Here is a 55,498-nt window from a genome sequence, read left to right as displayed (position 1 = left end):
GCGGCCGGGGCCGGTGCCAACCGCTGGGTGGTCCTGGTCGTCCTCTGCGTCAGCCTGCTGCTCGTCGCCGTGGACGCGACCGTGCTGCACGTGGCGGTCCCCGCCGTCACCGAGGACCTCCGGCCCGGCGCGATCGAGCTGCTCTGGATCGTCGACGTCTACCCGCTCGTCTGCGCCTCGCTGCTGATCCTCTTCGGCACGCTGGGCGACCGGGTGGGCCGCAGACGGGTCCTGCTGCTCGGCTACGCCCTCTTCGGCGTCGCCTCCGCGCTCGCGGCCCTCGCCGACACCGCCCAGGTGCTGATCGCGGCCCGCGCGCTGCTCGGCGTCGGCGGCGCCATGATCATGCCGGCGACGCTGTCGATCCTGCGGCAGGTCTTCCCCGACCGGCGGGAGCGGGCGCTGGCCATCGGCATCTGGAGCGCCGTGGCCGCGGTCGGCGCGGCGGTCGGTCCGCTGCTCGGCGGCTTCCTCCTCGAACACTTCTGGTGGGGCTCGGTCTTCCTCGTCAACATCCCGCTGATGCTGGTCAGCCTGCCGGTGGGGCGGCTGCTGCTGCCCGAGTCGAAGGGCGACGGCCGCGGGCCCTGGGACGTGGTCGGCGCGCTGATGGCGGCGGGCGGCCTGTTCGGGGTCGTCCTGGGCGTGAAGCGGCTGGGCGGCGGGGAGCCGGTGGCGAGCCTGCTCACCGTGCTGCCGCTGGTGCTGGGCGCGGCGCTGCTGGCGGGCTTCGTGCGGCGGCAGCGGCGGCGTGCGTATCCGCTGGTCGATCTCGCGATGTTCCGGCGGCCGGCGTTCAGTACGTCGGTGGGGTGCATCGTGCTGGCCATGCTGGCGCTGGTGGGGCTCGAGCTGATCGCCGCGCAGTACCTGCAGCTGGTGCTCGGGCTGTCCCCGCTGGAGACCGGGCTGCGGCTGCTGCCGCTGACCTTCGCGGCGATGGCGGCGGGGCTCGCGGGTGCGCGGCTGCTGCGGCGTTTCGGGCCGCGGCGGATGGTGTGCGCGGGGTTCTGCCTGACGGCCTTCGCGGTGGTGCTGCTGACGGCGATGGGCCGGGCCGACAACTGCGCGCTGCTGCTGACCGGGTTCGTGCTGCTCGGCTTCGGTCTGGAGACGACGCTGTTCGGGGCGTACGAGTCGATGCTGAGCGAGGCGCCGCAGGAGCAGTCGGGGGGCGCGGCGGCGATCGGGGAGACCTCTTACCAACTGGGCGCCGGGATCGGCATCGCCCTGCTGGGCAGTGTGATGAACGCGGCGTACGCGCCCGGGCTGACGGGGGGTGTCCCGGGGGTGCCGGCGCCGGCGTCGGTGGCGGCTGGGCATTCGCTGGGGGAGGCGTACGAGGTTGCTGCGCAGCTCGGGGGGCCTGCGGGGGGTGCGTTGCGGCGGGCGGCGGGGGATGCGTTCGTGCACGGGCTGCATGTGACGTTGGTGGTGAGTGCGGGGTTGTTGTTGCTGGGGGCGGTGATGGCGTTGCGGTTGCCGCGGGTGATGCAGTGCGAGGAGGTCTCGGTGCCGGCGCCTCGGGGGGCCGTGGAGTCCCAGTCCCGCGTCTCGGTGTGACCCCACGGTCTCCCACCCACGCACCACCCGTTCACCGCCGGGAGCGGGGTGGACGTCTCCCGTGGGTGGCCAAGGAGCGCCGGCGGCCGCCGGCCGTCGTGGGTTCGGTCTCAGCGCTGGGGTATCGCTGGTCGGGGAGCGTCGGCGGGCCGTCGGCCGTCGTGGGTTTGGTCTCAGGGCTGGGGCATCGCTGGTCGGGGAGTGTTGGTGGCTGCTGGTTGTCGTGGGTTTGGTCTCAGTGTTTGGGGTATTGCTGGGCGGGGAGCGTTGGTCGTCGTGGGTGGGCTCGGTTTCAGGGCTGCGGCGTCGCGGGGTCGCGCGTAGGGCGTCGAGAACTGCCGGAACGCCTGCCTCGAGTTGGGTCCCCGCCACGACGGGCCGGCGCCGCTCTTCTCATCGTGGGTCGCCACCCGCCCCGCCCCCACCGCAAGCCGCCGACGGCGGGGCACCCCCGCGGGCGACGTTCGCCTTGTTCCCGGCGGTGAACGGGTGGTGCGTGGGTGGGAGACGGGCATGGTGGACGTGCGGAGCGCCGCATCGTAACGTCGGCAGCGACAGCCGTGACTAGCGGCGCTAGTTTTAAGAGTCCCGGAGGGTGTCCCCATGGCCGCGTCCCCGAAGTTGCCCGCGTTCGACCCCGCCGACCCCCTCGGCATCGACGACCTGCTCGAGCCGGAGGACCTCGCCGTCCGGGACACCGTGCGGAGCTGGGCCGCGGACCGCGTGCTGCCGTACGTCGCGGACTGGTACGAGAGCGGCGAGCTGCCCGGCATCCGGGAGCTCGCGCGAGAGCTCGGCTCCATCGGCGCGCTCGGGATGTCCCTGGAGGGGTACGGCTGCGCCGGTGCGTCTGCCGTCCAGTACGGGCTCGCCTGTCTGGAGCTGGAGGCGGCCGACTCCGGCATCCGCTCCCTGGTCTCCGTGCAGGGCTCCCTCGCCATGTACGCCATCCACCGCTTCGGGAGTGAGGAGCAGAAGCGGGAGTGGCTGCCGCGCATGGCCGCCGGTGAGGTCATCGGGTGCTTCGGGCTGACCGAGCCCGACCACGGGTCCGACCCGGCGAACATGCGCACCCACGCCAAGCGCGACGCCGGCGGGGACTGGGTGCTCAACGGGCGCAAGATGTGGATCACCAACGGCTCGGTGGCCGGTGTCGCCGTGGTCTGGGCGCAGACCGAGGAGGGTGTGCGCGGGTTCGCCGTGCCGACCGACAGCCCCGGGTTCTCCGCGCCCGAGATCAAGCACAAGTGGTCCCTGCGGGCCAGCGTCACCAGCGAGCTGGTGCTCGACGACGTACGGCTGCCCGCCGACGCCGTACTGCCGGAGGCGACCGGGCTGCGCGGCCCGCTCAGCTGTCTCTCGCACGCCCGTTACGGCATCGTCTGGGGCTCGATGGGCGCGGCCCGCAGCTCCTTCGAGACGGCCGTGGAGTACGCGAAGTCGCGGGAGCAGTTCGGGCGGGCCATCGGAGGCTTCCAGCTGACCCAGGCCAAGCTCGCCGACATGGCGGTCGAACTGCACAAGGGGATCCTGCTCGCCCACCACCTCGGGCGGCGCATGGACGCCGGCCGCCTGCGTCCCGAGCAGGTCAGCTTCGGCAAGCTCAACAACGTACGCGAGGCCATCGACATCTGCCGTACGGCCCGTACGATCCTCGGCGCCAACGGGATCTCCCTCGAATACCCCGTGATGCGGCACGCGACGAACCTGGAATCGGTGCTCACCTACGAGGGCACCGTCGAGATGCACCAGTTGGTGCTGGGCAAGGCGCTCACCGGACTCGACGCCTTCCGGTAGGCGGCCGGGGGTGGGGCGGGGCCGTGGTCCGCGGCCCCGCCTCAGCTCTGGTTGAAGAAACCGTCGGACCGGTGCGCGCCGGACTCGCCGCTGATGACCTGGGTGTCGGCCGGGCTCAGCAGGAACACCCGGGTGGACACCCGCTCGATCGAACCGCGCAGGCCGAAGATGAGCCCGGCCGCGAAGTCGACCACGCGCTTGGCGTCGGTGCCCTCCATGGCCGTCAGGTTCACGATGACCGGGACCCCGTCCCGGAACAGCTCACCGATGGCCCGTGCGTCCCGGAAGCTGTCCGGGGTGACCGTCGCGATGCGGCGGCCCTTCTCCTCGGCCACGTCCGAGGCCACCTTGACCCGCGGGTCCGTGACCCAGGCGTCCCCGGGCTCGGTGCCCTCGGAGTAGTCGTCGTCGTAGTAACGCTCGTCATCGTTGTTGTCGTCGACGAGGCCGAGCCACGCACTCGCCTTGCGTACCGATCCCATGGACGCCTCCTCTCACAGCTGTCTTTCGTGCTTCCGCATCCCTATGGTCATCCATGATGCGGACGTCGCGCCAAGTGGATAGACGCCGCGCGGGGGGTTTGTGACGGTACTGGTGCACAGCGGATACGTCGAGAGTCCTTGTGTCCCAAGGGTCGTTTCCCAAACGGCTGCTGACTGTGAGTGAAATATGATTCTTCGCGGCACACGGGTGAGGACGGGTGCGTACGGGTGATGGCGGCGGTCGGTACGATGCCGCAGCTCAGCGTCGTACCAACCACGGGGGAGCGTCGTGTTCGGAATCGTCAGGCCGTGCAGGCACCGGCTCGGAGAGAGCCTCACGAGCCAGTGGATGGCTCATTTGTGCGGGTTGTGCCTCGCGCTGCGCAAGGACCACGGACAGTTCGCGCGGATCGTGACGAACTATGACGGGCTGCTCATATCGGTTTTGACGGAGGCTCAGGCCGAGCGCGGCGGTGCGGGCGCCGGGCGGCGCACCGCAGGGCCCTGCCCGCTGCGCGGGATGCGCACCGCCTCCGTCGCGCACGGCGAGGGGGCCCGGCTCGCGGCGGCCGTCTCCCTGGTGCTGGCCTCGGCCAAGGTGCGCGACCACGTCGCCGACCGGGACGGCCTGCTGGCCCGCCGTCCGGTGGCGCTCGCCGCCCGCCGGATCGCCACCGGCTGGGACGCGGCCGGGGCGCGCGGCGGCAGCGCCGTCGGCTTCGACACCGCCGTACTGGTCGACGCCGTGGACCGGCAGGGCGGCATCGAGGCGCTCGCGGGGCCCGGCACGCCCCTGCTCACCGTCACCGAGCCGACCGAGACCGCGACCGCCGCCGCCTTCGCGCACACCGCGCACCTCGCCGGACGGCCGCACAACGCCGTGCCGCTCGCCGAGGCCGGGCGGCTCTTCGGCCGGCTCGCCCACCTCCTGGACGCCGTGGAGGACCGGGAGGCCGACGCCGCGTCCGGCGCCTGGAACCCGCTCACCGCCACCGGGACGCCGCTCACCGAGGCCCGGCGGCTCGCCGACGACGCCGTGCACGGGGTGCGGCTGGCCCTGCGGGAGGCCGAGTTCACCGACCGGCGGCTGGTGCACCGGCTGCTCGCGCACGAGCTGGGCAGTTCCGTGGACCGCGCGTTCGGCACCGTCTCGTGCGCCCACGGCAGCCATCCGTACGCCCCTCCCGGCGCGCCGGGCACCCCGGGTGCTCCCGGCGGCCCCGGCGGGCCGACGCCCCCGGAGCCGCCGCGCCGCGACCGGCGCGGGCTGCTCGCCGGCTGTGCCGTGTGGCTCGGGCTGGCCTGCACGTGCCAGATGTGCTGCGGCACCTTCAACGACCCCTGGAGCGGGCAGCGCAGGGAAGGGCTCTGCTCCCAGTGCGACTGCGGCAACTGCTGCGACTGCTGCGACTGCTGCAGCAACTGCTGCGGCGACGACGGGTGCGCCTGCGGCTGCGACGGGTGCGACTGCGGTTGCAGCTGCTGAGGCACCGTCAGCCCGTCAGCCCGTCAGCCCGTCAGCCCGTCAGTCCCTCAGTCCCTCAGTCCGTCAGCTCCGGCGGTGAGATCTCGGACTCCGCTATCGCCGACTCGGTCGTGCCCCACTTCTTCAGGATGCGGGCGTACGTCCCGTCGGTGATCAGCCCGTTCACCGCGGCCCGGAGGGCGGGCGCCAGGCCGGAGCCCTTCTTGAGCGCGAAGCCGACGTCCAGGCGGTGGAACTCGTTGAGGAACTTCAGGCCCTGCTGGTGGGCGACGGCGTAGCGCAGGCCGTTGACGGTCGACATCACGACATCGCTGCGCCCCTGCTGGAGCGAGGACCACAACGCGCCGGGCTCGCTGTACGTCTGCACCGTGTACGTCTTGTCGCCCGCGTCCGCGCACAGGTGCCGGCTCTCCTCCAGCGTCGCCTCGAAGGTGGTGCCCGCGCCGGTCGCCACCTTCCGCCCGCACAGCTGCCTCAGGTCGGTGACCTCGGACAACTCGCTGTCCTCGCGGGCGGCGAAGCCCTGGCCGTCGTTGATGTACGTGACGAAGTCGATGGTCCCGCGCCGTTCCTCGGTCACCCCGAAGTTCGCGGCGCCGATGTCGTACTTGCCGCTGTCCAGGGCCGGCAGGATCGCCTCGAAGGAGGCCTGCTCGGTGGTGAGGCCGATGTCGAGCGCCTGGGCGACCGCGTGCGCGAAGTCGACGTCCTGGCCGGTCAGCGTCTTGCCGTCGGACAGGTAGGTGGTGCCCGGCGGCAGCAGCCGCACCGCGTCCGCGTTCCGCCGGACCCCGGAGACGACGTCCGTGGTGGGGACCGCGTCGGAGCCGGCCGCCGCGCCCGCGACGTCCGCGGCGGGATCACCGGAGCCGCACGCCGTGAGCAGCAGGGCGGCCGAGGTGATCAGGGCGAAAGGGAGGAAGAGTCGTTTCCGGGCACGCGTGGGCGTACGCATCGTCAGTGGTCTCCTGAGAGCGAAGGCATGGGGCGGCGCGAGGGGAGGGGTGTGCGTGCGCGTGTGAAGGCGGGTCGACGGCAGGTCGAACCAGGGAGGGCCCCGACGGGATCAGCTGATCAGGGCAGGCAGGGGGGTCGGCTCAACAGGAACAGGACCACACTCGACCGAAGTCGATGTGGGAGCGCGTGACCAGCCACTGCTGTGGATGCATGGGCCAAGTGGAACAGGCATCCGCTTCCGCGTCAACGAACCGAGACGTGCGGCTCACAGTGTGGACAGCCTTGACAGTGGACGGAAACAGCCCCGTACTCTCGGCGGACGGCCGTGCTGAGGGGCTCGACCGTGTGAAGGCACCACCCACCGTGTCCGACTGACTCGATGTCACGGAGCCTTCGCATGTCCTCCGACACCCTCGCCAAGTCCGCCGCCCCACCGGACACCCCGGACGGGACGGACCTCCCGCGGATCGTCCCGCAACGCCACCCCGGCCAGTGGACGGCCGCCGCGATCGTCCTCGTCCTCCTCGCTCTCGCCGTCAACTCCGTGCTGCGCAACGACGCGTTCCAGTGGGACGTCGTCGCGGACCGGTTCACCTCCGACGCCGTCCTGCGCGGCCTGTGGCTCACCCTCTGGCTCACCGCCGTCGTCATGGTCCTCGGCTTCGCGCTGGGCACCCTGCTCGCCGCGTTCCGGCTCTCCGCCAACCCCGTCCTGCGCGCCGTGAGCCGGGGCTACGTGTGGCTCTTCCGGTCGATACCGATCCTGGTGCAGCTGTTGCTGTGGTTCAACATCGGCGCCCTGTACCCCCAGGTCCTCGGCGTGAAGACGGTCGACCTGCTCGGCCCGGTCACCGTGGCGATCATCGGCCTGACGCTCCACGAGGCCGCGTACGCCGCCGAGGTGGTGCGCGGCGGCATCCTCTCCGTGGACCGCGGCCAGGTCGAGGCCGCGCAGGCGCTCGGCCTGAGCCGGGCGCGGCGGTGGCGGCGGATCGTCCTGCCGCAGGCCATGCGCTCCATCGTGCCACCGGCCGGGAACATGCTGATCGGCACCCTCAAGGGCACCTCCATCGTCAGCGTCATCGCCGTACAGGACCTGCTCTACTCGGTGCAGCTCGTCTACCACCGCACCTACCAGGTCATCCCGCTGCTGATGGTGGCCACCGTCTGGTACACCGTCGTCACCTCGCTGCTCGGCATCGGCCAGTACTACGTCGAGAAGCACTACGCCCGCGGCACGGAGCGCTCCCGATGACCCGCCCCGCGCCGGGCCCCCGCGCCTCGCTGGTCGTGGTCGGCGCCGGACCGCGCGGCACCGGACTGCTGGAGCGCATCGCCGCCAACGCACCCGGGCTGTACGACGGCCGCGGCCTCGACATCCACCTCGTGGACCCGCACCCGCCGGGCGCCGGACGCGTCTGGCGCACCCGGCAGTCGCCGCTGCTGTGGATGAACTCGCACGCCCAGGACGTCACCATGTTCACCGACGACACGGTCGAGATGGCCGGTCCCGTGCGGCCGGGGCCGACCCTGCACGAATGGGCGGCCCTCAACGGCCGCACCTTCGCCGACCGGCGGACCCAGGGCACGTATCTGCGCTGGGTGTACCGGCGCGCCGTGGCGGGGCTGCCCCCGGACACCGTCGTGCACCACCACGCGCGCCGCGCCGTACGGGTGGAGGGTGCGCGCGAGGAACGCCAGCGGGTGTGGCTGGAGGGCCGCGGCACCCCGCTCTCCGCCGACCTGGTCGTCCTCACCCTCGGCCACCTCGACGCCGACCCCGACCGTGAGCAGCGGGAGCTGTCGGCGTACGCCCGTGCGCACGGCCTGGTCCACCTCCCGCCGGACTTCACCGCCGACAGCGACCTGTCCGTGCTGCGCCCCGGCGAGCCGGTCCTCGTGCGCGGACTCGGGCTGGCCTTCGTGGACCTGATGGTGCTGCTCACCGAGGGCAGGGGCGGACGGTACGACGGGGACACCTACCTGCCCTCCGGACGCGAACCGGTGCTGTACGCCGGCTCGCGGCGCGGGGTGCCGTACCACGCGAAGATCGGCTACGACTGGACCGGGGACCGGCCGCCGCTGCCGAGGTTCTTCGGGCCCGCCGAGACCGAGGCGCTGCTCGCCCGGCCGGACGGCTTCGACTTCCGGCGCGACGTGTGGCCGCTGGTCGAGAAGGAACTGGGCTTCGCCCACTACCACCGCCTCTTCACGGCCCATCCGGAACGGGTGCGCACCGACCGGGCCGGCTTCGAGACGCGGTACGCCGCCGCCGGCCGGGACGAGCGGGCGGCCCTCGTCGCCGCCGCGGTGCCCGACCCCGCCGACCGGCTCGACCTCGCCGCCCTCGACCGCCCCCTGCACGCCGTGCGATACGGCTCGGACGCGGAGCTCCAGGCGGGGCTGCGCCAGTACGTCGAGGCCGACCTGCGCCGCCGGCACGACCCGGCGCACAGCCCGGACCTCGCGGTCTTCCTCGCCCTGCTCTCCGTGTACGGACAGCTCGTCCGGCTCGGCGACGTCGGCGGCCGGTGGCACGGCTTCTTCAGCCTCCTCGCCTCGGGTCCGCCCGGGCCGCGGCTGCGGCAACTGCTCGCCCTGTCCCGGGCCGGCGTCGTCCGCTTCCTGGGCGCCGGGACGACGGTCACCGTCCAGGACGGAGTGTTCCGGGCGACGAGCGCCACCGTGCCGGGCGCCGCCGTCGAAGCCCGGGCGCTGGTCGAGGCGCGGCTGCCGCACCCCACCGTCGAACGCGCCCGCGATCCGCTGCTGCGGGCGCTGTACGCCGACGGCGCCGGTGCGACCCCGGACGGACTGCTGACCGTGGACCGCACCGACGGACGCGTGCTGGACCGGGACGGGCGACCGCATCCCCGCCGGTTCGCGCTCGGCCCGCACACCGACGCGCGCGGCTCGGGCGCGTTCACCCGGCCCCGCACCGGCGGCGTGGCCTTCCGGCAGAACGATGCCACCGCGCGGGCCGTACTGACCTTCCTGCGGACGCCCGAGGGCCCCGCGGCACCGCACCGTCCCCTGATCGAGGAGTCCGCGCGATGAGTATCACCGGTGACCCGGACGTCATGGTCGACATCAGATCCGTGCACAAGAGCTTCGGCCCGCTTCAGGTGCTCAGGGGCATCGACCTCACCGTGCGCACCGGCGAGGTGACCGTGGTCCTCGGCCCCTCCGGCTCCGGCAAGTCGACGCTGCTGCGCACCGTCAACCACCTGGAGAAGGTGGACCGGGGCGTGATCAGCGTGGACGGCGACCTCATCGGCTACCGGCGAAGCGGCGACCGGCTGCGCGAGCTGCCCGAGCGCGAGGTCCTGAGACAGCGCACGCGGATCGGTTTCGTCTTCCAGAACTTCCACCTCTTCCCGCACCTGACCGTGCTGGAGAACATCACCGAGGCCCCGGTCTCCGCGCTGAAACGCCCGCGCCACGAGGCCGTCGAGGCGGCCCGGCGGCTCCTGGAGCGGGTGGGGCTCGCGGACAGGGCCGAGGCCTTCCCGCGGCAGCTCTCCGGCGGACAGCAGCAGCGAGTGGCCATCGCGCGGGCGCTCGCCCTGGAGCCGAGGCTGCTCCTGTTCGACGAGCCGACGTCCGCACTCGACCCCGAACTGGTCGGCGAGGTGCTCGACGTCATCAAGGGCCTGGCCCGCCAGGGCACCACCATGATCGTCGTCACCCACGAGATCGGCTTCGCCCGCGAGGCCGCCGACACGGTGGTCTTCATGGACGACGGACGCATCGTCGAACAGGGCCCGCCCGGCGACGTACTGGACCGCCCGCGGCACGAGCGCACGCGGGCCTTCCTCTCCAAGGTCCTGTGACGACAGGGCTGTCGGCACGGACAGAAAGGGATGACCCCGCATGACCTCCTCCCACGGCAGGCGGCGGCTGCACCTGGCCACCGCACTGGACCGGCGGTCGGTGCACGACGCCGACGCGTACGTGTCGGCCGCCCGGCTCGCCGAACGCGGTGCGCTCGACTTCGTGACCCTGGACGACGGCCTCGCCCGCCCCGGTCCCGACGCGCTCGCCGTCCTGTCCCGGCTGGCGCCCGCCACGCGGCGTGTCGGCCTGGTCCCCACCGTCACCACCACCCACACCGAGCCCTTCCACGTCCAGGCGGCCGTGGCGACCCTGGACTGGGTCAGCCGCGGCCGGGCCGGCTGGCGGATCGAGGTGTCCACCACCGAGGGCGAGGCCCGCCTCTTCGGCCGCCGCCACGCCGCCTCCGCCGACGCGCTCTGGCAGGAGGCCGGCGAGGTCGCCGACGTGGCGGCGCGGCTGTGGGACAGCTGGGAGGACGACGCCGAGATCCGGGACGCGGCCACCGGCCGCTTCGTCGACCGGGACAAGCTCCACCACGTCGACTTCACCGGCTCAGCCTTCTCCGTCAAGGGCCCCTCGATCGTGCCGCGACCCCCGCAGGGGCACCCCGTGCGCGTGGTCGACGCCACCGACCGGGCCGCACGGGCGGTCGCCGCCCGGTACGCCGACGTGGCCCTCGTGCGCACCGCGCTCCCCGCCCGGGCCGCCGCCGCGCGGGCCGAACTGCGGGCACTTGCCGAGGCGCACGGCCGCGACCCGGACGAGCTGCGGGTCCTCGCCGCCCTGGACGTCGACCTCGGCGACGGCGAGTACGCGGCCGAACCGGGGCACGGCGGCGGCGGCCCCCGCGCCACGCCGCACGGCCCGCTATATCGCGGCGGCCCCGTCGACCTGGCCGAACTGATCGTCTCCTGGCACCGGGACGGCACCGTCGACGCCTTCCACCTCACCCCCGTCGAGCCGCGCCGGGACCTGGAACGCCTCGTCAACGGCACGGTGTCCCTGCTCCAGCACCGGGGCCTGTTCCGCACCTTCTACCCGGGCAGCACGCTCCGGGACCACCTGGGCCTGACCCGGCCCGCCAACCAGTACACCGTCGCGCAGGGAGCGTCATGACCGGACCGAAACCGAGGCAGCCGGCACCGAGGCAGCCGGCACCGAGGCAGCCGAAGCCGATGCACCTCGCCGCGCACTTCCCGGGGGTCAACAACACCACCGTCTGGGCCGATCCGCGCTCGGGCTCGCAGATCGACTTCGCCTCCTTCGAACACCTCGCCCGCACCGCCGAACGCGGCCTGTTCGACTTCTTCTTCCTCGCCGAGGGACTGCGGCTGCGCGAGCACAAGGGCCGCATCCACGACCTGGACGTGGTCGGCCGCCCCGAGTCCCTGACCGTGCTGAACGCGCTCGCCGCCGTCACCGGCCGCCTCGGCCTCGCCGCCACGGTCAACGCCACCTTCAACGAGCCCTACGAACTCGCCCGCCGGCTCGCCACCCTGGACCACCTCAGCGGCGGCCGGGCGGCCTGGAACGTGGTGACCTCCTCCGACGCCTTCACCGGCGAGAACTTCCGGCGCGGCGGCTACCTGGACCGGGCCGAGCGGTACACCCGCGCCGCCGAGTTCGTGGCCACGGCACGGGAGCTGTGGGACTCCTGGGCCCCGGACGGCACCCCCGCCCCTTCGCCCACCACGGGCGGCACTTCGACATCGCGGGCGAGTTCACCCTGCCCCGCTCCCCGCAGGGGCACCCGGTGGTGATCCAGGCGGGCGACTCCGACGAGGGCCGGGAGTTCGCCGCCTCGTCGGCGGACGTGATCTTCACCCGGCACGGCACCCTGGACGCGGGCCGTGCCTTCTACGCCGACGTCAAACGCCGCCTGGCGAGGTACGGCCGCAGCCCCGGCGACCTCAAGATCATGCCCGGCGTCACCGTCGTCCTCGGGGACACCGCCGCCGAGGCGCGGGAGCGGGCCGAGGAGATCCGGTGGCGGCAGGTCTCCCCGCAGACGGCGCTGCTCACGCTGGAGCAGATCTGGGGCGTCGACCTGTCCGCGTACGACCCCGACGGGCCGCTGCCCGACGTCGACCCGGTGGCCGACCCGCGGCTCAGCCAGGGGCGGACCCGGCAGGGCGACAGCGTCGCGACCGCCGAGAAGTGGCGGGCGCTGGCGCAGGAGCGGGGACTGTCCATCCGGCAGACCGTGATCGAGGCGGGCGCCCGGCAGTCCTTCGTCGGCACGCCCGGGCAGGTCGCCGCCGAACTGACCGAGTTCGTGGGGCGGGACGCCGCCGACGGCTTCATCCTCGTACCGCATCTGACCCCGGGCGGGCTGGACGAGTTCGTGGACCGGGTGGTCCCGTTGCTGCAGGAGCGCGGCGCGTTCCGTACCGCGTACGAGGGCGCCACCCTGCGTTCCCACCTCGGTCTGTCCGACCCGGTGTGGAAGGCTTGAGCCATGACGAAGGGCTCACCAGGCGACACACCGGACAAGGCATCCGACCGCGCACCCGGCGACGCGCCCGACGCGTCCGACGCCTCCGACGCGCCCGACGCCTCCGACGCGTGGAAGCGGTGGCACGAGCAGCGCGTCAGCACGGTCTCGGCGCCCTACGGGCCGCTCGCGCTGACCGGCACGCACTGGCTGGAGGATCATCCGGACGGGCAACTTCCGGACATCCCCGGCCGGTGGACGACGGACGGCGACGCGGTGCTGCTGACGGCCGGCCGCGCGGACGGGCTCACCGTGGACGGGCGGCTCCTGGACGGCGAGGCACGGCTCACGGCCGACCGGGGACCGGTGGAGGCCGCCCGGGTGGCCCGCGGCGAGCGGCGGCTGGTCGTGCTGGTCCGCGAGGGGCTGTGGGGCGTCCGTGACTTCGACCCGGCCGCCCCCGCACGGCGGGCGTTCCGCGGCATCGCGGCCACGCCGTACGACCCGCGCTGGTCGGTCCCGGGCCGTTTCACCCCGTACGGCACGGGGCGGCGCAGCGTGCGGGTGCCGAACGCGGACGGCCGGGAGCGCGGGCTGGCGCTCGGCGGGGAGCTGGCCTTCGAGCTGGACGGACGGGGGCACACCCTCCAGGTGGGCGTCGAGGACGACGGCTCCCTGTGGGCCGTCTTCGCCGACGCCACCAGCGGGAGCACCAGTTACCGCTTCCGGTTCCTGCGCCCGGCCGCACCGGACGCCGAGGGGCGTACGACGGTCGACCTCAACCGTGCGCTGCTGCCGCCGTGCGCGTTCGCCGACCACTTCGTCTGTCCCTTCCCGCCGCCGGGGAACACCCTGGGGGCCCGCGTCGAGGCGGGGGAGCGCGAACTGCGCTGAGGCCTACAGGGGTTGGTAAAGGTCGTTCAAAGCTTGACGGCCGAAAGGCGCTCTTGCGCCGACCGGACGTTCGGCCGAATACTCCACCTCAGCGCTTGTCAGGGGCACGACGTATTCGGAACCCGGAGGTCTGTCCCCTGGCTGCGCCTCACGGGCCCCCACCCCCACGAGCGGGGCCCCCGACTTCCCCTGTGGAGGAACGAAAAGTGAGGATCAAGCGCACCACCCCCCGCAGCGGCATCACGAGACGGACTCGGCTGATCGCCGTGTCCACCGGCCTCGTGGCCGCGGCCGCCGTCGCGATCCCCAGCGCGAACGCGGCACCCACCCCGGCCACCTTCAGCGCCGCCGAGCTGAGCAGCGCCGGCAGCGCGGTACTCCAGGCCGACGTCCCGGGCACCGCCTGGGCCGTCGACAGCAAGTCCGGCCGGGTGCTGCTCACCGTCGACAGCACCGTCTCCCAGGCCGAGATAGCGAAGATCAAGGAGCAGGCCGGCGACAAGGCCGGCGCGCTCACGATCAAGCGCACCCCCGGCACGTTCAGCAAGCTCATCCAGGGCGGCGACGCCATCTACGCGAGCAGCTGGCGCTGCTCCCTCGGCTTCAACGTCCGCACCAGCAGCGGCGCCGAGTACTTCCTGACCGCCGGTCACTGCACCGACGGCGCCGGCGCCTGGCGGGCCAGCTCCGGAGGCACCGTCATCGGACAGACGGCGGGCTCCAGCTTCCCGGGCAACGACTACGGCATCGTGCGGTACACCGGGTCCGTCTCCCGGCCCGGCACCGCCAACGGCGTGGACATCACCCGCGCCGCCACCCCGAGCGTGGGTACCACCGTCATCCGCGACGGTTCCACCACCGGCACCCACAGCGGTCGGGTCACCGCCCTGAACGCCACCGTCAACTACGGCGGCGGCGACGTCGTCGGCGGGCTGATCCAGACCACGGTCTGCGCCGAGCCCGGCGACTCCGGCGGCTCGCTCTACGGCAGCAACGGCACCGCGTACGGTCTGACCTCCGGCGGCAGCGGCAACTGCTCCTCCGGCGGTACGACGTTCTTCCAGCCGGTGACGGAGGCCCTGAGCGCCTACGGCGTCAGCGTCTACTAGTCGGCCATCGAGCGCGGCCGGCAGCGCGACGAGCGAGCCCCCGCACACCGCGGCGACGGTGTGCGGGGGCTCAGCCCGTGCCGCCGGGGAGGACGATCGCGTTCTCGTAGGCGAACACCACGGCCTGGGCGCGGTCCCGCAGCTGGAGCTTGGCGAACATGCTGCCGACGTGGCTCTTCACCGTCGCCTCGGTCACGACCAGGCGCGCGGCGATCTCCGGGTTCGACAGGCCCCTGGCCACCAGGAGGAGGATCTCCCGTTCCCTCGGGGTCAGACCGGCCAGCACCGCCTCCCGCGGCCGGACCGGTGCGGCGCGGGTGGCGTAGTCCTCGATCAGCCTGCGGGTGATCGACGGCGACAGCAGGGCCTCACCGGCGTGGACGACGCGGATCGCCTCCAGCAGACGGGCGCGCGAGGCGTCCTTCAGCAGGAAAGCCGACGCGCCCGCCCGCAGTGCGCCGAAGACGTACTCGTCCAGGTCGTAGGTGGTGAGGATCAGCACCCGGGGCGGGTCGTCGGAGGCGGTCAGCCGGGAGGTGGCCTCGACACCGTCCATGCGGGGCATGCGGATGTCCATCAGGACCACGTCGGGACGCAGCGCGGCGGCCCGGTCGAGCGCCTCGTCGCCGTCGGCGGCCTCGCCGACGACCTCCAGGTCGTTCTGGGTCTGCAGGAACAGCCGGAAGCCGGTACGGATCAGCTCCTGGTCGTCGACGATCAGCAGACGGATGGTCATGCCGCACCCCCGGCGTCGCCGACCGGCAGCCGGGCGGTCACCACGAAACCGCCGGCGGTGCGGCGGGCGTCCAGGCTGCCGCCCGTCACCGCCGCGCGTTCCCGCATCCCGCGGATGCCGTGCCCGGCGCCCGACGGGGCCGGACCGCCTCCGCCTCCGCCTCCGTCTTTGTCTTCGCCCCCACCGCCGGCTCCGCCGCCGTCGTCCTCGACCGTGACGTCCAACCGCGTCCGGCCGTAGTGGAGCGTCACCGTGACCCGGGTGGGGTCGGTGTGTTTGAGCACGTTGGTCAGTGCCTCCTCGACGATTCGGTAGGCCGACAGTTCGAGGCCGCCGGCCAGCGGCCGGGCCTCGCCGGTGGACTCCAGCCGTACGGGCATCCCGGCGGTCCGGTATCCGGAAACCAGCTCGGGGAGCTGGCCGAGCGAGGGCTGCGGCCGCCACTGCGCGTCGTTGTCCGGCGTGCGCAGCAGGCCGAGGATCCGGCGGAGTTCGGCCAGGCTCTGCTCCGCGTTGACCTCGACCCGTTCCAGGGTCTCGGCCGCGACCCCGGGATCGGTCGGCAGGACGTCCCGGGCGCCGCGCACACCGATCAGCATGACGGTGACCGAGTGGGCGACGATGTCGTGCAGTTCGCGGGCGATGGAGGTGCGTTCCCGCTGCGCCGCGATCTGGTCGAGCTGCTCGCGCTCGCGTTCCAGGGTAGCCGCGCGGTCCTCCAGCGCCCGGGTGTAGCGCCGCCGGGTCTGGAGGTACGAGCCGAGCGCCCAGGCGCCGATCGGGACGGGCAGCGAGGTGATGCTCGCCAGCAGCAGGAACAGCGCCGTCGGCACGAGCGCCGCCACCGACACCCTCCGGTCCCGCAGGTCGGCGAGCGAGGCGAGGGCGACCACGACGGGCGCCCCGCCCGGCGAGTAGCCCAGCCATGCGAGCACCGCGGCGCCCGCACAGGCCGCGACGAGCACGGTCAGGGGGGCGCGCCGGCGGAGGAGCAGAGCGGAGCCGGTCAGCACCGTCACCACGACCGGGATCACGCCGACCGGGATCGCGTCGGCCGGGATCACGACGACCGGGGTACCGCCGTCGAAGAGCTGCCCGATCTCCACTCCGGTCGTGATCACCGCCAGCACGAGGTCGAACAGCGCCGAGCGGCGCGCGACCAGCAGGTCGTACGCCGCCCGGGCCCGCCGGAAGAGCACGTTCACGCCAGATCGCGCCGTCGCTCGACGAGGACCGCGACCAGCGTGACCGCGGCCGTCCAGGCGGCCAGTACCCATCCGGCCGAGACCACCGACAGCGTCGTGTGGTGCGTCATCCGGCTCAGGATCCCGGCCGCGCCGAACGGCGTGAGGTTGACGCCCGCTTCCCAGACGCCGGACAGCAGCGGGACCACGGCGAAGTTCACCACCAGCAGGACGACCACTCCCAGGACCGGGCTGCGGATCAGGGCGCCGAGGGCGGCACCCAGGATCGTGGACAGGACGAACGCCACCAGGTTGCCCGCCACGACGGCACCGACGTCTCCCGGGGTGAGATCGGGACCCGGCTGGTCACTCAGCAGCGGCAGCGCGAGCCCGACCGACACCGTGGTCGTCAGCGCGCCGAGCAGGAGCCCGGTCAGCGCGTAAGCGGCAATTCTCGCCGACAGCACGGCCCCGCGGCCACGGCGGCCCACCAGTGCCGCCGGCGCGGCCGTCCGGTGCCGGTACTCACCGGCCGCGCCGACCAGCCCCCAGAGCAGGAGCAGGACCGGCATCGCCGACAGGGCCTCCTCCTTCTCGGGCACCTCGTCCAGCGTGCCCGACCACGCCGCGACCACAAGGGCGTTGAGAGCGGCGAACGCGGCCGCGCCCACCGCGAAGCCCAGGACGGTCCGGGTGGTCACGGTCTTGATCAGTTCGCCGCGCAGCAGATGACTCACCGGTCCGCCCCTCCCGTGAGGCCGAAGAACGCGTCCTCCAGCGACGCGGTCCGCTCGGTGATCTCCTCCAGCAGGACACCGTCGCGGTGGGCCAGCCGCGCCACCTCCGCGACGTCGAGCCCCTCGACCAGCAGCCCGCCTCCGTCGTCGGCCTTCGTGCGGCCCCCGGCCGCGGTCACCAGCTCCGACAGGCGCTCGGCCTCGGCGGTGCGCACCGCGACCACGCTTTCCCCGGACCGTTCGAGGTCCCGGATCGCGCCTTCGTGGACCAGCCGTCCCCGGTTGATCACGACCACGTCGTCGACGGTCTGGGCCGCCTCGCCCAGCATGTGGCTGGACAGCAGGACCGTGCCCCCCTTCGCGGCCCGCTCCCGCAACAGCGTGCGCAACCAGCGGATGCCCTGCGGGTCCAGGCCGTTCACCGGCTCGTCCAGCACCAGGATCTCCGGATCGCCCAGGAGCGCCGCGGCGAGCCCGAGCCGCTGCCGCATGCCCATCGAGTACTTCCCGACCCGGCCCCGGGCCGCCTCCGCCAGGCCGACGAGTTCCAGCACCTCACCGACCCGGCGGCGGGGCAGTCCGGCCAGTGCGGCCAGCGAGCGCAGGTGCGCCCCGCCGGTGCGGCCGGGATGGGCCCCGCAGGGCTCGATGTGCACGCCGAGCAGCCGGGCGTCGGGCCTGAGGGCGGCGACCGGCGTGCCCCGTACGAACGCCCGGCCCGCCGTCGGCCGCGCCAGTCCGACGACCGCTTTGAGGGCGGTGGTCTTCCCCGCCCCGTTCGGGCCGAAGAACCCCGTCACCCTCCCGGTTCCGACTGTGAACGACAGGTCGTCGACCGCCGTCCTGCGGCCGTAACGCTTGGTCAGCCCCTCGACCCTGATGGCCGCCGGGTCCCCGGCGCCTCGTGAAGAAGTCATGCCCGAAAGCCTCCGGCGTGCCGATCTCCCCGTCTTCCACCCAGGGTCGAAACCCGGACTCCCACCAGAGGGGGAGACCGCTGCCGCCTCCTGCGCGCTCGCGAGAAAGAGGTGAAGGCCGTGTGACCACGCTGGAGTTGTCGTGCGCACGTCCTGGAGTCGACCTTGTGTGCGGCCTGTGGAATCGGAAGAGTTAACGCTCGTCAACCAGCCTTCCGGTCCGCGAGGTCCCCACAACCTCCGGGCCGACCCCCCACAGGAGGACGTGAGTTGAAGCACCGACGCATACCCAGGCGGCGGGTCGCCGTGGTAGGTGCGGGAATCACCGCACTGGTCGCGGCCGGAGTCACCTTCCAGACTGCGAACGCCAGCGAGGCCCCCGAGACCGCCGCGCCCCAGACCCTGTCGGTCACGGCGGCCGGAAAGCTCGCCTCGACGCTGCTCGGCGACCTCGGCGCCGACGCGGCGGGCACGTACTACGACGCGCAGGCCAAGAGCCTCGTCGTCAACGTGCTCGACCAGAGCGCCGCGCAGACCGTGGAGGAGGCCGGCGCCAAGGCCAGAGTCGTCGAGAACTCGCTCGCCGACCTGAAGAGCGCGCGCACCGCCCTCACGAAGGACGCGACGATCCCGGGCACGTCCTGGGCGACCGACCCGACCACCAACAAGGTCGTCGTCACCGCCGACCGCACGGTCTCCGGGGCCGAACTGGCCAAGCTGACCAAGGTGGTCGACGGACTGGGCGCCAAGGCCGAGCTCAAGCGGACCAAGGGCGAGTACAAGCCCTTCGTCGCGGGCGGCGACGCCATCACCGGAGGCGGCGGGCGCTGCTCGCTCGGCTTCAACGTGACCAAGGGCGGCGAGCCGTACTTCATCACCGCCGGCCACTGCACCGAGTCCATCTCGACCTGGTCGGACTCCTCCGGGAACGTCATCGGCGAGAACGAGGCGTCCAGCTTCCCGGACAACGACTACGGCCTGGTCAAGTACACCGCCGAGGTGGACCACCCGAGCGAGGTGAACCTCTACGACGGCTCCTCGCAGGCCATCTCGGGCGCCGCAGACGCCACCGTCGGCATGCAGGTGACCCGCAGCGGTTCCACCACCCAGGTGCACGACGGGACGGTGACCGGCCTGGACGCCACCGTGAACTACGGCAACGGCGACATCGTCAACGGCCTGATCCAGACCGACGTCTGCGCCGAGCCCGGCGACAGCGGCGGCTCGCTCTTCTCGGGCGACCAGGCCGTCGGCCTCACCTCCGGCGGCAGCGGCGACTGCACCTCGGGCGGCGAGACCTTCTTCCAGCCGGTGACGGAGGCCCTGTCGGCCACCGGTACGCAGATCGGCTGAGCCGCCGATCGGCCGAGCAGTACTCGCACACCTGTGAAGTCCCGTCCCGCGCGCGAGGGGCGGGACTTCCGGGTGCCCGGCCGGGGCTCCCGCGCGCGGACGACGGTCAGGCGGCCGGTGCCGCGGGCAGGTCCGTCTGCGGCCGCCCCCGGCGCGGCAGCACGGCCGCCAGCATCGTGATCACCGTCCCCGCCACCGCCCACGCCCACAGCACCAGCAGGGAGGCGGTCACGTCGTTCCCCTTGAAGTAGGCGATCGAGCGGGCCGCCCAGGTGCCCGCGCCCGGTGGCAGCGTCGGGCCGATTGCCTTCCAGAACGGCGGGAGCAGCGGCAGCGGGAAGGCGCCGCCCGCGCTCGGGTTGCCCGCGATCACCACCAGCAGGATCGCGAGGCCGATGCCGACGATCCCGAAGACGCCCTGGAGGGCCAGTGTGGCGGCGCCCACCGCGAAGGTGATCAGCGCGCCGAGCCCCCACAGGTCCAGCACGCCGCCGGGCAGCGCGCCCAGGATCGGCCCGATGATCACCGCGCCGCCGAGCCCGCCGACGATCGCGACCAGGGCCATCACGATGAGCCGGATCGCCGCCCGGCGCGGGTTGGCCGGCCGGGCGCCGGTGCTGATCGCCAGGATCGAGGCGCACAGGTAGCCGCCGACGCACCAGCCCACGACCAGGTAGAAGGACGACAGCCCGTTGAAGTCGTGGCGCGAGGCCGGGGCCACGTCGACGGTCCGCACCGTGCGCTCCTGGGCCTGCTCCACCTTGCCGACGACGCGCTCCAGGGTGGTGGCGAGAGCGGTGCCGCCGCCGGAGGCGACCAGCAGGGTGTCCTGTCTGCCGTCGGGGTCCAGGACCAGGGCGCCGTCGATCTCCCGGTTCATGATCTGCCGCCGGGCGGCCGCCTCGTCGGCCACCGTGCGCGGGTCCAGCGGGGAGCCGGGCAGTCCTTCCAGCCGGTCCACCGTCTGCCCGGCGGCCGCCCCGGGTGCGGCCACCCCGAAGGGCACGTCCTTGGGCCGCGGGTCGTGCAGCGCCCCCACGTAGGAGGCGATGAACAGCAGCTGGAGCGCGATCACGCCGAGCACGAGCAGGGTGGCCCGCGGGGTGACGGCGTCCTTCACCTCACCGAGGAAGGAGCCGCTTCGCGTGCCGGGGCCCGGTGTGTGTGACATGTCCCCACAGTCCGGGTCGGGGAGCGTTTGCGCAGGTGGGACGGGGCCAAATGGATGTCGCACACACATTCGACGATGGGGGTATGGTGGGTGGGGTAGCTGGGAACAGACGTTCGATAATGGCGTCGGGCCTGCATGGGCATGCGTCGGTTCATGAGTCGGGAGGTGCGTGATGCCGGGTTTCACGCATCTGCACACCGTCTCCGGGTTCTCCGCCCGCTACGGCGCCTCCCACCCGGAGCGGCTGGCCGAGCGCGCCTTCGAGCGGGGCATGGACGCCCTCGCCCTCACCGACCGCGACACCCTCGCGGGGACGGTCCGCTTCGCCAAGGCCTGCGCGAAGGCGGGCGTCCGCCCCCTGTTCGGCGCGGAGCTGGCCCTCGCCGCCCCCGAGCCCGAAGCCGGCCGCACGGACACCTCGGTACGCCGGGACCGCCGCCGCGTTCCCGTGCGCGGCGGCGCCTTCGTCGACGAGTCGGCCCCCCGGGCGACCTTCCTCGCCCGGGACGGCGCCCGCGGCTGGGCCGACCTGTGCCGCCTGGTCTCCGCCGCCCACACGGCCGAGGGCACCCCGCTGCTGTCCTGGCCCGACAACCACGCCGACGGCCTGACCGTCCTGCTCGGCCCCGGCTCCGACGTCGGCCGCGCCCTCGCCGCCGGGCGTCCCGACCGCGCCGCGCGGCTCCTCGCCCCCTGGCGGGAGGTCTACGGCGACGCCCTGCGCCTGGAGGCCGTCTGGCACGGCCGCGAGGGCACCGGACCCGGCTCCCTGCGGCTGGCCGCCCGCACCGTCGGCTTCGCCGCCGAACAGGGGGTGCGGCCGGTGCTCTCCAACGCCGTCCGCTACGCCGACCCCGGCCAGGGCCGGGTCGCCGACGTCCTGGACGCCGCCCGCCGCCTCGTCCCGATCGACGCCACCAAGGAACTGGACTCCGGCGAGGCCTGGCTCAAGGACGCCGGTGCCATGCGGCACGCCGCCGAGCGGATCGTCGAGTCCGCGGGTTTCCGCCGCGACACCGCCCACCGCCTGCTGGAGCAGACGCAGGCCACGGCCGCCGAGTGCCTGGTCGACCCCGAGGACGACCTCGGCATGGGCGCCGTCCACTTCCCCGAACCGCACCTCGTCGGCGCCGGGCGCCGCACCGCCCAGCGGGCGCTCGCCTCCCGGGCGGCGGCGGGCATGGTGCGGCGCGGCTACGACCGGCGCCCAGGCCGCCGCGAGTACTGGGAGCGGATGCACCACGAGCTGGACATCATCGCCCACCACGGCTTCGCCTCGTACTTTCTCACCGTCGCCCAGGTCGTGGACGACGTACGGCACATGGGCATCCGGGTCGCCGCGCGCGGCTCCGGCGCGGGCTCGCTCGTCAACCACCTGCTGGGCATCGCCCACGCCGACCCGGTCGAACACGGGCTGCTGATGGAGCGGTTCCTGTCCAAGGAGCGGGTGGTGCTGCCCGACATCGACATCGACGTGGAGTCCGCGCGCCGCCTGGAGGTCTACCGCGCGATCATCGGCCGGTTCGGCACCGAGCGGGTCGCCACCGTCGCCATGCCGGAGACGTACCGGGTGCGCCACGCCATCCGCGACGTGGGCGCCGCGCTGTCCATGGACCCGGCCGAGATCGACCGCGTGGCCAAGTCCTTCCCGCACATCCGCGCCCGCGATGCCCGCGCGGCGCTGGCGGAACTGCCCGAACTCAAGGAACTGGCGGGGGAGTCCCGGCGGGACGGAGGAGGGCGGTACGGCAGGCTCTGGGAGCTGGTCGAGGGCCTCGACGCCCTCCCGCGCGGCGTCGCCATGCACCCCTGCGGCGTCCTGCTGTCCGACGCCTCCCTGCTCTCCCGTACGCCGGTCATGCCGACCAGCGGTGAAGGCTTCCCGATGGCGCAGTTCGACAAGGACGACGTGGAGGACCTCGGGCTGCTCAAGCTGGACGTGCTCGGGGTGCGGATGCAGTCGGCGATGGCGCACGCGGTCGCCGAGGTGAAGCGGGCCACCGGCACCGAGGTCGACCTGGACGCCGTACCCGAGGGCGACCCGGCGACGTACCGGATGATCCGGTCCGCCGAGACGCTGGGCTGCTTCCAGATCGAGTCACCCGGCCAGCGGGACCTGGTGGGGCGGCTCCAGCCGGCCACCTTCCACGACCTCGTGGTCGACATCTCGCTCTTCCGGCCGGGACCGGTCGCCGCCGACATGGTGCGGCCGTTCATCGAGGCCCGGCACGGCCGGGCGCCGGTGCGCCACCCGCACGAGGACCTGGCGGAGCCGCTGGCGGGGACGTACGGGGTCGTCGTCTTCCACGAGCAGATCATCGACATCGTCGCCATCATGACCGGCTGCGGACGCGGCGAGGCGGACCGGGTGCGCCGCGGCCTCTCCGACCCGGAGTCGCAGGGGCGGATCAAGGTGTGGTTCGCCCAGCACGCGGCGGCGAACGGATACGACGCGGAAACGATTCAGCGCACCTGGGAGATCGTCGAGGCCTTCGGCAGCTACGGCTTCTGCAAGGCGCACGCCGTCGCCTTCGCGGTGCCGACGTACCAGTCGGCGTGGCTGAAGGCCCATCACCCGACCGCCTTCTACGCGGGCCTGCTCACCCACGACCCCGGCATGTACCCCAAGCGGCTGCTGCTGGCGGACGCGCGGCGGCGCGGGGTGCCGATCCTGCCGTTGGACGTGAACGAGTCGGGGGTCGCACACAGGATCGAACTGGTGTCTGAATCACAGAAGTCGCGGAGGTCACGGAAGCCCGCCACGTGGGGACTCCGGCTCGCCCTCTCGGACGTGCACGGCATCAGCGAGGCCGAGGCGGAGCGGATCGCCGCGGGGCAGCCCTACGCCTCCCTGCTCGACTTCTGGGAACGGGCCCGCCCCAGCAGGCCGCTGGCCGGACGGCTCGCCCAGGTCGGCGCGCTGGACGCGTTCGGGGCCAACCGCCGGGACCTGCAACTGCACCTGACCGAACTGCACCGCGGCGCCCGGGGCGGACGCGGCGACCAGCTCCCCCTGGCCGGCGGCCGCGAGACCGCCTCCGCCGGGCTGCCCGACCTCACCTCGGCGGAGCGGCTCAGCGCCGAACTCGGCGTGCTGTCCATGGACGCCTCGCGCAACCTGATGGACGACCACCGCACCTTCCTGCGCGAGCTGGGCGTGGTGTCGGCCAAGCGGCTGCGCGAGGCCCGGCACGGGGAGACGGTGCTGGTCGCGGGCGCCAAGGCGGCCACCCAGACCCCGCCGGTCCGCTCCGGCCGCCGGGTCATCTTCTCCACCCTGGACGACGGCTCGGGACTGGTCGACCTCGCCTTCTTCGACGACTCGCACGACGCCTGCGCGCACACCGTCTTCCACTCCTGGCTGCTGCTGGTGCGCGGGGTGGTGCAGCGGCGCGGCCCGCGCAGCCTCAGCGTGGTCGGCTCCGCCGCCTGGAACCTCGCCGACCTGCTGGAGGTGCGCCGGCAGGAGGGCCTGGAGGGCGTTGCCGCCCGGCTGGCCGACGCCCCCGGCGCCGGTCCCGAGGCCGCCGACGCCGACGCCGACGCCGACGCCGACGCCGACGGCGACGGAAACGGCGGGGGGCAGCGGAAGATCCGCATGTCCACGGGGTACGAGATGCATCCCTGGGCCGATCTGCGCCCCGCGGGCGAAGGGCCCGCGGTCGGAAGGAAGTTGTGGCACCAGAGTCCGGGGAGTGCGGGATGACGATCCTCTGCGTACGTTTCCAGCTGCCGCCGACGCGCGAGGCGGCCCTGCCCGAACTGCTCGGGCTCCTCGAGGAGTTCACGCCGGTCGTCGAGGCGCTGCCACCCGACGGCGCGCTGGCCGACCTGCGCGGCGCCGAACGGTACTTCGGGCGCGACGCCGTGGCACTGGCCTCGGTGATCCGGGTCCGCGCCCTCGCGCTGCACGGCGTGGACTGCGTGATCGGCGCCGGACCCGGTCCGATGCTGGCCCGCATGGCCCTGCGCGACGCCCGGCCGGGACTGACCCGCGCGGTGCCCGGCGGCGAGGAGCGCGCGTTCCTCGACGGCAGGCCCGTCGCCGCGCTGCCCGGCGTCGGCACCGCGACCGCCCGCACCCTGTGCGAGTACGGCCTCGACACCCTCGGCCGGGTCGCCGCCGCGCCGCTGTCCACCCTCCAGCGCCTGGTCGGCGCGAGGACCGGCCGCGAGCTGCACGAGAAGGCCCAGGGCGTCGACCGCGGCCGGGTCGTCCCCAACGGCGTCTCCCGGTCCCTGGCCGCCGACCGCCCCTTCGACCGCGACGAACTCGACCCCGACCGCCACCGCCGCGCCCTGCTCTCGTCCGCCGGGGAACTGGGCGCCCGGCTGCGCGCCGTGGACAAGGTCTGCCGCACCCTCACCCTGACCGTCCGCTACGCCGACCGGTCGGCCACCGTCCGCAGCCGCACCCTGAAGGAGCCGACCGCGCACTCGGCGGCCCTGACCCGGACCGCCTACGAGATGTACGAGGCGCTCGGCCTCCAGCGCGCCCGGGTCCGTTCGGTCGCCCTGCGCGCGGAGAGCCTCACGTCCGCCGAACACGCCTCCCACCAGCTCACCTTCGACCCCGTGGACGAGAAGGTCCGCCGGATCGAGGAGGTCGCGGACCGCGCGCGGGCGAAGTTCGGGCCGAGGGCGGTGATGCCGGGGTCGCTGGCGGCGTGAGGCCCCCGCGGGTCAGTTGGCCCACGGGGGAGTGATGCGGGTGCCGTCGGCCAGCTCCGCCGTCAGGCCCACGGAGGTGGTGACCCAGGAGGTCGCGGTCCGGTCGGTGGGGTTCTCGACGGCGAGGGTCGCCCCGGAGCCGATGATCACGGTGTCGCCCGCGGTGACGCGCTCGGTGCGGCCGTCGAGGGTGATCAGCAGCTCGCCGGTGAGCAGGTGGAAGACCTCCTCCCGGTCGACGGTGTGCGCGGGCGCCTTCGTCCCCGCCGGGATCTCGCCCCGCCAGGCGCACAGCTCCTTGCTGCCGGCGCGGGGACTGACGTACGAGACGAAGCGGGCGCCGTGGATCTCGTGGGTGACGCCTTCGGACGAGCGGACGACGGGCATGGCTGTCTCCTCACCTATGGTCAAGCGGCTTGACTAACTTCCGCGGTCTATGGTCAAGCTGCTTGACCAAATCGTCAAGGGTGTTTCAATGCCCCCGTGCAGAACTCCGACGCCATGGCCCTGACCGCCGCGCTGCTCGCCGCGGCCGGCGGACTCACGCAGCGCATCCACGAGGGTGTCGTCGCCCGCGGCTTCGAGGGCATGCGGCCCGCGCACGGTTTCGCCTTCGCCCGGCTCGCTCCCGACGGTGCGACGGTCACCGACCTCGCCGTGCACCTCGGGACGACCAAGCAGGCCGCGAGCCAGCTCGTCGACGAGCTGGTCCGCAAGGGGTACGTCGAGCGCCGGCCGCATCCCGCCGACGCGCGCGCCCGGCTGATCGTGCTGACCGACGCGGGGTGGGCCTGCACGCGGGCCGCGGAGGAGGCGGCGGCCGAGGTCGTGGGCGCCTGGGCCGACGTGCTCGGCGAGGACGGAGCGCGTGCGCTGGCCGACGGTCTGCTGCGGGTGGCGCCGAGCGGGCCGGTCCGGCCCGTCTGGTGACGCCGGTTAGCGCTGGAAGTTTTTACTGACGCGTAACTTCACACTTGCACTACTCGCCCGTAACTTGACGAGTGAACAGCATCCCGTGATCCGGATCACAGGGGCATCCCTGCCGTCGCAACTCCCCAGATCCGCAAGGAGATCACCCGATGCTGCCCTGGAGCCGAGTGCTCAGACCCCTGGCCGCGCTGCTGCTGGCCGCCGCCGTCGCCCTGGTCCCAGCCGTCACCGCCACCGCCGCCCCCACCGCGGACACCCGCCCCAGCTCCGGCTGGAACGACTACACCTGCAAGCCCTCCGCCGCCCACCCCCGCCCCGTCGTCCTGGTCCACGGCACCTTCGGGAACTCCGTCGACAACTGGCTCGGCCTCGCGCCCTACCTGAAGAACCGCGGCTACTGCGTCTTCTCCCTCGACTACGGCCAACTGCCCGGCGTCCCGCTCTTCAACGGACTCGGCCCGGTCGAGAAGTCGGCCGAGCAACTGGCCGCCCACGTCGACAAGGTGCTCGCCGCGACCGGCGCCGCCGAGACCGACCTCGTCGGCCACTCGCAGGGCGGCATGATGCCCCGCTACTACCTCAAGTTCCTCGGCGGAGCCGCCGAGGTGAACGCCCTGGTCGGCATAGCGCCCAGCAACCACGGCACCACGCTGTCCGGCCTCACCCGCCTGCTGCCGTACTTCCCCGGCGTCGAGGACCTGCTCAACGAGCACACCCCCGCCCTCGCCGACCAGGTCGTCGGCTCCGACGTCCTCACCAAGCTCAACGCGGGCGGCGACACCGTGCCCGGCGTGCGCTACACCGTCCTCGCCACGAAGTACGACGAGGTGGTCACGCCGTACCGCAGCCAGTTCCTCGACGGCCCCGGCGTGCGCAACGTCCTGCTGCAGGACCTGTGCCCGTTCGACCTCTCCGAGCACCTGGCGATCGGACTGTTCGACCGGATCGCCTTCCACGAGGTGACCAACGCCCTGGACCCGGCGCACGCCACGCCCACCACCTGCGCCTCGGTCTTCGGCTGACGGGCGCTGCCCCGCGCCCCGGCGCACGTCACGCGGGGCCCGCCCGGCCTGAGCCGCCGGACGGGCCCCGCGTTTCCCGTGCCCCCGTGGTTCCCCCGTGGTTCCCCCGGGATCCGGGTCAGTGGCCGTGCCGGCCACCGGTCGTCGCGCGCCGCCGGACCGACGCGAACAGGACGGCCGCGCCGAGGGCCAGGGCCGCGGCGCCGCCGACGGCGATGTAGGGCGTGGTGCTGTCCCCGCCGGTCTCGGCGAGGTTCTCCGTACCCCCGCCGGCGGCCTTGACCTGGTTGGGCTCGGCGGCGGTACCGGGCGCTTGCTCCGGGGCGGCGGCCGGGTCCGTCGGGTCCGTGGTGGTCGCCGCGTCCTGGTCGCCGTGACCGTGGTGCTCGATCGTCGACTTCTCCGCCGCGGCCGCGAGCTGCTCCTCGGAGGGCGCGGAGGCCTCCGGGGCCGGGGCGGCGCCCGCCTCCGCGTCGCCGGACGCGGTGTCGTCGCCGGTGGCCGCACCGCTGCCGCTGCTGCCGCCGCCGTCGCCGCCGAAGGTGACGTCCGAGCAGGAGTAGAACGCCTCCGGGCTGTCCGAGCGCTGCCACACCGCGTACAGCAGGTGCTTGCCGGACCGCTCCGGCAGCGTGCCGGAGAAGGTGTAGAAGCCGCCCGAGGCGACCGGGTCGGTGGAGGTCGCCACCGGCGCGGACAGGTCCAGGTCGCCCCAGCCCAGCGGCTTGGCCGGGTCGTAGCCCGGCTTGGTGATGTACACCTTGAAAGTGCCCTTGTGCGGGGCCGTCACGCGGTACTTGAAGGTGTACGAGCCGCTGCTCACGCCGGTCGCGGGCCAGTCGGCGCGGGCCAGGTCCAGACCCTTGAACGCCGGGTCGTTGGCGCTGCACAGCTTGCCGTCCGGGATCAGCTCCTGGTGCTTGCCGGCGGCGTTGCCGATGCGGATGCCGTTCCAGTCGTAGAGCGCCTGTGTGCCGCCCGCGGCGACCGCCGCCCTGCACGCGGCCGACTTCGGGTTCTCGGGCCCCTCGGCGTGGCACTGCGACACCCGGCTGACCGGGTCGCCCATCGAACCGTGCGCCGAGGCGGGGGCGGCGGCCAACGTGGTCAGGGCGAGCGGGGCGAGACCGGCGACGGCGACGGCTGCGGCCCTGCGGGACGCGGACGATGCGGGCATGGGGAACTCCTCGAAACGGTCACTGGGGATGCGGCGACGCGGGCCGGAACCCGTGGGGCCGATCAGCAAGCTAGCCCCGAGAAACCGCGAAATCGCCTGCTGGAGGCGGGCGACGGAGATCCTTATGGTCGCGTTAAGGGAGTGCTCAGGCTGGGCTGAGGTAGCTACCGTTCGCGGCATGGAACGAGCACGGATCCGGCCCGTGACCGCCGCGGACGTGGCGGCCGCAGGCGGCTGCTGCTCTGAGGCGTCTCATGCCCGGACCCGCCGGTCAGCTCTCCGGCCACCAGGTGCGCGCGATGTCCTTGCGGACCTCCGGGCGCCCCGAGGTCCGCTCGTCGATCTCCTCGCGGACTCGGCGGGCGTCGGTCTTCTTCAGGGGCTTCTGCACGGTCAGACGGCGCATGGCTGCCTCCTTACGGATCCACCGGGTTCCGCGTTCTCACGGAGGTAGACCCTTTCCCCGAGACTCACTCATCGATGCACAACTGTCAGTGGCGGTTGTCACGTTCCCGTGCGCCGGCCCCGTTGTCAGTGGCGGGTGTCACCCTGGGCGCATGAGTGGGAACAGTGACGAAGCGACCGCACCGGGTGCCGACTGGGACGCGCTGGCCGCCTCCTTCGACGACGAGCCGGACCACGGCCTGCGGGACGCGGAGGTGCGCCGGGCCTGGGCGGCCAGGCTGGCCTCCTGGCTGCCGGTGCTCCCCGGCGACGTGCTCGACCTGGGCTGCGGCACCGGCAGCCTCTCGCTCCTCGCGGCCGAGCAGGGCCACCGGGTCACCGGCGTCGACCTCTCCCCGGCCATGGTGGAGCTGGCCAGGACCAAGCTCGCCGGCCGTGACGCGGTGTTCCTCACCGGTGACGCCGCGGCACCGCCCGTGGGGGAGCAGCGCTTCGACGCCGTGCTGGTCCGGCACGTCCTGTGGACGCTGCCCGACCCCGGCCGGGCGCTGCGGCACTGGCGGCGGCTGCTGCGCCCCGGAGGGCGGCTGGTCCTGGTCGAGGGCGTGTGGGGGAGCGTCTCCCCGGTCGGCATACCGGCCGACCGGGTCACCGCCCTGCTCGGCCCGCTCGCCGGGCAGGGCCGGGTGGAGCGGCTGTCGGACGACCCGTCGCTGTGGGGCAGGGAGGTGGCGGACGAGCGGTACGCGGTGGTGGTGACGTACGGGTGAGCCGCGCGGCGGGCTACTCCAGCAGGCCGGTGAAGCCGTCCCCGCGGGCCAGCCGCTCCAGTTCCTCCAGCGCGGCCACCGCGGCGGCAGCGGCCCCCGGGTCCCGGTCCGCCAGCCCGCTCTCGGCGAACTCGTCCTCGTCCAGGCGCCGTACGTCCGTGCCGTCGGCGGAGCGCCACAGGTCCAGGTCGAGGTCCTCGACGACCAGTTCCGTGCCGGTGAGGACGGCGGGGCGGGCGATGTCGCAGTACCAGCCCTTCAGCACACCGGCCGCGGTCCGGACCTCCTTCACCGAGTACCACCGGTCGCGCCAGTAGTACTCGGTGAAGACGTCCCCGGCCTCGAAGCGCACGAAGCCGAAGTCGCGTACGCCGTCCCCGGCCCAGGGGGCACGCACGGCGAGGCGGGTGCCGTCGTCGTGCAGCAGCGCGGCGGCGTACCGGATCTTGGTACGGCCCGCCTTGACCAGGATCACGTCCACCTCGATGGGCGGTTCAGCCGAGTTCACGGACATGGCGCACCTCCGTCGCGCAGATCTCGTACCCGAGCCACTTGTTGATGGCGAGCATCGGGCCGTTGTCGGTGTCGTTGCCGGTGAGCGCCTCCGTGTATCCGGCGGCGCGGGCCCGGTGCAGGGAGTCGGTCTTGGCGAGCTTGGCCAGGCCCCGGCCGCGCCGCGCGCGCACCGTGCCGGTCATCGCGGTCGCGTACCGGGTGCCGTCGGTGTAGGCGACGCTGAACGCGGCCGGGCGGCCGTCGACGGCCACGACCGTGGTCAGTTCGCGGTCCAGCAGCGGGTGCCGCCAGGTCTCCGCGAGCCAGGCCTCGTAGTCCGTGAACTCGACGCCGACGTCGCTCGGTTCGTCCGCGACCGTCTCCGCGTCCAGTTCGAACACGGGCCGGGGGTCGTCCGCGTAGTCGGCGGCCGTGCGCAGCTCGACACCCGGGGGAGCGGACCCCAGGGGCGGGAGCGCGGCGTTCGCCAGGTCCAGCCGGAGGAAGTGCGAGGCGCGCCGCCGTCCGTAGCCGTGCCGCTCGGCGAAGGCCAGGTGGGCGGGGCCGTCCAGCACCCAGGAGTACAGCTTCGTCGCTCCCTCGCCGGCCAGGTACTCCTCGGCCGTACGCACCAGCAGGCCACCGGCCCCGCGCCGGAACCGCTCGGGATGGACGTAGACGTTCAGGTAGCCCTGACCGGGCTCCGGGCTGTCGTGCACCAGCCCGAGCTGGGCGGTGCCGATCACCTCCCCGTCCTCCTCCGCGACCAGGGACCGGCTCCGGGCGTCCGGGTGGGTGTGGACGAGCCGGTGCACGACCGCCTCGGGCGTCCACAGCATGAACGGCACGGCGAGATGGCGGACCTGGGCGAAGGCCGCGACATCGGCCGGGTCGTCGGAACGCAGGTCGCGTACAAGAACGGTCATGAGGGCGCACGCTACGGCGGCCGGGCGGTCGGGTGCCTCTCATTTTCGCGGGGATACGGGACAATCGCCGGGTGACCCTGAAGATCCATGTCGACGACGGTGCGCCGCCCTACGAGCAGGTGCGCGCGCAGATCTCCGAACAGGCGCGCTCGGGAGCGCTGCCGGTCGGGTACCGGCTGCCCACCGTGCGCGGACTGGCCGAATCCCTCGGGCTCGCCGCGAACACGGTCGCCAAGGCGTACCGGGCGCTGGAGGCGGACGGGGTGATCGAGACGCGGGGGCGCAACGGAACGTTCGTCGCTGCCGCGGGCTCTGCGGCTCAGCGGGAGGTGGCCGTCGCGGCCCAGGGGTATGCCGAGCGGGCTCGGCGGCTGGGGGTGTCGGAGGGGGAGGCGCTTGCTGCAGTGCGGGATGCCCTGCGGGCGGCTTATGGGTGAGCGCCGTTGGGGTTCGGGCCGCCGCCCGGCTGCGGGTTCGCTGTGGCTTGTCGCGCAGTTCCCCGCGCCCCTTCAGGGCGCGTTCTGGTGACCGTCAGGTTTGAGGCGCGGGACAGTTTGGCCAACAACGCCGCGTCCGTCACTGCTGCCCCCTTCGGGTCGTTGTTGAAGTAGGTGTAGACGTCGCTCGTGTTCGGCCAGGTCGTCGTGATGCGGTCGATCCACGTGGCCAGGGAGCGGCGGCCGTAGTGGGGCCAGGCCGTGGCCCGGCCCTCGTGGAAGCGGACGTAGCCCCAGTCGGTGGTGCGCCACAGCGGGGTGACCGGGCGGGCGCGGACGTCCGCCCAGCACAGGGCCGCGCGCCGGGAGACCAGGACCTCGCGGACCTCGGGCGTCCACCAGGACTCGTGCCGGGGTTCCACCGCGACCCGGGTGGCCGGCGGGAAGCAGGCCAGGCAGGTGTCCAGGAGGTCCGGGTCGGCGCGCAGGGTCGGGGGCAGTTGCAGCAGGACCGGGCCGAGGCGGTCGCCCAGACCGGCCGCGTGGGTCATCAGGCGGTCGACCGGTTCGGCCGGGTCGCGCAGGCGTTTGATGTGCGTCAGGTAGCGGCTGGCCTTGACCGCGACCGTGAAGTCCGGTGGGACGCGGTCCCGCCAGGCGGCGAAGGTCTCCCGGGCGGGCAGGCGGTAGAAGGCGTTGTTGATCTCGACCGTCGCGAAGGCGGCCGCGTAGTGCTCCAGCCAGAGCCGGACCGGCAGACCGGGCGGGTAGAAGCTCTCCCGCCAGTCCCGGTACTGCCAGCCCGACGTGCCGACGAACAGGGTCATACCCCCATCAAAGCACCGCCCTGGGACGGCCGGGCTACAGGTACAGCCCGGCCTCCGTGCCCGCCCGCGGCTCCGGCAGCGCGGTCGGTGAGGTGCCCCGGCGCAGCGCGTACAGCTCCGCCAGGGTGGCGCCCTCGCGGCCGACCCCTTCTTCCGTGCCGAGCCAGTCCACCGCCTCCCGCCGGGTCAGCGGGCCGACCTCGATGCGGGCCAGGCAGCGGCCGGGGCGGACCACGGCGGGGTGCAGGCGCTCCAGGTCCTCGTTGGTGGTGACGCCGACCAGGACGTTGCGGCCCTGGCCGAGGAGTCCGTCGGTGAGGTTCAGCAGGCGGGAGAGCGCCTGGCCCGCCGTGTGCTTGGCCTCGCCGCGGATCAGTTCGTCGCAGTCCTCCAGCAGCAGCAGCCGCCAGCGGCCCTTGCCCGCCGCGTCCTCCTCGCCGATGGCGATGTCCATCAGATAGCCGACGTCGGAGAAGAGCCGCTCCGGGTCGAGGACGCAGTCCACCTGGCACCAGTCCCGCCAGGAGCGGGCCAGCGTGCGCAGCGCGGAGGTCTTGCCGGTGCCCGGCGGCCCGTGCAGGAGCAGCAGCCGGCCCGCGATGTCCTCGGGCGTCGTCTTCATCAGGCCGTCCATCGCGTCGGCGACCGGCGCCGTGTAGTTGGCCCGGACCTCGTCCCAGGTGCCCGCGGCGATCTGGCGGGTGGTGCGGTGCGGGCCGCGCCGCGGGGAGACGTACCAGAAGCCCATCGTCACGTTCTCCGGCTGCGGTTCGGGCTCGTCCGCCGCTCCGTCCGTCGCCTCGCCGAGCACCTTCTCGGCGAGGTCCGCGCTGGTCGCCGTCACCGTGACGTCGGCGCCCCGGTTCCAGCGCGAGATCAGCAGCGTCCAGCCGTCGCCCTCCGCCAGCGTCGCGCTGCGGTCGTCGTCGCGGGCGATCCGCAGCACGCGCGCGCCGGGCGGCAGCAGCGTGGCGCCGGACCGTACGCGGTCGATGTTCGCCGCGTGCGAGTACGGCTGCTCACCCGTGGCGAAACGGCCGAGGAACAGCGCGTCGACGACATCGGACGGGGAGTCGCTGTCGTCCACGTTGAGCCGGATCGGCAGGACTTCGTGCGGGTTCACGGACATGCCGCCATGATCGGGCACCCGGCCGCCGCGTGCACCCGCTTTCCCGGGCACCCGCGGCACGGGCGTTCCCGCCGGCTTTCGTCCGAACTTGAACGAGTGTCAGCCATTTCTTGGCATGGACACTTCCAGTCAACGCGCGTAGCTGCTACCACGGTTGTGGCAGCAATCCTGCTAAGGGAGGTTCCATGAGACGTTTCCGACTTGTCGGGTTCCTGAGTTCACTCCTCCTCGCCGCCGGCGCCGCCCTCACCGGGGCCGCGACCGCCCAGGCGGCCCAACACGCCGCAGCCGACGGCTATGTGGCCCTCGGCGACTCCTACTCCTCCGGGGTCGGATCGGGCAGCTACATCGGCTCCAGCGGCGACTGCAAGCGCAGCACCAAGTCCCACCCGTACCTGTGGGCGGCCGCCCACTCGCCCGCCACGTTCGACTTCACCGCGTGTTCCGGCGCCCGTACGGGTGATGTTCTGGCCGGACAGCTCGGCCCGCTCAGCTCCAGCACCGGCCTCGTCTCGATCAGCATCGGCGGCAACGACGCAGGGTTCGGCGACGTCATGACGGCGTGTGTGCTCCAGTCCGACAGCTCCTGCCTGTCGCGGATCGCCACCGCGGAGGCGTACGTCGACTCGACGCTGCCCGGCAAGCTCGACGGCGTCTACTCGGCGATCAACGACAAGGCGCCGAACGCCCACGTCGTCGTCATCGGCTACCCGCGCTTCTACAAGCTCGGCACCACCTGCATCGGCCTGTCCGAGACCAAGCGGACGGCGATCAACAAGGCCTCCGACCACCTCAACACCGTCATCGCCCAGCGCGTCGCCGCCCACGGCTTCACCTTCGGCGACGTACGCACCACCTTCACCGGCCACGAGCTGTGCTCCGGCAGCCCCTGGCTGCACAGCGTCAACTGGCTGAACATCGGCGAGTCGTACCACCCCACCGCGGCCGGGCAGTCCGGCGGCTACCTGCCGGTCCTCAACGGCGCCGCCTGACCTCAGGCGGAAGGAGAAGAAGAAGGAGCGGAGGGAGACGAGGAGTGGGAGGCCCCGCCCGACGGGGTCTCCGTCTCCGTCTCCGCCCCCGTCTCTGTCTCCGTCCCCGTCCCGGTCCCGCAGGTCACCGAGAACGCCACCGCGTTGGACGTGGCCCGCACCGGACTGCGCACCTCCACGCGCACGGCACTCTCGAACGCGCCGGTGCCGTCGTGCGTCGTCACCACCACGCGGTCCTGACGCGAGCGCTCGCCGCCCGACGGGAAGGACAGCGTCCGCCACCCCGGATCGGAGACCGACCCGTCCGCGGTCACCCACCGGTAGCCGACCTCCGCGGGCAGCCGCCCGACCGTGAACGTCGCCGTGAACGCGGGCGCCCTCTCGTGCGGCGGCGGACAGGCCCCCGAGTAGTCGGTGCGCGAGCCCACCACGGACACCTTCACCGACTGCGCTGCGGGGCTGCTCTCCCCGCCGTCGCTCCCGGAAGACGACGCCGGGGGACTCGGCTCCCCGCCGCCGCTCGTCGCCGCGGACGTGGCCCCCGGGTCCGGGCTCCCGCCCGAACCCTCCGTCCCGCCACCGCCGTCCGAGCGGTCCAGCAGCGAGTACGTCAGTCCGGCCAGCGCCAGGACCAGCACGGCCAGCCCCACCACCAGCACGGCACGCGCCCGCCGGTCCCGCCCCCGCGGCGCACCGGGCGCACCCGCCGCGGACGTGTCCCCGGCCGCCGGTACGGGCATCGGCGGCGTCGGTGCGGTGGGCGGCCCCGGGTGGGTTACGACCGTCGGGGCGAACGCGCCGGACGGCGGCGTGCCGGTGCGCGGGCCCCGGCCGGACCGTGCCCCGCCCGCGCCCACGAGGCGCAACGCGCGCTCGGCCTCGTCCGCCGGGAGCCGCCCGGCGGGATCCTTGCGCAGCAGGCCCCGCACCACCGGCCCGAGCGCACCTGCCCGGCGCGGCGGCGGCAGCTCCTCGTCGACGATCGCCCGCAGGGTGCTCAGGGGAGTGTCCTGACGGAACGGCGAGACCCCCTCCACCGCCGCGTACAGCAGCACGCCCAGCGACCACAGGTCGGACGCGGGACCGGGCGTGCGGCCCAGCGCCCGCTCCGGGGCGAGGAACTCGGGCGAGCCGACGACCTCGCCGGTCATGGTCAGCGCCTCGCTGCCCTCCACCCTGGCGATCCCGAAGTCGGTGAGCACCACCCGGCCGTCGTTCGCCAGCAGCACGTTGGCCGGCTTCACATCCCTGTGCAGCACCCCGGCGGCGTGCGCGGCCCGCAGCGCGGCCAGCACCTCGGCGCCGATCAGCCCGGCCCGGCGGGGCTCCAACGGACCCTCGGCGTCCAGCAGATCGGCCAGGGACAGCCCGCGGACCAGCTCCATCACGATCCAGGGCCGGCCTGCGTCGGTGGCCACGTCGTACACCGTGACCACGTTGGGGTGGGAGATCCGGGCGGCGGCCCACGCCTCGCGCTCCAGCCGGGCGTACATCCGCCCGACGTCGGCCTGCGACAGCCCGGCGGGGGCGCGCACCTCCTTGACGGCGACCTCGCGGCGCAGCACCTCGTCGCGGGCGCGCCACACGGTGCCCATGCCGCCCCTGCCGAGCGGCGACAGGAGCCGGTAGCGACCGGCGATCACACGCTCGCCGTCGGGTTTTCCGGACACGGGCGCCCCCTATGACGTCACGCGCGGACCCTTCACAAAGTAGACCAACCCGGTGCGGATGCGACCCCCTTGGCGCCGATCCCGCCCCGGCCACTGGCGTTTTCGGGCCGCGCATCCGTAACCCCTGCGAAGGGCGCGGCACCGCGCGCCCGGCGGTGACGTCGACGGGCCGGACGCGGTCCGCGGAGAGGGGGTCGGGGTGGAGGGCGACCGGGTGGCGGCGGACGAGCTGCTGGTGCTGGTGGCGGACGGCGACCAGCAGGCCTTCGAGGAGCTGTACGGGCTGGTGTCCGGGCCGGTGTTCGGACTCGTGCGGCGCGTGGTGCGCGACCCGGCCCAGTCCGAGGAGGTGGCACAGGAGGTGCTGCTCGAACTGTGGCGGTCGGCGGCGCGCTTCGACCCCCGCCGGGGGAGCGCCCTGTCGTGGATCCTCACCGTCGCCCACCGCCGCGCCGTCGACCGGGTGCGCAGCGCCCGCGCGGCCGGCGAACGCGACCGGCGCGAGGCCCACCGCTCCCACCACCCGGCCTTCGACCAGGTGTCGGAGGAGGTCGAGGCGGGGCTCGAACGCGAGTGGGTGCGGCGCTGCCTGGACCGCCTGACCGCCCTTCAGCGCCAGTCGGTCACCCTCGCCTACTACGACGGCTACACCTACCGGGAGGTGGCCGAGCGCCTCTCCCTCCCGCTGGGCACGGTGAAGACCCGGATGCGGGACGGACTGGGCCGCCTGCGCGAGTGCCTGGGAGGCGTCGCATGAGCCCCTTCGGCCACTCGCTCGCCGCCCCCTACGCCCTGGACGCCCTGGAGGGCGCCGAACGGGTCCGCTTCGAACGGCACCTGCAAGGCTGCGCCCGCTGTGCCGCCGAGGTGCGGGCGCTGTCCGAGGACGCCGTCCGGCTGGCCCGGTCCACGGCCACCCCCGCGCCGCCCGCCCTGCGCGAGCGGGTCCTGGCCGCCGTACGCACCATCGCGCAGGAGCCCGCTCCCGCGCGCCGACCGGACCCGCGGCGGTCGGTCGGGCACCCCCGGCCGCACCCCCTGCTCGTGCCGTTCGCCACGGTGACGGCCGCCGCGGCGCTCGTGGTCGCCTCGCTCTTCGCGGTGCGGGCCGACCGGACCCAGGACGAGCTGGACACCGCACGGGACCGGGCACGTGAGATCGCCCACGTTCTCGCCGCTCCGGACGCCCGGGCGGCGCGCGGCGCGGACGCACACGGCCGCGGTGTCACGGTGGTCGCCTCCGTGTCCAGGGGGCGCGCGGTGGTGACCCTGAGCGGGTACGGCGAGCCGCCGGGCGACCGCGTGCGCCAACTGTGGCTGACGCGCCCCGGCGCCGAGCCGCGCTCCCTCGGGCTCTTCGACGGCGACACGCCCCTGATCGCCTCCGGCCTCGGCCGCTTTGCGACGTCACTCGCGGTGACGGTCGAACCCGGTGGGGGGTCGGCCCTGCCCACGAGCGAGCCGCTCGTCCAACTCGCCCTGGAATCTGTCGGATTCGGAGAGTAATCGTCAACCCCCTTACGGGGAAGGTGAATCCTGTGACCGCGATACACGCATGCCGTACCGGGGCGATAGGGTTACCCTGCCCGGGCCGGGTGGACTCGTACGGGTGGGGAGTGACATGGAACAGATAACAGTGCGCAGCAGGGCAAGGGTCCCTGCGATCACCTGCGGGAGCAGCGCGACCAGCTCGCGCCTCGACCGTCATCTCGCGGTACTCGGAGGGCCCGCCCTCCCGCCGCGGGAGACCGTGGAGGCGACGTCGCTGATGCGTGAGCTGACCGCGCGTGAGCCCGCACACAAGCGCAGCAACCGGGGCGCCAGGGTGCGCCGGGTCTCGCTGTTCGCGCCACTGCGTCGACTGCGCCGCTCGCTGTTCGGCGGCAACTGAGGCCCGCGCTCCGGCGGTCACACCTCCCGGCGCGGCGCCGCGGCACTCGTCCGTCATCCCCACGGCACGCAGCGGCGCCCCGGTGTGCTCCCCGAGCGCGGGCCTTCCCGGGTACACCCCGCCTCGTACGTCCGTCCCGCACGCGTGCGCACGTTCTCGTTCCGCACGGCACGTTCCCGCCCCGCCGCCTCCCCGCCGGCGGTGACGCGGTACCCCGGCCCGTTCAGCGGTTCCCGTGCGCGTACCGGCGTACCGCGAGCGGGACGAACACCGCCAGCAGTACCGCGCACCACGCCAGCGACCCGGCGACGGGATGCGTCACCGGCCAGGCGGCCCCGTCCGGCACGGGCGCGTTGCCGAAGAGGTCCCGCAGCGCCGTGGTGACCGCGCTGATGGGGTTCCACTCCGCGAGCGTGCGCAGCCAGCCCGGCAGTCCGTCGGTCGGGATGTACGCGTTGGACAGCAGCGGAAGGATGAAGGTCGCGCCGCCCAGTTGACCGGCGGCCTCCTCGTTGCGGGTGAGCAGACCCAGGAAGATCCCGATCCACGTCGTCGCGAACCGGAACAGCAGCAACAGCCCGAGCGCGCCCACCGCGCCGAGCGCGCCGCCCTCCACCCGCCAGCCGACCGCGAGCCCGACGAGCAGCAGCGGCACCGTCCCGGCGGCCGTGACGAGCACGTCGGCGACCGACTGCCCGAGCGGCACGGCGGCCCGGCTCACCGGCAGCGTCCGCAGCCGGTCCGTCACGCCCCGGTGGGTGTCCTGGGCCGCCTGGAACATGCCCGTCATGATGCCGTTCGCGGCGGTGGCGACCAGCAACCCCGGCACCAGGAAGGCCCGGTACTCCTCGCCCGGCATCGCCAGCGCGCTGCCGAAGACGTAGCCGAAGAACAGCAGCATCGTGATCGGCATGGTCTGGGTGAGGATCAGCAGACCCGGATTGTTGCGGGCCCGCCGCAACTGGCGGCCCAGCATGGCCGCCCCGTCGTACGCCAGACCGTACGCCGGGCCGTGCGGACCCGTCGTCACCGCGCTCATGCCACCAGCTCCTTGCTGTCGTTGCTGTCGTTGCTGTCGTTGCCGTCGTCGCTGCCGTTGCCGCCGGTCAGACGGAGGAAGACGTCGTCGAGGGTCGGCGGCCGCAGGCTCGCGTCCGCCAGGGGCACGCCCGCCGCGTCGAGTTCGCGCACCAGGCGGGGCAGGGTCAGGGTCGGATCGGTGCTGACGACGCCGACCGTGCGGCGCTCGTGGTCGAGGACCGGTTCGGCGCCGGTCAGCCGGTCCAGGACCGCCGCCGCCCGCAGCAGGGCCTCCGCGTCCGGGACGACGGCCTCCGCGTAGGCCCCCACCAGCGCCTTGAGTTCGGCCGGGGACCCGGTGTGCGCGACCCGGCCCCGGTCCACCAGGGCGATGTCGTCGGCCAGGCGGTCGGCCTCCTCCAGGTACTGCGTGGTGAGCAGCACGGTGGTGCCGTCCGCCTTCAGGGCGCGCACGGTCTCCCAGATGCGGTTCCGGCTGGCCGGGTCGAGCCCGGTCGTCGGCTCGTCCAGGAACAGCACCTCGGGGCGGCGCACCAGGCTCGCGGCCAGGTCGAGACGGCGCCGCATACCGCCGGACAGGGTGGCGGCGGGCCGGTCGGCGGCGTCGGCCAGGCCGAAGCGGTCCAGCAGCTCGTCGGCCCGCGCCGCCGCGTCCCGCACCCGGTGCAGCCGGGCGAACAGCCGCAGGTTCTGCCGCCCGGTGAGGTCTCCGTCCACCGAGGCGTACTGCCCGGTCACCCCGATCAGGCGACGCACCGCGGCCGCCTCCCGCACCAGGTCGTGCCCGGCGACCCGCGCCGAGCCCGCGTCCGGCCGCAGCAGGGTGGTCAGCAGCCGGACCGCCGTGGTCTTGCCCGCCCCGTTCGGCCCGAGCAGCCCGCAGACGGTGCCCTCGGCCACCGCGAGATCCAGGCCGCGCAGCGCGTGCACGGTGCCGAAGCGCTTCTCCAGACCCTCACTAAGTACAGCGTACGTAGTAGTCATGGGTCGACCATAGCGCACTACGTACGCCGTACGTAACTAGGATGGTGGCCGAGGTGATGCACGATGGCGGGCCGAGCGGCCGTACCCGAAGTGATCTGGTCGCGCCCCGAGCGCACCGGCCGGGGGCCGAGACCGGCGTACACCCGCGCCGACATCGCCGCCGCCGCGGTGCGGATCGCCGACGCCGAGGGCCTGGACGCGGTCTCGATGCGCCGCGTCGCCGGCGAGCTGGGCTGCGGCACCATGTCGCTCTACAACTACGTCCCCCGCAAGGAGGACCTGTACGAGCTGATGATGGACGCGGCCGGCGGCGAGCACGAGCTGTGGGAGCCGAGCGGCGACTGGCGCGCGGACATGGTCCGGGTCGCCCACCAGACCCGCGCCCTGATGCACCGCCACACCTGGCTGCCCCGCCTGATGTCCCCCGTCTACGGCTTCAGTCCCAACGCCCTGCGCTACCTGGAGCACTGCCTGGCCTGCCTCGACCCCTTCGAGGCGCCCTACGGCACCAAGATGGAGCTGGTCGCGATGGTGAACGGCGTGGTGACGACGTACGTCGCCAACGAGATCGCCACCGTCGAGCGCACCCGCTCCCTGCCCTGGTCCGAGGAGCAGGAGAACGCGGCGCGCATCGCCTACCTCGGCCGGCAGGTCGCGAGCGGCGCCTACCCGCGGCTGGCGGCGTCCTTCGCCGAGGACGCGGGACCGATCGACCTGGAGGGGGTCTTCGAGCGGGCGCTGACCCGGGTGCTGGACGGGTTCGCCTGAGCGGCGGCGCCGATCCGGCCGGGGGTCACAGCAGCGCCAGCTGCCCCTCCGGACCCTCCTCCCGGTCGTCCAGGACGGAGGCAGGCCGGCGGGCCGCCCCGGGCACCGGCAGTACGCCCGCCTTGTGCAGCTCGGTCGTGGTGATCTCGTCCGTGACCGTCAACTCACGGCACTCCTCCCGCACTTCGGCGAGCAGGGCGAGGACCGTGATCAGCTCCAGCAGCTCGGAGGTCCAGGTCTGCGGCCAGCCGGCCGGGCGGATCGCCGTCAGCGTGCCCGCCCCGCCCTCCGCCGTGCGGGCCGCGAACCACTGCTCCAGCACCCGCACCCCGCCCACCTCGAAGTCCCAGGCCCCGGGCGGCACGGGGGAGACGCGCCCCTCGTCCAAGAACAGGGCCTCCTCCTCCCGGTCGTAGCGCAGGGTCAGCGGGCGCGGGGGCAGCGGGGCGCGGACGTACGGGCGGCGGCCGCCGGGCAGCTTGGGGCGTTCGCCGTCGCGGCGCATCAGCCACAGGGCGCGCCGGCCCCGTTCCACCCCGTGCTCCCACAGCGCGGGGTCCGCGGTGAGCGGCACCAGCGAGCCGGGCCGTACGGCCGCCACCGACCAGGCGAGCACGTCTGCCGGGGCGGGGCGCCGGCCGAGGCGGGCAGCGAGGTGATCCAGGAGGCCCGGGGCGAGGTTGGGCTCCGCACCGCCGGGACGGCGGTACAGCGGACGGATCCGGGCGGGCCCGAACAGCGGCAGCAGCGAGGTCGCGAGGAGCAGCGGCCCACCGGCGGCCTCGGGCGTCTCCACCACGAACACCTGCCGCGCGTCGGCCACCCGCCACAGCTCCGGTCGGGCCGCGTCGATCAGCCGGTGGTCGGGAATCAGCCACTGCTCGTCGAACGGCGCCCGCAGCACCCGGACCGGCTCCGGACAGGGCCCCGCGGCACGCGCCAGCCGCTCGGTGCCCCCGGCGCCGCCCGGCAGCCGCCCGACCGCCGAGTGCGGCGTGCGCGAGCGGGTCGGCTCGAACAGGGCCGCGCGGTCGGGTCCCGCGGCCTTCAGCAGGGCGTCCCAGCGGGCCTTCAGGGACGCCGCGTCGGGAGCCGCCGGCCACCCCCGGCCGAGCCGCGGCGGTGCGACGGACCACGGCATGAGGTCCGCCAGCGGCGGGGCGTCGTCGTGCGTCACGCCGGGCATCGTACGACGGGGCGCCGCCGGCTCACGTGGCATCCAGGGTGACCGTGAAGGAGAAGCGGTCGCCGCGGTAGTGGATGACGGCCACGTCGAGGACCCGGCCGTCGGTGTCGTAGGTGATGCCCGTGTAGTGCAGGATCGGGCTGAGCAGCGGGACTTCGAGCAGCCGTGCCGTCTCCGGGTCCGCGAGCCGGGCCTCGACGGTGTCGGTGATCCGGCTGATGTCCATGCCCACCACGTCCCGCAGCACCTTCGTCATCGGCCACCGGGCGAGGTCGTCCACGTCGATGCGCCCGGCCAGTTCGGGACGGACGTAGTTGCGGGCGTGGTTGGTCGGCTCGCCCGTCTTCTCGTCGCAGCGCAGCCGGTGGTACAGCGCCACCTCCGGCACCTGGGGGAAGTACTCGGCGAGTTCGGACGGCACCGGAGCGGTGCCGTGATCCAGCAGCTCGGCCTTCATCCCGGACTGCTGCGCCACGATCGCGTCCACCGAGCCGAGCAGCCGCACCGGGGAACCCCGCCGGGCGTGCGGCTCGATGAACGTGCCCCGCCGGCGGTGGCGGGTGATCAGCCCCTCGTCCTCCAGCTCCTTCAGCGCCTGCCGCATGGTCAGCACGCTCACCCCGTAGTGCCCGGCCAGCTGCTCCTCGGTGGGCAGGCGCAGCGGGTCCCGGGGCGAGCGGCCGAGTATCGAGGCGCGCAGCGACTGCGACACCTGGTACCAGAGCGGCAGCTTGCGGTTCAGGACGATGGAGTCCGGGGCGAAGGAGGTCACGGGCCATCCGTACCGGTAGGAAAACCTCAGTGCAAGGGGCGGAAGTGCCGCTCCAGGCCCTGCCAGACGTCGTCGTAGCCCGGCTGCAGGTGCTCGGCGCGGGCCGACTGCGGGGTGAGGGTCACCGGCCACCGCGTCTCGAACATGAACGCCAGTCCGTCGTCGATCCGCTGCGGCTTCAGCTCGGCGGCGCTCGCCCGGTCGAAGGTCTCCCGGTCCGGGCCGTGCGCCGACATCATGTTGTGCAGCGAACCGCCGCCCGGCACGAAGCCCCCTGAACCGGCAGCCTTCGCGTCGTAGGCGCCCTCGATCAGGCCCATGTACTCGCTCATCACGTTCCGGTGGAAGTACGGCGGCCGGAAGGTGTCCTCGCCCACCAGCCAGCGCGGCGCGAACACCACGAAGTCCACGCCCGCCAGGCCCGGGGTGTCCGACGGGGAGGTGAGCACCGTGAAGATCGACGGGTCCGGGTGGTCGTACGAGATGGAGCCGATGACGTTGAAGCGGCGCAGGTCGTAGACGTAGGGCACGTGGTTGCCGTGCCAGGCGACGACGTCCAGCGGGGAGTGGTCGTACTCGGCCGTCCAGAGGTTGCCGCAGAACTTGTTGACCACCTCCACCGGGCCCGGCGTGCTCTCGCCGTCCTCGTAGGCGGCGACCGGCGCGCGGAAGTCCCGGGCGTTGGCCAGGCCGTTGGCGCCGATCGGGCCCAGGTCGGGGAGCTGGAACGGCGCGCCGTAGTTCTCGCAGACGTAGCCGCGGGCGTCCCCGTCCAGCAGCTCCACGCGGAAGCGGACCCCGCGCGGGATCAGCGCCACGTGCCCCGGCTCGGCGTGCAGCAGCCCGAACTCGGTGCGCAGCAGCAGGCCGCCGCGCTCCGGGACGATCAGCAGCTCGCCGTCCGCGTCGCTGAAGACGCGCTCCATGGACGCGGTGGCGTGGTACAGGTGCACGGCCATGCCGGTGCGCTGGGTCGCGTCGCCGTTGCCGCCGAGCGTCCACAGCCCCTCGACGAAGTCCGTGGCGGGCCCGGGCACCGGCAGCGGGTTCCACCGCAGCCGGTTCGGGTCCGGCACGGCCTGGTTGAAGGGCGCGGTGCGGATCGTGCCGTTGCCCGCACGGGTGAACGCGGGGTGTGCGGCCGACGGGCGGATCCGGTACAGCCACGAGCGCCGGTTGTGCGCCCTCGGCTCCGTGAACGCCGTGCCGCTCAGCTGCTCCGCGTACAGGCCCAGCGGCGCCCGCTGCGGCGAGTTCCGGCCCTCGGGCAGCGCGCCCGCCACGGCCTCCGAGGCATGCTCGTTGCCGAAACCGGACAGATAGGCCAGCCCCTCCGCGGTCTTCCGCGCGTCCCCGCTCATTGATCGCTCCCTCGCAACCCGAATCCTTGCAACCCGATTCCTATGGCACACCGTAGGATTGCGGTTTCCCGCGCGCAAGAGGGCATAAGCGGACTTCCCCGCTCCGCTCCCGCCTCCCCGCTCCGTCCCGGCATCCGTCGCGAGGATGACGAGGATGACCGGAACCAGACCCCCGGGGGATCCGGACTGTCGGACCCGTGTTCTAGTCTCGCGTCATGTCGTGGACGCGAGGAGTGCTCGCCGTGCTCGCGGTCTGTGTCCTGCTGTTGACGGGATCGGCGGGCTGCGGCTCCGGAGACGTGGACGAACCGGCGGCCGGTGATCCGGCCACGCCGGTGGGCAAGCTGCTCGAGGACACCGACGAGGAGGGCCGGCGCTACCGCGAGGTGGACGCCGAGCGCGCCCCCGAGGTCGGCGTCGAGGTGCAGCCCGAGGCCGACGACAGCTGGGACGTGCGCCTGACCGTCCGCGACTTCAGGTTCTCGCCGGACGGCACGGAGGCGAAGGCGGTGGCCGGCCGCGGCGTCGCCCACCTCTTCCTCGACGGCGACCTCCTCACCCTCCTGCGCGGCCCCCGCTACCGCCTCCCCGCCGGCCTGGTCCCGCGCGGCACGCACCAGCTCACGGTCCGCCTGTACGCCGACGACGGCACCGTCTGGGCCGTCGACGGCGAGCCCGTCGAGAGCACCGCGGACATCACGGCATCGGACGCGGAGCCGACCGGGGCGACGCAGCCGGAGACGATCGAGGGCCGGGCGGTCACCGAACCCGCGGCGGACCGGTGAGCGTGCCCGCCACCCTCCTCCGGTACCCCGGAGGTCCGGCGGGCGCCCCCGGCCGTACCGGAGGTCACGGTTCACCCGGCCGGGCGGGCAGGGCATCATGAGGACCGTGTCCCACGCGACCCCGCTCCGCCGTGCCCCCGTGCAGCGACGCAGCGCCGAACGGCTGACCCGGATCCTCGACGCCTGCGCCGGCCTCCTCGACGAGGTCGGTTACGACGCCCTCAGCACCCGGGCCGTGGCGCTGCGCGCGGACGTGCCCATCGGGTCGGTGTACCGCTTCTTCGGCAACAAGCGCCAGATGGCCGACGCCCTGGCCCAGCGCAACCTGGAGCGCTACGCGGAGCGGGTGACCGAACGGCTGACGGAGACGGACTCGGGGCCGGACGGTGGCGGCTGGCGCGGTGCGCTGGACGCCGTGCTCGACGAGTACCTGACGATGAAGCGGACCGCGCCCGGCTTCTCCCTGATCGACTTCGGCAACCAGATCCCGGTCGGCGACCGCCACGCCGTCCCCAACCACCGCGTCGCCGAGCGGCTCACCGAACTGCTCTCCGGCTATCTGGGCCGCCGCCCCGACGACGACCTGCGCCGCGTCTTCCTCGTGGCCGTGGAGACCGCCGACACCCTCGTGCAGCTCGCCTTCCGGGTCGCGCCGGACGGGGACGAGAAGATCATCGAGGAGGCCCGGGAACTGCTGCGGGCGTACCTGGGGCGCGTGCTCGACTGACCCGGCGCGGCCGCCCCGACACCCCTGCCACCGCCCGTTCGACCCCTCCCCAACATGCCTACCGGTCGGTATGCTCGCCGGGCACAGCGCGCCACCGCCGCCTTCCGGGAGGACCCGTGCCCCGCACCGCCCTGCGTATCTGCCCCCTGTGCGAGGCCACCTGCGGCCTGGCCCTCACCGTCGACGGCAGCACGGTCACCGCCGCCCGCGGCGACCGCGACGACGTCTTCAGCCGCGGCTTCGTCTGCCCCAAGGGCGCCGCCTTCGGAGCCGTCGACGCCGACCCCGACCGGCTGCGCACGCCCCTGGTGCGCCGGGAGGGCGAACTGCGCGAAGCCACCTGGGAGGAGGCCTTCGACGCGGTCGCCGCCGGTGTCCGGCCCCTCGCCGAGCGGTACGGACCGCACAGCGTCGGCGTGGTCCTCGGCAACCCGAACGTCCACACCATGGCGGGCGCCCTCTACCCGAACCTCCTGCTCGGCGCCCTCGGCAGCCGCAGCCTCTTCACCGCGTCCACGCTCGACCAGATGCCCAAGCACGTCTCCAGCGGACTGCTCTTCGGCGACGCGAACGCCATCCCGGTGCCCGACCTCGACCGCACCGACCACCTCCTGCTCATCGGCGCCAACCCGCTGGAGTCCAACGGCAGTCTGTGCACCGCCCCCGACTTCCCCGGCCGGCTCAGGGCCCTGAAGGCCCGCGGCGGCACCCTCACCGTCGTCGACCCGCGCCGCACCCGCACCGCGAAGCTCGCCGACCGGCACGTGGCGATCCGCCCCGGCACCGACGCGCTGCTGCTGGCCGCGATGGCCCACGTGCTGTACGAGGAGGACCTGGTCGACCTCGGCGCACTCGCCCCGCACGTCGGGGGAGTGGACGAGGTCGCGGCCGCCGTACGCGACTTCACCCCCGAGGCCGTCGCCGCCGCCTGCGACGTGGACGCCGACGTGACGCGCGCCCTCGCCCGCGAACTCGCCGCCGCCCCCACCGCCGCCGTCTACGGCCGCATCGGCAGCTGCACGGTCCCGCACGGCACCCTCGCCAGCTGGCTCGTGGACGTCCTCAACATCCTCACCGGCAACCTCGACCGGCCCGGCGGCGCGCTCTTCCCGCAGGCCGCCACCGACCGGACCCCGCGCCCCGCCGGACCCGGCCGCGGCTTCGCGCTCGGCCGCTGGCACTCCCGGGTGAGCGGGCACCCCGAGGCGAAGGGCGAACTGCCGCTGTCCGCCCTCGCCGAGGAGATCGACACCGCCACCGACGCGGGCGAGCCCGTCCGCGCGCTGCTCACCATCGCCGCCAACCCCGTCCTGTCCGCGCCCGACGGCGACCGGCTCGACAAGGCGCTGGACTCCCTCGACTTCATGGTGAGCGTCGACCCCTACCTCAACGAGACCTCCCGCCACGCCCACGTCGTCCTGCCACCGCCCCCGCCCGCCCAGAGCCCGCACCACGACTTCGCCTTCAACACCCTCGCCGTGCGCAACCAGGTCCGCTACACCCGCCCCGCCGTCCCGCTCGAACCCGGCAGGAGGGCCGAGACCGAGATACTCGCCCGGCTGACCCTGGCCGTCGGCGGCGCGCACGGCACCGACCCCGCCGCCGTCGACGCCATGGTGATCGAACAGACCCTCGCCAGGTCCGTACGGGAGCCGCACTCACCCGTGCACGGCCGCGACCCCGGCGAACTGACCGTCCTGCTCACCGGCGAGAACGGCCCCGAGCGGCGCCTCGACCTGATGCTGCGCCTCGGCCCCTACGGCGACGGCTTCGGCGCCCGGCCCGACGGACTGACCCTCGCACGCCTCCTCGCCCACCCCCACGGCATCGACCTCGGCCCGCTGCGCCCGCGGCTGCCGCAGCCCCTGAAGACCCGCAGCGGCAAGGTGGAACTGCTCCCGGCACCGATCGCCGCCGACCTGCCGCGCCTCGCACGGGCCCTGGAGGAGCGCCCCGCCGGGCTCGTCCTCGTCGGCCGCCGCCACCTGCGCTCCAACAACAGCTGGATGCACAACGTCCCCGCCCTCACCGGCGGCTCCAACCGCTGCACCCTGCACGTCCATCCCGAGGACGCCGCACGGCTGGGCGTGCGCACTGCGCACCCGGTGCGCGTGAAGGGCCCCGGCGGAGCGGTGACCGTCCCCGCCGAGGTCACCGACACCGTCCGGCCCGGCGTCGTCAGCCTCCCGCACGGCTGGGGCCACGACCGGCCCGGCACCCGCCAGACGCACGCCGCCGCCGATCCCGGCGTCAACGTCAACCAGCTCCTCGACGGCAGCGCGCTCGACCCGCTCTCGGGCAACGCCGTCCTCAACGGCGTACCCGTAACGCTCACACCGCTGACCGGCGCAGAGCTGTGACCTGGAGTTCTGCGCTTATTGCTCGCATGTCAACGTCTTGTTAACGCTGCTTCGCGCCACCTAACGTCGCTCGCACCGCCTGCCCCGGTGGGATGTTCAAGGGCGAACGTTAGGTACTCACTCATGCTGACCATCCTCGGCTTCGCCATGATCGCGACCTTCCTGGTCCTGATCATGATGAAGAAGATGTCGCCGATCGCGGCGCTCGTGCTGATTCCCGCGCTGTTCTGCGTGCTCGTCGGCAAGGGCGCCCATCTCGGCGACTACGTCATCGACGGCGTGTCCAGCCTCGCCCCCACCGCGGCGATGCTCATGTTCGCGATCGTCTACTTCGGTGTGATGATCGACGTCGGGCTCTTCGACCCGATCGTCCGGGCCATCCTGAAGTTCTGCAAGGCCGACCCGATGCGCATCGTCGTCGGCACGGCGCTGCTCGCCGCGATCGTCTCGCTGGACGGCGACGGCTCCACCACCTTCATGATCACGGTCTCGGCGATGTACCCGCTGTACAAGCGGCTGAAGATGAGCCTGGTCGTGATGACCGGCGTCGCCGCGATGGCCAACGGCGTGATGAACACGCTGCCCTGGGGCGGCCCCACCGCCCGCGCCGCCACCGCGCTGAAGGTCGACGCCACCGACATCTTCGTCCCCATGATCCCGGCCCTGGCCGTCGGCCTCGTCGCGGTCGTCGTCCTGGCGTACGTGCTCGGTCTGCGCGAGCGCAGGCGGGTGGGCACGCTGTCGCTGGACGAGACGCTGGCGCGGGAGCCGAATCGCGAGACCGAGACGGTGCTGGTCGGTGCGGGTGCGGGTACGGGGGCGGCCGGAGTTGCGGGTGCGGGTGCGGGTGCGGCTCGCGGTGCGGCGGGCGGCTCCGGCGACGCGGGCGGACGGGAGGCCGAGTCCGGCGGTGTGTCCGGCGGCGAGGTCGAGGACGACTTCAAGGGCCTCGACCCGAACCGGCCCACCCTGCGGCCCAAGCTGTACTGGTTCAACGCGCTGCTCACCCTCGCGCTGCTCACCGCCATGATCATGGAGCTGCTGCCGATCCCGGTGCTCTTCCTGATCGGCGCCGCGCTCGCCCTCACCGTCAACTTCCCGCACATCCCGGACCAGAAGGCCCGCATCGCGGCCCACGCCGACAACGTCCTCAACGTCTCCGGCATGGTCTTCGCCGCCGCCGTCTTCACCGGCGTCCTCACCGGCACCGGCATGGTCGACCACATGGCCAACTGGCTCGTGGACACCATCCCCGACGGCATGGGCCCGCAGATGGGCCTGGTCACCGGCCTGCTGAGCCTGCCGCTGACGTACTTCATGTCGAACGACGGCTTCTACTTCGGCGTCCTGCCGGTGCTCGCCGAGGCCGGCCAGGCGCACGGCGTGTCGACGCTGGAGATCGCCCGCGCCTCGATCGTCGGCCAGCCGCTGCACATGTCCAGCCCGCTCGTCCCGGCCGTGTACGTCCTGGTCGGCATGGCCAAGGTCGAGTTCGGCGACCACACGCGGTTCGTGGTGAAGTGGGCCGTCCTGACGAGCCTGGTGATCCTCGCGGCGGGCATCCTGTTCGGCATCATCTGACCGACGGAGATCGTCGGAGAACGTCGGATCGTCGGTTCGTCGGAAGGGAACGCGATCATGGTGCCCGGTGGGAACCGCGGCTGGCTGCTCCGCCTCGTCCTCGCCTTCGGCTTCGCACAGGCCGCGGTGTCGATGGCCCGGCCCGCCGTCTCCTACCGGGCCCTCGCGCTGGGCGCGGACGAACGGGCCGTCGGTGTCATCGCCGGCGTGTACGCGCTGCTGCCGCTGTTCGCCGCCGTTCCGCTGGGCCGCCGCACCGACCACGGGCGCTGTGCACCGCTGCTGCCCGCCGGGGTGGTGCTCATCGCCGGGGGCTGCGCGCTGAGCGGCGTCGCCGGGTCCCTGTGGACGATGGCCCTGTGGAGCGGCGTCATGGGCCTCGGGCACCTCTGCTTCGTCATCGGCGCCCAGTCACTGGTCGCCCGCCAGTCCGCTCCGCACGAACAGGACCGCAACTTCGGCCACTTCACCATCGGCGCCTCGCTCGGCCAGCTGATCGGCCCCATCGCCGCGGGCGCGCTCATCGGGGGCCCCGACATGGCCGGCAGCAGCGCGCTCGCCCTGGTGGTGGCGGGCGCGGGCGCGGCGGTCGCCTTCACGTCCCTGTGGCGCATAGAGCACCCCGCAACCGCCGAGTCCCGTGCGCAGCAGGGTGCGCGCGTCCCCGTGGGGAGCATCCTGCGCGCCCGGGGCGTGCCCGCGGGCATCCTGATCAGCCTCTCCGTGCTCTCCGCCACCGACATCCTCACCGCCTACCTGCCGGTGGTCGGCGAGCACCGGGGAATCTCCCCGGCCGTGATCGGCGTACTGCTCAGCCTGCGGGCCGCCGCGACGATCGCCTGCCGGCTTGTGCTGACCCCTCTGCTGCGGCTGCTCGGCCGCACGGTGCTGCTCACGGGCACGTGTCTGCTGGCCGCCCTGCTGTGCGCCGGGGTCGCGCTGCCGGTGCCGGTGTGGGCGCTCGCCCTGATGCTGGTCGTCCTCGGCTTCTGCCTGGGCGTCGGCCAGCCGCTCTCCATGACCACGGTCGTGCAGGCGGCCCCCGACGAGGCGCGCTCCACGGCCCTCGCCCTGCGCCTGACCGGCAACCGCCTCGGCCAGGTCGCCGCCCCCGCGGCCGCGGGCCTGATCGCGGGCGTCGCGGGTGTGGCCGCGCCCTTCGTGATGCTGGGCGCGCTCCTCCTGCTCTCCTCGGGCGTCGCCCTGCGCTCGCCGTCGACCGGTGCGGGCGGTGTGAGTGGTGCGGGCGGTGCCGGCGGTGCGGGCGGTGAGGCCGGTGCGAACGGTGCGACCGGCCGGGCCGCCGGAGCCCGGAGTCCGGAGATCGGGCAGGATGTCCCGGACCGGGCGGGCGACAGCCGGCCGTGCCGGGAGTCGAAGGGATGAGCATGATCCTGATCGTTCTGTCCGTCGTCCTGCTCCTCGTCGTCGGCGGCTGCGCCTGCGTCGTGTGGGCCGGCCGCGGCGGCCCGCCCTGGACGCGCGCGGTGGCGACGGCGACCCTGGCCGCGGGAGAGTTGGTCCGCGCCTCCGGCCGCTCCGGCGGCCGCCGCGGAGGCGGCGACCCGGACGGCTCGTCGAACGGCTGACCCGGCGGCCGGCCCCGGCATGATCACGTCGTGAGACGCCCCACCCCCTGAATCCGGCCGTCCGCTTTCTCACCAGATGGACGGTCGCGCCGAGATGTCGTCAGGTGTCTTCCCCGGGCCGGGCACGGTCCGTTAACTTCCGTGACTCACACGCCCCGTACGACCCGCACGAGGCGTCCGACCGCGGAGCACCAGAGCTCAGTGAGCCCCCGGGGGCACCTCCATGACACGCGCCATCTCCCTGCACGACGTGAGCAAGACCTACGCGCGAGGCGTCCGCGTGGTGGACCGGCTCTCGCTGGACATCGCGCCGGGCGAGTTCCTCGTCCTGCTCGGCCCCTCCGGCTGCGGCAAGTCGACCGTGCTGCGCATGATCGCCGGGCTGGAGGAGATCACCGAGGGGGAGCTGACGCTGGACGGCGCGTACGCCAACGACCTGCTCCCCGCGGAGCGGCGGATGGCGATGGTCTTCCAGAACTTCGCCCTGTACCCCAACATGACCACCCGCGGGAACATCGGCTTCCCGCTGCGCGTCGAGGACCCGCAGACCGACCCCACTCCCCGCGTGGACGCCACCGCCCGCATGCTGGGCATCGAGGACCTCCTCGACCGCCTCCCCGCCCAGCTCTCCGGCGGCGAACGCCAGCGGGTCGCCATGGGCCGGGCCATCTCCCGCCACCCCTCCGCCTTCCTGATGGACGAGCCGCTGTCCAACCTCGACGCCAAGCTCCGCAACCATCTGCGGGCCGAGATCACCCGGCTGACCCGGGAGCTGGGCGTCACCACCATCTACGTCACCCACGACCAGTCCGAGGCCATGTCGCTGGGCGACCGCGTCGCCGTCCTGCGCGGCGGCGTCCTCCAGCAGGTGGACACCCCGCGCGCCGTCTACGCCCTGCCCCGCAACGTCTTCGTCGCCGCCTTCATCGGCACCCCCCGCATCAACCTGCTGCGCGGCCTGGTGCGGGCCCCGCTGGACGGGGCGATGACCATCAGCCTGGGCAAGCAGTTCCTGCGCCTGCCCGAACCGCTCTCCCTGGACCACCAGTTGCTCCGCGTCCAGCAGGGCCGCGAGGTCATCGTGGGCCTGCGCTCGGAGGCCGTCCGGATCGCGAAGCCCTCGTCAGCCCGCCCCGGCGAGGTGCTGCTCACCGGGCTCGTGGAGCACGTCGAGTTCCAGGGCCACGAGGTCCTCGTGCACTTCAACACCGGCTCGCAGCCGGCCGTCGTACCCGACCTGGAGGCCCCGCGCCCCGCCGCCCGCCCGGTCAGGCGCCGCCGTCGCGACGGCACGGTCCTGGAGCGGCTGAGGGAACGCGCGGGCGCCCTGCGGGCCGGACCCGTGGTCGTCATGGACGAACCGCCGGAGCCCGAACCGGCGGTCGCCGCCCCCGACGGCCGCCTCCCCGGCGACCTGATCGTCCGGACCACCCCCGACATCGACCTGCGCCACGGCATGCAGGTCCCCCTCCTCGTCGACCTCGCCCACCTGTTCGTCTTCGACCAGCACGGCGACCGGATCTGCCCCGCCCCCGCGCGGCTGCCGGATCTGGAGGAGTGATCACGCCGCGATTCCGCACTCCGGGAGGGTGAGCCGCGCCACCATCGGGGGAGCCCCTGGTGCCGTAAAACTAACGGCGCTAGTTTGGGGTCGGACCACGAGGCCCGCCCGGAAGGAACCCGATGAAGGCACACGACGGCATGTACATCGACGGAGCCTGGCGCCCCGCCGACGGCCGGGACACGATCGACGTCGTGAACCCGGTCGACGAGCAGGTGATCGGTACGGTCCCCGCGGGCAGTGCCCTGGACGTCGACACCGCCGTACGGGCCGCCCGCGCCGCCCTGCCGGGCTGGGCCGCCACCCCGCCCGCCGAGCGGGCCGCCCGCCTGGCCGCGCTGCGGGACGTCCTGGTGGCCCGCAAGGACGAGATCGCCGAGACGGTCACCGCCGAGCTGGGCTCCCCGCTGAAGTTCTCGCAGGCCGTGCACGCGGGCGCCCCGATCGCGGTCGCCGGTTCCTACGCCGAGCTGGCGGCGACCCACGCCTTCGAGGAGAAGGTCGGCAACTCCGTGGTCCACCACGAGCCGGTCGGCGTGGTCGGCGCCATCACCCCCTGGAACTACCCGCTCCACCAGATCGTCGCCAAGGCCGCCCCGGCGCTCGCGGCCGGCTGCACGATGGTGCTCAAGCCCGCCGAGGACACCCCGCTCGTCGCGCAGCTCTTCGCCGAGGCGGTGCACGAGGCCGGGCTCCCCGCGGGCGTCTTCAACCTGGTCACCGGCCTCGGCCCGGTCGCCGGACAGGCCCTCGCCGAGCACCCGGGCGTCGACCTGGTCTCCTTCACCGGCTCCACCGCCGTCGGCCGCCGCATCGGCGCCACCGCGGGCGCCGCCGTCAAGCGGGTCGCCCTCGAACTCGGCGGCAAGTCCGCCAACGTCATCCTCCCGAGCGCCGACCTCGCCAAGGCCGTCAACGTCGGCGTCGCCAACGTCATGTCCAACTCCGGCCAGACGTGCAGCGCCTGGACTCGCATGCTGGTCCACCGCGACCGGTACGACGAGGCCGTGTCGCTCGCCGCCGAGGCCGCCGCGAAGTACGGCGACCGGATCGGCCCCGTCGTCAACGCCAAGCAGCGGGACCGGGTGCGCGGTTACATCGACAAGGGCGTCGCCGAGGGCGCGCGCCTGGTCGCGGGCGGCCCCGAAGCCCCGCGCGAGCGGGGGTACTTCGTCAGCCCGACGGTCTTCGCGGACGTCACCGAGGAGATGACGATCGCCCAGGAGGAGATCTTCGGCCCCGTCCTGTCCATCCTCCGCTACGAGGACGAGGACGACGCCCTCCGGATCGCCAACGGCACGGTCTACGGCCTCGCCGGCGCCGTCTGGGCCGGGGACGAGGCCGAGGCGGTCGCCTTCGCCCGCCGGATGGACACCGGGCAGGTCGACATCAACGGCGGCCGGTTCAACCCGCTGGCGCCCTTCGGCGGCTACAAGCAGTCGGGCGTGGGCCGCGAACTGGGCGCCCACGGCCTCACCGAGTACCTCCAGACCAAGTCCCTCCAGTTCTAGCCCGCTTCTAGCCGCAGGGGAGCCGTTCACGTCATGGCCGTCCGTACCGCAGTCCGTGCCGCCGTCGTACCCGCCCTCGGGGCCCCGCTGGAGGTCACCGGCATCGAGCTGCCCGAGCCCGGCCCCGGCCGGGTCCGGGTGCGGCTCGCCGCCGCCGGGGTCTGCCACTCCGACCTGTCCCTGTCCAACGGCACCATGCGGGTGCCGCTGCCCGCCGTCCTCGGCCACGAGGGCGCCGGCACCGTCGTCGCCGTGGGCGAGGGCGTCACCCACGTCGCGCCCGGCGACGCGGTCGTCCTCAACTGGGCCCCGTCCTGCGGCGCCTGCCACGCCTGCTCGCTCGGCGAGGTCTGGCTGTGCGCCAACGCGCTCGCCGGCGCCGCCGACGTGCACGCCCGCCGCGCCGACGACGGCACCGACCTGCACCCCGGTCTGAACGTCGCCGCGTTCGCCGAGGAGACGGTGGTCGCCGCCGGCTGCGTCCTGCCCGCCCCCGAGGGCATCCCCCTCACCGAGGCGGCGCTGCTCGGCTGCGCCGTCCTCACCGGCTACGGCGCCGTCCACCACTCGGCGCGGGTCCGCGAGGGCGAGACGGTCGCGGTCTTCGGCGCCGGGGGAGTGGGCCTGGCCACCCTCCAGGCGGCCCGGATCGCGGGCGCGTCGAAGATCGTCGCGGTCGACGTGTCCCCCGAGAAGGAGGAGCTGGCCCGCGCCGCCGGCGCCACCGACTACCTCCTCGCCTCCGACACCACCGCCCGCGAGATCCGCGCCCGCACCGGAAAGCAGGGCGTCGACGTCGCCGTCGAGTGCGTGGGCCGCGCGGCCACCATCCGCACCGCCTGGGAGTCCACCCGGCGCGGCGGGCGCACCACGGTCGTCGGCATCGGCGGCAAGGACCAGCAGGTCACCTTCAACGCCCTGGAGATCTTCCACTGGGGCCGCACCCTGTCCGGCTGCGTCTACGGCAACGCCGACCCCGCCCGCGACCTCCCGGTCCTCGCCGAACACGTCCGGGCCGGACGCCTCGACCTCGGCGCCCTGGTCACGGAGCGCATCGCCCTGGACGGCATCCCGGCCGCCTTCGACAACATGCTGGCGGGCAAGGGCGGGCGGGCGCTGGTGGTGTTCTGACGGCAGCGGTCAGGATTCGACCGCGTACGTAAGGAAACCGGCCCAAGCCTCGGAGGAAAGCGCCAGTTGCGGGCCCTGGCGCACCTTCGAGTCCCGGACATGGACGGTGTCCGGGCATGCCGCGACCTCGACGCAGTCACCG

The 55,498-nt window shown here is 73.5% G+C and carries 51 protein-coding genes and 1 pseudogene (2 of these 52 running past the window's edge); 31 read left to right on the top strand and 21 right to left on the bottom strand.

Annotated elements, in window-relative coordinates:
* A protein-coding gene (locus ACFV9J_RS17020; RefSeq protein ID WP_385354879.1) for an MFS transporter crosses the window boundary here: on the top strand, window positions 1-1,563 show its 3' portion. The gene continues 42 nt to the left of window position 1, outside the view; 1,563 of the gene's 1,605 nt are visible here — the last part of the coding sequence; its start codon lies beyond the left edge, outside the window; it ends in the stop codon at window positions 1,561-1,563.
* A 603-nt stretch (window positions 1,564-2,166) separates the two neighbouring features.
* Complete coding sequence (locus ACFV9J_RS17015) at window positions 2,167-3,360, top strand: acyl-CoA dehydrogenase family protein (RefSeq protein ID WP_385354877.1); 1,194 nt, start codon at window positions 2,167-2,169, stop codon at window positions 3,358-3,360.
* A 41-nt stretch (window positions 3,361-3,401) separates the two neighbouring features.
* Here the strand turns inward: ACFV9J_RS17015 and ACFV9J_RS17010 are convergent, their stop codons facing one another.
* Window positions 3,402-3,842, bottom strand: a complete 441-nt coding sequence (locus tag ACFV9J_RS17010; protein WP_385354875.1) for a cell division protein SepF — start codon at window positions 3,840-3,842, stop codon at window positions 3,402-3,404.
* Window positions 3,843-4,131: 289 nt separating this feature from the next.
* On the opposite strand from ACFV9J_RS17010, the gene ACFV9J_RS17005 reads away from it, so the two are divergent.
* Entirely contained in the window at window positions 4,132-5,328 is a 1,197-nt protein-coding gene (locus ACFV9J_RS17005) for a DUF5685 family protein (RefSeq protein WP_385354873.1), read from the top strand.
* Window positions 5,329-5,383: 55 nt separating this feature from the next.
* On the opposite strand, the gene ACFV9J_RS17000 is transcribed toward ACFV9J_RS17005, so the two are convergent.
* Window positions 5,384-6,283, bottom strand: coding sequence for an ABC transporter substrate-binding protein (locus ACFV9J_RS17000; protein WP_385354871.1), 900 nt, complete (start codon window positions 6,281-6,283; stop codon window positions 5,384-5,386).
* 399 nt (window positions 6,284-6,682) lie between these two features.
* Here ACFV9J_RS17000 and ACFV9J_RS16995 point away from each other — a divergent pair, with 399 nt between their 5' ends.
* The 7 genes and pseudogenes from ACFV9J_RS16995 (at window position 6,683) to ACFV9J_RS16965 (ending at window position 14,559) form a co-directional block, all read left to right on the top strand.
* A complete protein-coding gene (locus ACFV9J_RS16995) occupies window positions 6,683-7,540 on the top strand; it encodes an amino acid ABC transporter permease (RefSeq protein ID WP_385354869.1) in 858 nt (285 codons plus the stop codon).
* Window positions 7,537-9,342, top strand: coding sequence for an FAD/NAD(P)-binding protein (locus ACFV9J_RS16990; protein WP_385354867.1), 1,806 nt, complete (start codon window positions 7,537-7,539; stop codon window positions 9,340-9,342). Before ACFV9J_RS16995 ends, ACFV9J_RS16990 begins: the two co-directional genes overlap by 4 nt.
* On the top strand, window positions 9,339-10,118 hold the full coding sequence (locus ACFV9J_RS16985; protein ID WP_385354865.1) for an amino acid ABC transporter ATP-binding protein: 780 nt from the start codon (window positions 9,339-9,341) through the stop codon (window positions 10,116-10,118). The genes ACFV9J_RS16990 and ACFV9J_RS16985 overlap by 4 nt, the downstream gene beginning before the upstream one ends.
* Window positions 10,119-10,158: 40 nt before the next feature.
* Window positions 10,159-11,238 carry an LLM class flavin-dependent oxidoreductase gene (locus ACFV9J_RS16980; RefSeq protein WP_385354863.1) on the top strand — a complete coding sequence of 360 codons (1,080 nt, stop codon included), beginning with the start codon at window positions 10,159-10,161 and terminating at the stop codon, window positions 11,236-11,238.
* A gap of 59 nt (window positions 11,239-11,297) precedes the next feature.
* Window positions 11,298-12,577 (top strand): annotated as a pseudogene (locus ACFV9J_RS16975) (NtaA/DmoA family FMN-dependent monooxygenase).
* Between the two features lie 3 nt (window positions 12,578-12,580).
* A complete protein-coding gene (locus tag ACFV9J_RS16970; protein ID WP_385354861.1) occupies window positions 12,581-13,450 on the top strand; it encodes a DUF1684 domain-containing protein in 870 nt (289 codons plus the stop codon).
* Between the two features lie 206 nt (window positions 13,451-13,656).
* Window positions 13,657-14,559, top strand: a complete 903-nt coding sequence (locus ACFV9J_RS16965; protein WP_385354859.1) for a S1 family peptidase — start codon at window positions 13,657-13,659, stop codon at window positions 14,557-14,559.
* 70 nt (window positions 14,560-14,629) lie between these two features.
* On the opposite strand, the gene ACFV9J_RS16960 is transcribed toward ACFV9J_RS16965, so the two are convergent.
* The 4 genes from ACFV9J_RS16960 to ACFV9J_RS16945 are packed head-to-tail and all read right to left on the bottom strand — an operon-like array spanning window position 14,630 to window position 18,133.
* The gene (locus tag ACFV9J_RS16960; protein ID WP_385354857.1) at window positions 14,630-15,295 is read right to left on the bottom strand and encodes a response regulator; all 666 of its coding nucleotides are present in this window, start codon (window positions 15,293-15,295) and stop codon (window positions 14,630-14,632) included.
* Entirely contained in the window at window positions 15,292-16,500 is a 1,209-nt protein-coding gene (locus ACFV9J_RS16955) for a sensor histidine kinase (protein ID WP_385354855.1), read from the bottom strand. Before ACFV9J_RS16955 ends, ACFV9J_RS16960 begins: the two co-directional genes overlap by 4 nt.
* Window positions 16,497-17,216 (bottom strand): ABC transporter permease, encoded by a 720-nt coding sequence (locus ACFV9J_RS16950; RefSeq protein ID WP_385354853.1) that lies wholly within the window; start codon window positions 17,214-17,216, stop codon window positions 16,497-16,499. The genes ACFV9J_RS16955 and ACFV9J_RS16950 overlap by 4 nt, the downstream gene beginning before the upstream one ends.
* Entirely contained in the window at window positions 17,213-18,133 is a 921-nt protein-coding gene (locus ACFV9J_RS16945; RefSeq protein ID WP_385354851.1) for an ABC transporter ATP-binding protein, read from the bottom strand. The genes ACFV9J_RS16950 and ACFV9J_RS16945 overlap by 4 nt, the downstream gene beginning before the upstream one ends.
* A gap of 270 nt (window positions 18,134-18,403) precedes the next feature.
* Here ACFV9J_RS16945 and ACFV9J_RS16940 point away from each other — a divergent pair, with 270 nt between their 5' ends.
* Window positions 18,404-19,486, top strand: coding sequence for a S1 family peptidase (locus ACFV9J_RS16940; RefSeq protein ID WP_385354849.1), 1,083 nt, complete (start codon window positions 18,404-18,406; stop codon window positions 19,484-19,486).
* 106 nt (window positions 19,487-19,592) lie between these two features.
* Here the strand turns inward: ACFV9J_RS16940 and ACFV9J_RS16935 are convergent, their stop codons facing one another.
* On the bottom strand, window positions 19,593-20,657 hold the full coding sequence (locus ACFV9J_RS16935) for a DUF3533 domain-containing protein (protein WP_385354847.1): 1,065 nt from the start codon (window positions 20,655-20,657) through the stop codon (window positions 19,593-19,595).
* 172 nt (window positions 20,658-20,829) lie between these two features.
* Between ACFV9J_RS16935 and ACFV9J_RS16930 the strand changes: the two genes are divergently transcribed.
* Both ACFV9J_RS16930 and ACFV9J_RS16925 read left to right on the top strand, forming a co-directional pair.
* On the top strand, window positions 20,830-24,363 hold the full coding sequence (locus ACFV9J_RS16930; protein WP_385354845.1) for a DNA polymerase III subunit alpha: 3,534 nt from the start codon (window positions 20,830-20,832) through the stop codon (window positions 24,361-24,363).
* Window positions 24,360-25,328, top strand: a complete 969-nt coding sequence (locus ACFV9J_RS16925) for a hypothetical protein (protein WP_385354843.1) — start codon at window positions 24,360-24,362, stop codon at window positions 25,326-25,328. Before ACFV9J_RS16930 ends, ACFV9J_RS16925 begins: the two co-directional genes overlap by 4 nt.
* A gap of 12 nt (window positions 25,329-25,340) precedes the next feature.
* Here ACFV9J_RS16925 and ACFV9J_RS16920 read toward each other — a convergent pair whose 3' ends face one another.
* A complete protein-coding gene (locus ACFV9J_RS16920) occupies window positions 25,341-25,715 on the bottom strand; it encodes a cupin domain-containing protein (RefSeq protein ID WP_385354841.1) in 375 nt (124 codons plus the stop codon).
* A 96-nt stretch (window positions 25,716-25,811) separates the two neighbouring features.
* Between ACFV9J_RS16920 and ACFV9J_RS16915 the strand changes: the two genes are divergently transcribed.
* Both ACFV9J_RS16915 and ACFV9J_RS16910 read left to right on the top strand, forming a co-directional pair.
* Window positions 25,812-26,258 carry a MarR family winged helix-turn-helix transcriptional regulator gene (locus ACFV9J_RS16915; protein ID WP_385354839.1) on the top strand — a complete coding sequence of 149 codons (447 nt, stop codon included), beginning with the start codon at window positions 25,812-25,814 and terminating at the stop codon, window positions 26,256-26,258.
* 149 nt (window positions 26,259-26,407) lie between these two features.
* Entirely contained in the window at window positions 26,408-27,280 is an 873-nt protein-coding gene (locus ACFV9J_RS16910) for an esterase/lipase family protein (RefSeq protein WP_385354837.1), read from the top strand.
* Window positions 27,281-27,398: 118 nt separating this feature from the next.
* Here the strand turns inward: ACFV9J_RS16910 and cbcC are convergent, their stop codons facing one another.
* Entirely contained in the window at window positions 27,399-28,457 is a 1,059-nt protein-coding gene (gene cbcC, locus ACFV9J_RS16905) for a carbohydrate-binding protein CbpC (RefSeq protein ID WP_385354835.1), read from the bottom strand.
* A gap of 271 nt (window positions 28,458-28,728) precedes the next feature.
* Window positions 28,729-28,863: a hypothetical protein gene (locus tag ACFV9J_RS16900; RefSeq protein WP_385354833.1), complete on the bottom strand. Its 135-nt coding sequence runs from the start codon at window positions 28,861-28,863 to the stop codon at window positions 28,729-28,731.
* A gap of 151 nt (window positions 28,864-29,014) precedes the next feature.
* Between ACFV9J_RS16900 and ACFV9J_RS16895 the strand changes: the two genes are divergently transcribed.
* Window positions 29,015-29,632 (top strand): class I SAM-dependent methyltransferase, encoded by a 618-nt coding sequence (locus tag ACFV9J_RS16895; RefSeq protein WP_385354831.1) that lies wholly within the window; start codon window positions 29,015-29,017, stop codon window positions 29,630-29,632.
* Window positions 29,633-29,645: 13 nt separating this feature from the next.
* Here ACFV9J_RS16895 and ACFV9J_RS16890 read toward each other — a convergent pair whose 3' ends face one another.
* Together ACFV9J_RS16890 and ACFV9J_RS16885 are read right to left on the bottom strand one after the other, a co-directional pair.
* Window positions 29,646-30,146, bottom strand: coding sequence for a DUF402 domain-containing protein (locus ACFV9J_RS16890; protein ID WP_385354829.1), 501 nt, complete (start codon window positions 30,144-30,146; stop codon window positions 29,646-29,648).
* Window positions 30,127-31,053: a GNAT family N-acetyltransferase gene (locus ACFV9J_RS16885; protein WP_385354827.1), complete on the bottom strand. Its 927-nt coding sequence runs from the start codon at window positions 31,051-31,053 to the stop codon at window positions 30,127-30,129. Before ACFV9J_RS16885 ends, ACFV9J_RS16890 begins: the two co-directional genes overlap by 20 nt.
* A gap of 71 nt (window positions 31,054-31,124) precedes the next feature.
* On the opposite strand from ACFV9J_RS16885, the gene ACFV9J_RS16880 reads away from it, so the two are divergent.
* Window positions 31,125-31,490 carry a GntR family transcriptional regulator gene (locus ACFV9J_RS16880; RefSeq protein ID WP_385354825.1) on the top strand — a complete coding sequence of 122 codons (366 nt, stop codon included), beginning with the start codon at window positions 31,125-31,127 and terminating at the stop codon, window positions 31,488-31,490.
* On the opposite strand, the gene ACFV9J_RS16875 is transcribed toward ACFV9J_RS16880, so the two are convergent.
* Both ACFV9J_RS16875 and ACFV9J_RS16870 read right to left on the bottom strand, forming a co-directional pair.
* A complete protein-coding gene (locus ACFV9J_RS16875; protein ID WP_385354822.1) occupies window positions 31,481-32,317 on the bottom strand; it encodes a DUF72 domain-containing protein in 837 nt (278 codons plus the stop codon). The two genes, ACFV9J_RS16880 and ACFV9J_RS16875, sit on opposite strands and share 10 nt — an antisense overlap.
* 34 nt (window positions 32,318-32,351) lie before the next feature.
* Window positions 32,352-33,446: a DUF5925 domain-containing protein gene (locus ACFV9J_RS16870; RefSeq protein WP_385354820.1), complete on the bottom strand. Its 1,095-nt coding sequence runs from the start codon at window positions 33,444-33,446 to the stop codon at window positions 32,352-32,354.
* Window positions 33,447-33,631: 185 nt separating this feature from the next.
* Between ACFV9J_RS16870 and ACFV9J_RS16865 the strand changes: the two genes are divergently transcribed.
* Window positions 33,632-34,438, top strand: coding sequence for an SGNH family lipase (locus ACFV9J_RS16865; RefSeq protein WP_385354818.1), 807 nt, complete (start codon window positions 33,632-33,634; stop codon window positions 34,436-34,438).
* Between the two features lie 2 nt (window positions 34,439-34,440).
* On the opposite strand, the gene ACFV9J_RS16860 is transcribed toward ACFV9J_RS16865, so the two are convergent.
* Window positions 34,441-36,108, bottom strand: coding sequence for a serine/threonine-protein kinase (locus ACFV9J_RS16860; RefSeq protein ID WP_385354816.1), 1,668 nt, complete (start codon window positions 36,106-36,108; stop codon window positions 34,441-34,443).
* Window positions 36,109-36,322: 214 nt separating this feature from the next.
* Between ACFV9J_RS16860 and ACFV9J_RS16855 the strand changes: the two genes are divergently transcribed.
* The 3 genes from ACFV9J_RS16855 to ACFV9J_RS16845 all read left to right on the top strand — a co-directional run bounded on the left by ACFV9J_RS16855 (window position 36,323) and on the right by ACFV9J_RS16845 (window position 37,999).
* A complete protein-coding gene (locus tag ACFV9J_RS16855) occupies window positions 36,323-36,865 on the top strand; it encodes a sigma-70 family RNA polymerase sigma factor (RefSeq protein WP_385354964.1) in 543 nt (180 codons plus the stop codon).
* Window positions 36,862-37,614 carry an anti-sigma factor domain-containing protein gene (locus ACFV9J_RS16850; protein ID WP_385354814.1) on the top strand — a complete coding sequence of 251 codons (753 nt, stop codon included), beginning with the start codon at window positions 36,862-36,864 and terminating at the stop codon, window positions 37,612-37,614. The genes ACFV9J_RS16855 and ACFV9J_RS16850 overlap by 4 nt, the downstream gene beginning before the upstream one ends.
* Window positions 37,615-37,729: 115 nt before the next feature.
* Window positions 37,730-37,999 (top strand): hypothetical protein, encoded by a 270-nt coding sequence (locus tag ACFV9J_RS16845; RefSeq protein ID WP_003977105.1) that lies wholly within the window; start codon window positions 37,730-37,732, stop codon window positions 37,997-37,999.
* Window positions 38,000-38,222: 223 nt separating this feature from the next.
* Here the strand turns inward: ACFV9J_RS16845 and ACFV9J_RS16840 are convergent, their stop codons facing one another.
* Window positions 38,223-39,038: an ABC transporter permease gene (locus tag ACFV9J_RS16840; RefSeq protein ID WP_385354811.1), complete on the bottom strand. Its 816-nt coding sequence runs from the start codon at window positions 39,036-39,038 to the stop codon at window positions 38,223-38,225.
* Window positions 39,035-40,024 carry an ATP-binding cassette domain-containing protein gene (locus ACFV9J_RS16835; RefSeq protein ID WP_385354809.1) on the bottom strand — a complete coding sequence of 330 codons (990 nt, stop codon included), beginning with the start codon at window positions 40,022-40,024 and terminating at the stop codon, window positions 39,035-39,037. Before ACFV9J_RS16835 ends, ACFV9J_RS16840 begins: the two co-directional genes overlap by 4 nt.
* 63 nt (window positions 40,025-40,087) lie before the next feature.
* Between ACFV9J_RS16835 and ACFV9J_RS16830 the strand changes: the two genes are divergently transcribed.
* Window positions 40,088-40,792, top strand: coding sequence for a TetR/AcrR family transcriptional regulator C-terminal domain-containing protein (locus ACFV9J_RS16830; protein ID WP_385354807.1), 705 nt, complete (start codon window positions 40,088-40,090; stop codon window positions 40,790-40,792).
* 25 nt (window positions 40,793-40,817) lie between these two features.
* Here the strand turns inward: ACFV9J_RS16830 and ACFV9J_RS16825 are convergent, their stop codons facing one another.
* Genes ACFV9J_RS16825 through hmgA form a run of 3 tightly spaced genes read right to left on the bottom strand, consistent with a single transcriptional unit; the run spans window position 40,818 to window position 44,111 of the window.
* Entirely contained in the window at window positions 40,818-41,978 is a 1,161-nt protein-coding gene (locus ACFV9J_RS16825; RefSeq protein WP_385354805.1) for a type ISP restriction/modification enzyme, read from the bottom strand.
* A 22-nt stretch (window positions 41,979-42,000) separates the two neighbouring features.
* Window positions 42,001-42,750: a GntR family transcriptional regulator gene (locus ACFV9J_RS16820; RefSeq protein WP_385354803.1), complete on the bottom strand. Its 750-nt coding sequence runs from the start codon at window positions 42,748-42,750 to the stop codon at window positions 42,001-42,003.
* A 26-nt stretch (window positions 42,751-42,776) separates the two neighbouring features.
* Window positions 42,777-44,111, bottom strand: a complete 1,335-nt coding sequence (gene hmgA / locus ACFV9J_RS16815; protein ID WP_385354801.1) for a homogentisate 1,2-dioxygenase — start codon at window positions 44,109-44,111, stop codon at window positions 42,777-42,779.
* A 215-nt stretch (window positions 44,112-44,326) separates the two neighbouring features.
* Here hmgA and ACFV9J_RS16810 point away from each other — a divergent pair, with 215 nt between their 5' ends.
* From ACFV9J_RS16810 to ACFV9J_RS16770, 9 genes are all read left to right on the top strand, one after another.
* The gene (locus ACFV9J_RS16810) at window positions 44,327-44,896 is read left to right on the top strand and encodes a hypothetical protein (protein ID WP_385354799.1); all 570 of its coding nucleotides are present in this window, start codon (window positions 44,327-44,329) and stop codon (window positions 44,894-44,896) included.
* A 97-nt stretch (window positions 44,897-44,993) separates the two neighbouring features.
* Window positions 44,994-45,623: a TetR family transcriptional regulator gene (locus tag ACFV9J_RS16805; RefSeq protein ID WP_385354797.1), complete on the top strand. Its 630-nt coding sequence runs from the start codon at window positions 44,994-44,996 to the stop codon at window positions 45,621-45,623.
* A 116-nt stretch (window positions 45,624-45,739) separates the two neighbouring features.
* Entirely contained in the window at window positions 45,740-47,983 is a 2,244-nt protein-coding gene (locus ACFV9J_RS16800; protein WP_385354795.1) for a molybdopterin-dependent oxidoreductase, read from the top strand.
* A gap of 123 nt (window positions 47,984-48,106) precedes the next feature.
* Window positions 48,107-49,564 (top strand): CitMHS family transporter, encoded by a 1,458-nt coding sequence (locus ACFV9J_RS16795; RefSeq protein ID WP_385354793.1) that lies wholly within the window; start codon window positions 48,107-48,109, stop codon window positions 49,562-49,564.
* 57 nt (window positions 49,565-49,621) lie between these two features.
* Window positions 49,622-50,950, top strand: coding sequence for an MFS transporter (locus tag ACFV9J_RS16790; RefSeq protein WP_385354791.1), 1,329 nt, complete (start codon window positions 49,622-49,624; stop codon window positions 50,948-50,950).
* A gap of 2 nt (window positions 50,951-50,952) precedes the next feature.
* Entirely contained in the window at window positions 50,953-51,153 is a 201-nt protein-coding gene (locus tag ACFV9J_RS16785; protein WP_385354789.1) for a hypothetical protein, read from the top strand.
* 223 nt (window positions 51,154-51,376) lie between these two features.
* A complete protein-coding gene (locus tag ACFV9J_RS16780) occupies window positions 51,377-52,714 on the top strand; it encodes an ABC transporter ATP-binding protein (RefSeq protein ID WP_385354787.1) in 1,338 nt (445 codons plus the stop codon).
* Between the two features lie 122 nt (window positions 52,715-52,836).
* Window positions 52,837-54,225 carry an aldehyde dehydrogenase family protein gene (locus tag ACFV9J_RS16775; RefSeq protein WP_385354785.1) on the top strand — a complete coding sequence of 463 codons (1,389 nt, stop codon included), beginning with the start codon at window positions 52,837-52,839 and terminating at the stop codon, window positions 54,223-54,225.
* Between the two features lie 33 nt (window positions 54,226-54,258).
* Entirely contained in the window at window positions 54,259-55,356 is a 1,098-nt protein-coding gene (locus ACFV9J_RS16770; protein WP_385354783.1) for a Zn-dependent alcohol dehydrogenase, read from the top strand.
* Between the two features lie 9 nt (window positions 55,357-55,365).
* On the opposite strand, the gene ACFV9J_RS16765 is transcribed toward ACFV9J_RS16770, so the two are convergent.
* Window positions 55,366-55,498, bottom strand: partial view of a DUF397 domain-containing protein gene (locus tag ACFV9J_RS16765; protein WP_385354781.1) — the end only. It continues 173 nt past the right edge of the window; the window shows 133 of its 306 coding nt (coding positions 174-306); its start codon lies beyond the right edge, outside the window — the gene reads right to left on this strand; it ends in the stop codon at window positions 55,366-55,368.

Origin of the sequence: Streptomyces sp. NPDC059906 (assembly GCF_042730645.1) — a bacterium.
GTDB classification, from domain to species: domain Bacteria; phylum Actinomycetota; class Actinomycetes; order Streptomycetales; family Streptomycetaceae; genus Streptomyces; species Streptomyces rubrogriseus.
This window is presented reverse-complemented; position numbering and strand designations above follow the sequence as displayed.

What these genes read in the sequence shown, in the direction of transcription:
- ACFV9J_RS17015 (WP_385354877.1), top strand. Translation starts at nt 2,167, where the DNA reads ATGGCCGCGTCCCCGAAGTTGCCCGCGTTCGACCCCGCCGACCCCCTC.
- ACFV9J_RS17010 (WP_385354875.1), bottom strand. Translation starts at nt 3,842, where the DNA reads ATGGGATCGGTACGCAAGGCGAGTGCGTGGCTCGGCCTCGTCGACGAC.
- ACFV9J_RS17000 (WP_385354871.1), bottom strand. Translation starts at nt 6,283, where the DNA reads ATGCGTACGCCCACGCGTGCCCGGAAACGACTCTTCCTCCCTTTCGCC.
- ACFV9J_RS16995 (WP_385354869.1), top strand. Translation starts at nt 6,683, where the DNA reads ATGTCCTCCGACACCCTCGCCAAGTCCGCCGCCCCACCGGACACCCCG.
- ACFV9J_RS16990 (WP_385354867.1), top strand. Translation starts at nt 7,537, where the DNA reads ATGACCCGCCCCGCGCCGGGCCCCCGCGCCTCGCTGGTCGTGGTCGGC.
- ACFV9J_RS16985 (WP_385354865.1), top strand. Translation starts at nt 9,339, where the DNA reads ATGAGTATCACCGGTGACCCGGACGTCATGGTCGACATCAGATCCGTG.
- ACFV9J_RS16980 (WP_385354863.1), top strand. Translation starts at nt 10,159, where the DNA reads ATGACCTCCTCCCACGGCAGGCGGCGGCTGCACCTGGCCACCGCACTG.
- ACFV9J_RS16970 (WP_385354861.1), top strand. Translation starts at nt 12,581, where the DNA reads ATGACGAAGGGCTCACCAGGCGACACACCGGACAAGGCATCCGACCGC.
- ACFV9J_RS16960 (WP_385354857.1), bottom strand. Translation starts at nt 15,295, where the DNA reads ATGACCATCCGTCTGCTGATCGTCGACGACCAGGAGCTGATCCGTACC.
- ACFV9J_RS16945 (WP_385354851.1), bottom strand. Translation starts at nt 18,133, where the DNA reads ATGACTTCTTCACGAGGCGCCGGGGACCCGGCGGCCATCAGGGTCGAG.
- ACFV9J_RS16935 (WP_385354847.1), bottom strand. Translation starts at nt 20,657, where the DNA reads ATGTCACACACACCGGGCCCCGGCACGCGAAGCGGCTCCTTCCTCGGT.
- ACFV9J_RS16930 (WP_385354845.1), top strand. Translation starts at nt 20,830, where the DNA reads ATGCCGGGTTTCACGCATCTGCACACCGTCTCCGGGTTCTCCGCCCGC.
- ACFV9J_RS16925 (WP_385354843.1), top strand. Translation starts at nt 24,360, where the DNA reads ATGACGATCCTCTGCGTACGTTTCCAGCTGCCGCCGACGCGCGAGGCG.
- ACFV9J_RS16920 (WP_385354841.1), bottom strand. Translation starts at nt 25,715, where the DNA reads ATGCCCGTCGTCCGCTCGTCCGAAGGCGTCACCCACGAGATCCACGGC.
- ACFV9J_RS16910 (WP_385354837.1), top strand. Translation starts at nt 26,408, where the DNA reads ATGCTGCCCTGGAGCCGAGTGCTCAGACCCCTGGCCGCGCTGCTGCTG.
- cbcC (WP_385354835.1), bottom strand. Translation starts at nt 28,457, where the DNA reads ATGCCCGCATCGTCCGCGTCCCGCAGGGCCGCAGCCGTCGCCGTCGCC.
- ACFV9J_RS16900 (WP_385354833.1), bottom strand. Translation starts at nt 28,863, where the DNA reads ATGCGCCGTCTGACCGTGCAGAAGCCCCTGAAGAAGACCGACGCCCGC.
- ACFV9J_RS16895 (WP_385354831.1), top strand. Translation starts at nt 29,015, where the DNA reads ATGAGTGGGAACAGTGACGAAGCGACCGCACCGGGTGCCGACTGGGAC.
- ACFV9J_RS16890 (WP_385354829.1), bottom strand. Translation starts at nt 30,146, where the DNA reads ATGTCCGTGAACTCGGCTGAACCGCCCATCGAGGTGGACGTGATCCTG.
- ACFV9J_RS16885 (WP_385354827.1), bottom strand. Translation starts at nt 31,053, where the DNA reads ATGACCGTTCTTGTACGCGACCTGCGTTCCGACGACCCGGCCGATGTC.
- ACFV9J_RS16875 (WP_385354822.1), bottom strand. Translation starts at nt 32,317, where the DNA reads ATGACCCTGTTCGTCGGCACGTCGGGCTGGCAGTACCGGGACTGGCGG.
- ACFV9J_RS16870 (WP_385354820.1), bottom strand. Translation starts at nt 33,446, where the DNA reads ATGTCCGTGAACCCGCACGAAGTCCTGCCGATCCGGCTCAACGTGGAC.
- ACFV9J_RS16865 (WP_385354818.1), top strand. Translation starts at nt 33,632, where the DNA reads ATGAGACGTTTCCGACTTGTCGGGTTCCTGAGTTCACTCCTCCTCGCC.
- ACFV9J_RS16850 (WP_385354814.1), top strand. Translation starts at nt 36,862, where the DNA reads ATGAGCCCCTTCGGCCACTCGCTCGCCGCCCCCTACGCCCTGGACGCC.
- ACFV9J_RS16845 (WP_003977105.1), top strand. Translation starts at nt 37,730, where the DNA reads ATGGAACAGATAACAGTGCGCAGCAGGGCAAGGGTCCCTGCGATCACC.
- ACFV9J_RS16840 (WP_385354811.1), bottom strand. Translation starts at nt 39,038, where the DNA reads ATGAGCGCGGTGACGACGGGTCCGCACGGCCCGGCGTACGGTCTGGCG.
- ACFV9J_RS16835 (WP_385354809.1), bottom strand. Translation starts at nt 40,024, where the DNA reads ATGACTACTACGTACGCTGTACTTAGTGAGGGTCTGGAGAAGCGCTTC.
- ACFV9J_RS16830 (WP_385354807.1), top strand. Translation starts at nt 40,088, where the DNA reads ATGGCGGGCCGAGCGGCCGTACCCGAAGTGATCTGGTCGCGCCCCGAG.
- ACFV9J_RS16825 (WP_385354805.1), bottom strand. Translation starts at nt 41,978, where the DNA reads ATGCCCGGCGTGACGCACGACGACGCCCCGCCGCTGGCGGACCTCATG.
- hmgA (WP_385354801.1), bottom strand. Translation starts at nt 44,111, where the DNA reads ATGAGCGGGGACGCGCGGAAGACCGCGGAGGGGCTGGCCTATCTGTCC.
- ACFV9J_RS16810 (WP_385354799.1), top strand. Translation starts at nt 44,327, where the DNA reads ATGTCGTGGACGCGAGGAGTGCTCGCCGTGCTCGCGGTCTGTGTCCTG.
- ACFV9J_RS16805 (WP_385354797.1), top strand. Translation starts at nt 44,994, where the DNA reads ATGAGGACCGTGTCCCACGCGACCCCGCTCCGCCGTGCCCCCGTGCAG.
- ACFV9J_RS16795 (WP_385354793.1), top strand. Translation starts at nt 48,107, where the DNA reads ATGCTGACCATCCTCGGCTTCGCCATGATCGCGACCTTCCTGGTCCTG.
- ACFV9J_RS16790 (WP_385354791.1), top strand. Translation starts at nt 49,622, where the DNA reads ATGGTGCCCGGTGGGAACCGCGGCTGGCTGCTCCGCCTCGTCCTCGCC.
- ACFV9J_RS16785 (WP_385354789.1), top strand. Translation starts at nt 50,953, where the DNA reads ATGATCCTGATCGTTCTGTCCGTCGTCCTGCTCCTCGTCGTCGGCGGC.
- ACFV9J_RS16780 (WP_385354787.1), top strand. Translation starts at nt 51,377, where the DNA reads ATGACACGCGCCATCTCCCTGCACGACGTGAGCAAGACCTACGCGCGA.
- ACFV9J_RS16775 (WP_385354785.1), top strand. Translation starts at nt 52,837, where the DNA reads ATGAAGGCACACGACGGCATGTACATCGACGGAGCCTGGCGCCCCGCC.
- ACFV9J_RS16770 (WP_385354783.1), top strand. Translation starts at nt 54,259, where the DNA reads ATGGCCGTCCGTACCGCAGTCCGTGCCGCCGTCGTACCCGCCCTCGGG.